The 57,671-nt window shown below is 66.5% G+C and carries 49 protein-coding genes, 1 tRNA gene and 1 riboswitch (2 of these 51 running past the window's edge); of the genes, 33 read left to right on the plus strand and 17 right to left on the minus strand.

The window, feature by feature from the left end; translation table 11 throughout:
* The 3 genes from TFU_RS11135 to thiD form a co-directional block, all read left to right on the plus strand.
* On the plus strand, nucleotides 1-602 hold the end of the coding sequence (locus TFU_RS11135; RefSeq protein ID WP_011292671.1) for an acyl-CoA synthetase. 1,051 nt of this gene lie to the left of the window's left edge; 602 of the gene's 1,653 nt are visible here — the last part of the coding sequence; the start codon falls outside the window, past its left edge; its stop codon occupies nucleotides 600-602.
* Between the two features lie 192 nt (nucleotides 603-794).
* On the plus strand, nucleotides 795-1,754 hold the full coding sequence (locus TFU_RS11140; RefSeq protein WP_011292672.1) for a DUF368 domain-containing protein: 960 nt from the start codon (nucleotides 795-797) through the stop codon (nucleotides 1,752-1,754).
* A gap of 86 nt (nucleotides 1,755-1,840) precedes the next feature.
* A riboswitch (TPP riboswitch) is annotated at nucleotides 1,841-1,936 on the plus strand.
* Nucleotides 1,927-2,733, plus strand: a complete 807-nt coding sequence (gene thiD, locus TFU_RS11145; RefSeq protein WP_011292673.1) for a bifunctional hydroxymethylpyrimidine kinase/phosphomethylpyrimidine kinase — start codon at nucleotides 1,927-1,929, stop codon at nucleotides 2,731-2,733. (Overlaps the previous riboswitch by 10 nt.)
* Before the next feature lie 337 nt (nucleotides 2,734-3,070).
* Here the strand turns inward: thiD and TFU_RS11150 are convergent, their stop codons facing one another.
* The 3 genes from TFU_RS11150 to TFU_RS11160 all read right to left on the minus strand — a co-directional run bounded on the left by TFU_RS11150 (nucleotide 3,071) and on the right by TFU_RS11160 (nucleotide 6,766).
* Nucleotides 3,071-4,543, minus strand: coding sequence for an alanine/glycine:cation symporter family protein (locus TFU_RS11150; RefSeq protein WP_011292674.1), 1,473 nt, complete (start codon nucleotides 4,541-4,543; stop codon nucleotides 3,071-3,073).
* 192 nt (nucleotides 4,544-4,735) lie between these two features.
* The gene (locus TFU_RS11155; RefSeq protein ID WP_011292675.1) at nucleotides 4,736-4,981 is read right to left on the minus strand and encodes a DUF6457 domain-containing protein; all 246 of its coding nucleotides are present in this window, start codon (nucleotides 4,979-4,981) and stop codon (nucleotides 4,736-4,738) included.
* A gap of 492 nt (nucleotides 4,982-5,473) precedes the next feature.
* Complete coding sequence (locus tag TFU_RS11160) at nucleotides 5,474-6,766, minus strand: pyridoxal phosphate-dependent aminotransferase (RefSeq protein WP_011292676.1); 1,293 nt, start codon at nucleotides 6,764-6,766, stop codon at nucleotides 5,474-5,476.
* A gap of 138 nt (nucleotides 6,767-6,904) precedes the next feature.
* Between TFU_RS11160 and TFU_RS11165 the strand changes: the two genes are divergently transcribed.
* The 4 genes from TFU_RS11165 (at nucleotide 6,905) to TFU_RS11180 (ending at nucleotide 11,828) form a co-directional block, all read left to right on the plus strand.
* Nucleotides 6,905-7,849: a LysR family transcriptional regulator gene (locus tag TFU_RS11165; RefSeq protein WP_011292677.1), complete on the plus strand. Its 945-nt coding sequence runs from the start codon at nucleotides 6,905-6,907 to the stop codon at nucleotides 7,847-7,849.
* A gap of 35 nt (nucleotides 7,850-7,884) precedes the next feature.
* Nucleotides 7,885-9,363, plus strand: coding sequence for a fused MFS/spermidine synthase (locus TFU_RS11170; protein WP_011292678.1), 1,479 nt, complete (start codon nucleotides 7,885-7,887; stop codon nucleotides 9,361-9,363).
* 276 nt (nucleotides 9,364-9,639) lie between these two features.
* Nucleotides 9,640-10,551 (plus strand): DMT family transporter, encoded by a 912-nt coding sequence (locus TFU_RS11175; RefSeq protein ID WP_011292679.1) that lies wholly within the window; start codon nucleotides 9,640-9,642, stop codon nucleotides 10,549-10,551.
* Nucleotides 10,548-11,828 carry a glycosyltransferase gene (locus tag TFU_RS11180; protein WP_011292680.1) on the plus strand — a complete coding sequence of 427 codons (1,281 nt, stop codon included), beginning with the start codon at nucleotides 10,548-10,550 and terminating at the stop codon, nucleotides 11,826-11,828. Before TFU_RS11175 ends, TFU_RS11180 begins: the two co-directional genes overlap by 4 nt.
* A 371-nt stretch (nucleotides 11,829-12,199) precedes the next feature.
* Here TFU_RS11180 and TFU_RS11190 read toward each other — a convergent pair whose 3' ends face one another.
* Entirely contained in the window at nucleotides 12,200-13,237 is a 1,038-nt protein-coding gene (locus TFU_RS11190; protein ID WP_104612615.1) for an NAD(P)-dependent oxidoreductase, read from the minus strand.
* A 462-nt stretch (nucleotides 13,238-13,699) separates the two neighbouring features.
* On the opposite strand from TFU_RS11190, the gene TFU_RS11195 reads away from it, so the two are divergent.
* A complete protein-coding gene (locus TFU_RS11195; RefSeq protein WP_011292683.1) occupies nucleotides 13,700-14,776 on the plus strand; it encodes a hypothetical protein in 1,077 nt (358 codons plus the stop codon).
* Between the two features lie 60 nt (nucleotides 14,777-14,836).
* On the opposite strand, the gene TFU_RS11200 is transcribed toward TFU_RS11195, so the two are convergent.
* From TFU_RS11200 to TFU_RS11220, 5 genes are all read right to left on the minus strand, one after another.
* A complete protein-coding gene (locus TFU_RS11200) occupies nucleotides 14,837-15,856 on the minus strand; it encodes a hypothetical protein (RefSeq protein WP_011292684.1) in 1,020 nt (339 codons plus the stop codon).
* Nucleotides 15,857-16,390: 534 nt separating this feature from the next.
* Nucleotides 16,391-17,557, minus strand: a complete 1,167-nt coding sequence (locus tag TFU_RS11205; RefSeq protein WP_011292685.1) for a C40 family peptidase — start codon at nucleotides 17,555-17,557, stop codon at nucleotides 16,391-16,393.
* Between the two features lie 162 nt (nucleotides 17,558-17,719).
* On the minus strand, nucleotides 17,720-18,631 hold the full coding sequence (locus TFU_RS11210; protein ID WP_011292686.1) for a 2-hydroxyacid dehydrogenase: 912 nt from the start codon (nucleotides 18,629-18,631) through the stop codon (nucleotides 17,720-17,722).
* Nucleotides 18,632-18,831: 200 nt separating this feature from the next.
* Nucleotides 18,832-19,638, minus strand: a complete 807-nt coding sequence (locus tag TFU_RS11215; protein WP_011292687.1) for a TrmH family RNA methyltransferase — start codon at nucleotides 19,636-19,638, stop codon at nucleotides 18,832-18,834.
* A 56-nt stretch (nucleotides 19,639-19,694) separates the two neighbouring features.
* The gene (locus tag TFU_RS11220; protein ID WP_011292688.1) at nucleotides 19,695-20,198 is read right to left on the minus strand and encodes a hypothetical protein; all 504 of its coding nucleotides are present in this window, start codon (nucleotides 20,196-20,198) and stop codon (nucleotides 19,695-19,697) included.
* 641 nt (nucleotides 20,199-20,839) lie between these two features.
* On the opposite strand from TFU_RS11220, the gene TFU_RS11225 reads away from it, so the two are divergent.
* The 20 genes from TFU_RS11225 (at nucleotide 20,840) to TFU_RS11315 (ending at nucleotide 40,246) form a co-directional block, all read left to right on the plus strand.
* Complete coding sequence (locus TFU_RS11225; RefSeq protein WP_011292689.1) at nucleotides 20,840-22,630, plus strand: VWA domain-containing protein; 1,791 nt, start codon at nucleotides 20,840-20,842, stop codon at nucleotides 22,628-22,630.
* Between the two features lie 256 nt (nucleotides 22,631-22,886).
* Nucleotides 22,887-23,405: a hypothetical protein gene (locus TFU_RS11230; protein ID WP_227480912.1), complete on the plus strand. Its 519-nt coding sequence runs from the start codon at nucleotides 22,887-22,889 to the stop codon at nucleotides 23,403-23,405.
* Nucleotides 23,406-23,511: 106 nt separating this feature from the next.
* Nucleotides 23,512-25,131: a DUF2510 domain-containing protein gene (locus tag TFU_RS11235; protein WP_049754968.1), complete on the plus strand. Its 1,620-nt coding sequence runs from the start codon at nucleotides 23,512-23,514 to the stop codon at nucleotides 25,129-25,131.
* Between the two features lie 97 nt (nucleotides 25,132-25,228).
* Nucleotides 25,229-25,870: an oligoribonuclease gene (orn, locus tag TFU_RS11240; RefSeq protein WP_011292692.1), complete on the plus strand. Its 642-nt coding sequence runs from the start codon at nucleotides 25,229-25,231 to the stop codon at nucleotides 25,868-25,870.
* Between the two features lie 73 nt (nucleotides 25,871-25,943).
* Nucleotides 25,944-26,016 (plus strand) — tRNA-His (locus TFU_RS11245).
* A gap of 661 nt (nucleotides 26,017-26,677) precedes the next feature.
* A complete protein-coding gene (locus tag TFU_RS11250) occupies nucleotides 26,678-27,763 on the plus strand; it encodes a hypothetical protein (protein ID WP_011292693.1) in 1,086 nt (361 codons plus the stop codon).
* A 64-nt stretch (nucleotides 27,764-27,827) separates the two neighbouring features.
* A complete protein-coding gene (gene cpaB, locus TFU_RS11255; protein WP_011292694.1) occupies nucleotides 27,828-28,604 on the plus strand; it encodes a Flp pilus assembly protein CpaB in 777 nt (258 codons plus the stop codon).
* A 44-nt stretch (nucleotides 28,605-28,648) separates the two neighbouring features.
* The gene (locus TFU_RS11260; protein WP_011292695.1) at nucleotides 28,649-30,262 is read left to right on the plus strand and encodes an AAA family ATPase; all 1,614 of its coding nucleotides are present in this window, start codon (nucleotides 28,649-28,651) and stop codon (nucleotides 30,260-30,262) included.
* A gap of 5 nt (nucleotides 30,263-30,267) precedes the next feature.
* Nucleotides 30,268-30,642 (plus strand): TadE family protein, encoded by a 375-nt coding sequence (locus TFU_RS11265; protein ID WP_011292696.1) that lies wholly within the window; start codon nucleotides 30,268-30,270, stop codon nucleotides 30,640-30,642.
* A 36-nt stretch (nucleotides 30,643-30,678) separates the two neighbouring features.
* Nucleotides 30,679-32,019: a CpaF family protein gene (locus TFU_RS11270; protein ID WP_011292697.1), complete on the plus strand. Its 1,341-nt coding sequence runs from the start codon at nucleotides 30,679-30,681 to the stop codon at nucleotides 32,017-32,019.
* Nucleotides 32,016-32,948 carry a type II secretion system F family protein gene (locus tag TFU_RS11275; RefSeq protein WP_011292698.1) on the plus strand — a complete coding sequence of 311 codons (933 nt, stop codon included), beginning with the start codon at nucleotides 32,016-32,018 and terminating at the stop codon, nucleotides 32,946-32,948. Before TFU_RS11270 ends, TFU_RS11275 begins: the two co-directional genes overlap by 4 nt.
* 62 nt (nucleotides 32,949-33,010) lie before the next feature.
* Nucleotides 33,011-33,892 carry a type II secretion system F family protein gene (locus tag TFU_RS11280; protein WP_041428246.1) on the plus strand — a complete coding sequence of 294 codons (882 nt, stop codon included), beginning with the start codon at nucleotides 33,011-33,013 and terminating at the stop codon, nucleotides 33,890-33,892.
* 4 nt (nucleotides 33,893-33,896) lie between these two features.
* Complete coding sequence (locus TFU_RS11285; RefSeq protein ID WP_011292700.1) at nucleotides 33,897-35,108, plus strand: sensor histidine kinase; 1,212 nt, start codon at nucleotides 33,897-33,899, stop codon at nucleotides 35,106-35,108.
* Nucleotides 35,109-35,132: 24 nt separating this feature from the next.
* Nucleotides 35,133-35,786, plus strand: coding sequence for a response regulator (locus TFU_RS11290; RefSeq protein ID WP_011292701.1), 654 nt, complete (start codon nucleotides 35,133-35,135; stop codon nucleotides 35,784-35,786).
* Nucleotides 35,787-35,915: 129 nt separating this feature from the next.
* Nucleotides 35,916-36,179 (plus strand): hypothetical protein, encoded by a 264-nt coding sequence (locus tag TFU_RS11295; RefSeq protein WP_011292702.1) that lies wholly within the window; start codon nucleotides 35,916-35,918, stop codon nucleotides 36,177-36,179.
* Nucleotides 36,180-36,193: 14 nt separating this feature from the next.
* Nucleotides 36,194-36,898, plus strand: a complete 705-nt coding sequence (locus TFU_RS15870; RefSeq protein WP_011292703.1) for a pilus assembly protein TadG-related protein — start codon at nucleotides 36,194-36,196, stop codon at nucleotides 36,896-36,898.
* A 130-nt stretch (nucleotides 36,899-37,028) separates the two neighbouring features.
* A complete protein-coding gene (locus TFU_RS16355) occupies nucleotides 37,029-38,099 on the plus strand; it encodes an OmpA family protein (RefSeq protein ID WP_011292704.1) in 1,071 nt (356 codons plus the stop codon).
* An 86-nt stretch (nucleotides 38,100-38,185) separates the two neighbouring features.
* Entirely contained in the window at nucleotides 38,186-38,668 is a 483-nt protein-coding gene (locus tag TFU_RS16100; protein ID WP_155983550.1) for a hypothetical protein, read from the plus strand.
* 35 nt (nucleotides 38,669-38,703) lie between these two features.
* Complete coding sequence (locus tag TFU_RS11310; protein WP_011292706.1) at nucleotides 38,704-39,372, plus strand: C40 family peptidase; 669 nt, start codon at nucleotides 38,704-38,706, stop codon at nucleotides 39,370-39,372.
* 97 nt (nucleotides 39,373-39,469) lie between these two features.
* On the plus strand, nucleotides 39,470-40,246 hold the full coding sequence (locus TFU_RS11315) for a hypothetical protein (RefSeq protein WP_011292707.1): 777 nt from the start codon (nucleotides 39,470-39,472) through the stop codon (nucleotides 40,244-40,246).
* A 65-nt stretch (nucleotides 40,247-40,311) separates the two neighbouring features.
* Here TFU_RS11315 and TFU_RS11320 read toward each other — a convergent pair whose 3' ends face one another.
* Genes TFU_RS11320 through TFU_RS11330 form a run of 3 tightly spaced genes read right to left on the minus strand, consistent with a single transcriptional unit; the run spans nucleotide 40,312 to nucleotide 42,871 of the window.
* Nucleotides 40,312-41,226: an FKBP-type peptidyl-prolyl cis-trans isomerase gene (locus TFU_RS11320; protein ID WP_155983551.1), complete on the minus strand. Its 915-nt coding sequence runs from the start codon at nucleotides 41,224-41,226 to the stop codon at nucleotides 40,312-40,314.
* An 11-nt stretch (nucleotides 41,227-41,237) separates the two neighbouring features.
* Entirely contained in the window at nucleotides 41,238-41,741 is a 504-nt protein-coding gene (locus tag TFU_RS11325) for a hypothetical protein (protein ID WP_011292709.1), read from the minus strand.
* Nucleotides 41,741-42,871 carry a hypothetical protein gene (locus TFU_RS11330; protein ID WP_146088122.1) on the minus strand — a complete coding sequence of 377 codons (1,131 nt, stop codon included), beginning with the start codon at nucleotides 42,869-42,871 and terminating at the stop codon, nucleotides 41,741-41,743. Before TFU_RS11330 ends, TFU_RS11325 begins: the two co-directional genes overlap by 1 nt.
* Nucleotides 42,872-43,340: 469 nt before the next feature.
* On the opposite strand from TFU_RS11330, the gene TFU_RS11335 reads away from it, so the two are divergent.
* The 3 genes from TFU_RS11335 to TFU_RS11345 all read left to right on the plus strand — a co-directional run bounded on the left by TFU_RS11335 (nucleotide 43,341) and on the right by TFU_RS11345 (nucleotide 46,027).
* Nucleotides 43,341-44,174, plus strand: coding sequence for a MinD/ParA family ATP-binding protein (locus tag TFU_RS11335; protein WP_255266164.1), 834 nt, complete (start codon nucleotides 43,341-43,343; stop codon nucleotides 44,172-44,174).
* Between the two features lie 152 nt (nucleotides 44,175-44,326).
* Nucleotides 44,327-45,610, plus strand: a complete 1,284-nt coding sequence (locus TFU_RS11340; RefSeq protein ID WP_041428142.1) for a hypothetical protein — start codon at nucleotides 44,327-44,329, stop codon at nucleotides 45,608-45,610.
* Nucleotides 45,611-45,625: 15 nt separating this feature from the next.
* Complete coding sequence (locus TFU_RS11345) at nucleotides 45,626-46,027, plus strand: hypothetical protein (RefSeq protein ID WP_011292713.1); 402 nt, start codon at nucleotides 45,626-45,628, stop codon at nucleotides 46,025-46,027.
* Here the strand turns inward: TFU_RS11345 and TFU_RS11350 are convergent.
* The 4 genes from TFU_RS11350 to TFU_RS11365 all read right to left on the minus strand — a co-directional run bounded on the left by TFU_RS11350 (nucleotide 46,024) and on the right by TFU_RS11365 (nucleotide 52,559).
* A complete protein-coding gene (locus tag TFU_RS11350; protein WP_081430428.1) occupies nucleotides 46,024-48,153 on the minus strand; it encodes a dipeptide ABC transporter ATP-binding protein in 2,130 nt (709 codons plus the stop codon). The two genes, TFU_RS11345 and TFU_RS11350, sit on opposite strands and share 4 nt — an antisense overlap.
* 36 nt (nucleotides 48,154-48,189) lie before the next feature.
* A complete protein-coding gene (locus TFU_RS11355) occupies nucleotides 48,190-49,080 on the minus strand; it encodes an ABC transporter permease (RefSeq protein WP_011292715.1) in 891 nt (296 codons plus the stop codon).
* A 52-nt stretch (nucleotides 49,081-49,132) separates the two neighbouring features.
* Nucleotides 49,133-50,215: an L-glyceraldehyde 3-phosphate reductase gene (gene mgrA / locus TFU_RS11360; protein WP_011292716.1), complete on the minus strand. Its 1,083-nt coding sequence runs from the start codon at nucleotides 50,213-50,215 to the stop codon at nucleotides 49,133-49,135.
* 274 nt (nucleotides 50,216-50,489) lie between these two features.
* Nucleotides 50,490-52,559, minus strand: a complete 2,070-nt coding sequence (locus tag TFU_RS11365; protein ID WP_011292717.1) for a PhoX family protein — start codon at nucleotides 52,557-52,559, stop codon at nucleotides 50,490-50,492.
* Between the two features lie 582 nt (nucleotides 52,560-53,141).
* Between TFU_RS11365 and TFU_RS11370 the strand changes: the two genes are divergently transcribed.
* A complete protein-coding gene (locus tag TFU_RS11370) occupies nucleotides 53,142-53,600 on the plus strand; it encodes an ATP-binding protein (RefSeq protein WP_038044049.1) in 459 nt (152 codons plus the stop codon).
* 217 nt (nucleotides 53,601-53,817) lie between these two features.
* Here TFU_RS11370 and TFU_RS11375 read toward each other — a convergent pair whose 3' ends face one another.
* Nucleotides 53,818-57,012 carry an efflux RND transporter permease subunit gene (locus TFU_RS11375; protein ID WP_011292719.1) on the minus strand — a complete coding sequence of 1,065 codons (3,195 nt, stop codon included), beginning with the start codon at nucleotides 57,010-57,012 and terminating at the stop codon, nucleotides 53,818-53,820.
* Between the two features lie 327 nt (nucleotides 57,013-57,339).
* Between TFU_RS11375 and TFU_RS11380 the strand changes: the two genes are divergently transcribed.
* A protein-coding gene (locus TFU_RS11380; RefSeq protein WP_278360462.1) for a MarR family winged helix-turn-helix transcriptional regulator crosses the window boundary here: on the plus strand, nucleotides 57,340-57,671 show its 5' portion. It continues 55 nt past the right edge of the window; 332 of the gene's 387 nt are visible here — the first part of the coding sequence; the start codon lies at nucleotides 57,340-57,342; the stop codon falls past the right edge of the window.

Here is a 57,671-nt window from a genome sequence, read left to right on the forward strand (position 1 = left end):
GCTCCGCCTCCGCCCGGCTCAGCGGAAAGACCCGGCGCTTCACCATGGGAGCGAGTGTCGCCGTCCTCGACGACCAGTTGCGCCCCCTGCCTCCCGGATCCGACCAGATCGGCCGGATCGCCCGCACCGGACGCATCCCCCTCGGCTACTACAACGACCCGGAGAAGACCGCGCAGACTTTCCCCGTCGACGCTTCCGGACGCCGCTGGGCACTCTCCGGTGACTACGGGACCATCGCCGCCGACGGCACGATCGAACTGCTGGGCCGCGGCGCCACCGTGATCAACACGGGCGGGGAGAAGGTCTACCCCGAAGAGGTGGAGGCCGTCCTCAAAACCCACCCGGATGTCGCCGACGCCATCGTGGTCGCCGCCCCCGACGAGCGGCTCGGCCAGCGGGTCAGCGCCGTCATCTCGCTGGCTGGAAACCGGCAGCCCAGCGACGCGGAGCTGCGCGACCACTGCCGCGAGCATCTCGCCGGGTTCAAGATCCCGCGCACCATCCGCATCGTCGACGAGGTCAAACGCACTGCCGCAGGCAAGCAGGACTACCGGTGGGCCTCCCGCATCGCGCGGGACGCGGGCCCTGTCCTCAGCCGCTGAGCTCTTCGGCTTTGCGTGTCGCTCCGCCGATCGTAATCCCCATAAACTTGGGTCGTTCCTGCCTGCCGGGCCACCGGTTCGTGCCCGAGCCACCGCACCAGGCAGTCTTTTGCGTTCACTTCCAGGCACCGGCCTTCATCTCGTACTTCACTGGGATACGGTCGGTCTCTCTTCCTCGACGAGAAGCAGGACATGGCAAAGTCACTCGGCACTCATCTCCTCAACGGCGTACGCGGCACCCTGATCGGAACCGCCGAAACCGTCCCCGGAATCAGCGGCGGTACTGTCGCCCTCATCACCGGTGTCTACGAGTCCCTCATCAACTCCGCGGGCCACGTCGTCACCGCGGTGCGACTGCTCGTCACCGACCTCCTCCGCGGAAAAGGCCTGGCGCGGGCCCGCGCCGAACTCACCCGCGCCGACTGGGGGACCGTCCTGGCCGTGCTCGTGGGCATGGTGCCCGCCGTGCTGGTCGCAGCCCGCGTCATCGCCCCGCTGGTTGAGCACAATCCGGCTGAATCGCACGCCTTGTTCTTCGGCTTGGTGCTGGCGTCCCTGTGGGTGCCCTACAGCAGTTCGGGTCGGCGCTGGCGGATCGGCGACTACCTGCTCGCCCTGCTCATGGCCGCGGCCGCGTTCCTGTTCACCGGCGTCCCGTCCACGACCGTGGACCCGCACCCCCTCATCGTCATGGCCGCGGCTGCCGTCGCGATCTGCGCGCTCGTCCTGCCCGGCATCTCCGGCTCGTTCATCCTGCTCACCGTCGGCCTGTACCTCCCGACGATGGAGGCGCTCAACAACCGCGACCTCGGCTACATCGCGACCTTTGTCCTAGGCGCGACCATCGGCCTGTCCCTGTTCGTCAAACTGCTGCAGTTCCTGCTGGACCGCTTCCACCACCTCACCCTGGTGGTGATGACCGGGCTGATGGCGGGATCCCTGCGGGCGCTGTGGCCGTGGCAGGACGACGACCGGACCCTGCTCGCCCCCAGCCAGGACAACCTCGTGCTCTGCATCGTGCTGGCGTTGGTCGGCGCGGCCGCCGTGATCACCGTCATCGTGATCGAACACCGGATCAAGGCCCGCGCAGCGCACGACGCCTCCGTTGCCCCAGAAGTGCGTCCGCAGACGAACGACACGGTCGTGCAGTAGCCTGCCCGCCTGTCCTCTCTACCCCCGCTGTCCCCTTCCGCCAGAGATCAGGGAGCAGCGGGGGTTTGCGTGTATTGCTAGCCTTCGCTGTGGACGCGGGGTGCCACCCCCAGGGTGGCTGAGAGGACACCCGTGAACCTGATCTAGGTAGTACTAGCGGAGGGACGTCCAATTGATTCCCACCATCTTGTCTATTGCCGGCACTGACCCCAGCGGCGGAGCCGGTATCCAAGCCGACCTCAAAGCGTTCTCCGCGCTGGGCGGTTACGGCACTACCGTGATCACCGCGCTCGTCGCACAGACCACCACCGGGGTCAGCGAAGTCCACGACGTCCCTCCGGAGTTCGTGCGCAGCCAACTGGACACGCTGCTCACCGACGTGCGGGTGGACGCGGTCAAGATCGGCATGCTGTCCAGCACCGAGATCATCGAGGTCGTGGCTGCCGCGATCGACACCTACCGCCTGCCCAACGTGGTCGTCGACCCGGTGATGGTCGCCAAGAGCGGAGACCGGCTCCTCGCCGCTGACGCGGTGGAAGCCCTGCGCACCGTGCTGCTGCCGCGGGCCGACCTCATCACCCCTAACCTTCCGGAAGCTGCCGACCTGCTGGGCGAAGAGGAGGCCACCGACTTGGACCGCATGCGCGACCAGGCGGAGCGGCTGCTCGCCCTGGGACCGCGCCGCGTGCTCCTCAAGGGCGGCCACCTGTCCGGTCCTACCAGCACGGACCTGCTGCTGTCGGCGGACGGCGACGTGGAGACCCTGACCGCGGACCGGGTGAACACCACCAACACGCACGGAACCGGGTGCACGCTCTCCTCGGCGATCGCCACGCTGCGCCCGCAGCGTCCCACCTGGTCGCAGGCGGTCCGCGACGCTAAGGATTACCTCACCGAAGCGCTGCGCCACGCCGACAAGCTGGACATCGGCAAAGGCAAGGGCCCCGTCCACCATTTCCACGCGTGGTGGGGGAATTGACGCGCTCCCCGGCATGAATACCGGGGTTCAGCCTGTGCCGGGTGCACGGCACTAGTCTGGCTTCCTGTTGCTCACCGTCCTGCCCGCTGCAGGCGTTGCTCCTCTCCGCCCACGCACAGGCGCGGCGGGACGAGGCGGGAGCTTTCCCCCTCGTGGACTAGGCGAGAAAAGAACTGTCCGGATGCGGGTGCAGGCTCCGCATCCGGACATCTCACTGACGCGGCAGTCCGCCCGGCGCACACCCGGGCGTGCCGCGCCACCACCGCAGACTGTCGCGGCCGTGGGATAACGGAGCTGTATCCCACGGCCGCGGTTTTCTGTGACGGGTAGCGATCCGTTACCGGGTGGGGGTGGGGGGATTGTCCCCTTGCGGGCTCCGTTCGGGCGGCTCCGCGGTGCCCGGGTCGGGCCCCTCCATCAGGTCAGGGTTGCGCCAGTGCGGGTTGGCGAAGTACTTCTTTGTCTCGGCCACCACGATCGGCGAGAGCAGGAGAAGCCCCAGCAGGTTAGGCAGGGCCATCAGGCCGTTGGCCATGTCGCTGAACGTCCATACCGTGCTCAGCTCGGTGGTGGCGCCGACGAACACCACCAGGGTGAACACGATGCGGAACGGCACCACCGCTTTCCGGCCAGCCAGGTACTCCATGCAGCGCTCACCGTAGTAGCACCAGCCGACCAGGGTGGTGAAGGCGAAGAACACCACCGCGAGCGCCACGGTGTAGTTGCCGAGCGGTGCCAACGCGGGGGAGATCTTCCCCAAGCCCTCGGCCATGCCCAGGGAGGTCATCAGGGAGCCGTCGTCCTTCTCCGCCTCGCTCCAGGCACCCGTGACGATGATGACCAGGCAGGTCATGCTCACCACGATGATGGTGTCGACGAAAGTCTGGGTCATCGACACGAGGGCCTGCCGCACCGGCTGCTTCGTCTTGGCGGCCGCCGCAGCGATACCACCGGTGCCCAGACCCGACTCATTGGAGAAGATGCCGCGGGCCACACCCTGCTGGATGGCGAACAGCAGCGCCGAGCCGAGCAGACCGCCCGTGGCCGCCTCGCCGGTGAACGCCTCCCGGAAGATGAGAGCGAACGCCGCCGGAAGCTCGGTGACGTGCACGATGAGGACGGTTACCGCGATGAGGACGTAGGCGACGATCATGATGGGCACCACACCGGCGGCGAACCGGCCGATGCTCTTGATGCCGCCCAGCACCACCGCGGCCACGACGAGGACCATGGCCGCACCGGTGAGCCAGGTGGGGATCGACCAGACGTTCTCCAACTGGGCGGCCACCGTGTTGGCCTGGGTCATGTTGCCGATACCGAACGCGGCAATCGCGCCGAACAGGGCGAAGAGGAAGCCGAGGACGAGACCGAAGCCGCCGCCGACCCCGTAGCGCAGGTAGAACATGGGGCCACCGCTTTGCTCGCCTTTGGCGTCCCTGCGGCGGTACTTCACACCCAGCAGCGCTTCGCTGTACTTGGTGGCCATGCCCAGCAGGCCGGTCACCCACATCCAGAACAGTGCGCCGGGGCCGCCGTAGCCGATGGCGAGCGCCGCGCCAGCGATGTTGCCCACACCCACGGTGGCGGCCAGCGCGGTGCTGAGAGCCTGGTAGTGGGAGATGTCGCCTTCGCCGCTCTGCTCCTTGCGGCGCACAAAAGCGAGCCACAGCGCGTGGCCGAGCAGCCGGAATTGCAGCCCGCCGAGCCGGATAGTCAGGAAGATTCCCGTGACGAACAGGAGCGGGACCAGAACGAACGGTCCCCAAATAACGTCGTTGACCGCAGAGAGAATTGATCGCACTTCTTCCACACTTACACCCGCTTTCCGGATGGCCACGGAAATCCCCGCATCCTCCCCGTCATGCAGGGTGACCGTACGCGGTGGCTGGCGGCCAGAGAACGCGGCATCTCCGTGCGGTTATTTGGTTTTGCGAAACTGTAACTTCGCCAGCATGATTCGTCCCCTTCGTACGGATTGTGTCATCGATCACTGATTAATTCTTTATTTATTTGTTTTCTTCGTTTGCGCCAGAGCGAGCTCGCTCAGCAGGCGGGCGGTGCGCTGCGGATCAGCGCCCCGGCCCACCGCGATACCCAGCAGATAAGCGGTGAGGGGAGCTGCGGGGCGGGCCACGGAATGTGCTGCGTCCCGGGCCAAGTCCAGGATGAGGTTCACGTCGTCGGTGTCGATCTCCTCCGAGAGTTCGAGTTCTGCGCAGACCAGTCGGGCCCACTCGACGAGTGTCACGGTTTCTCCTCTCCACCTCGGGCGCTGCAGTCCACCATCATCGCGGCACAAGACCGGCTGCTGCTCCGGTTTTCCGTCATTCCCCGGGCTTCCAGTTGTCGCGCCCTTTGTGTCGACACCGACCCATCCTTCTCGATACCGGGGCAGCAGAGGAATACCGGGACCACGGAATGGACATCCGGGATGCCTCACCGACAGCAGAAAAGCCGCGACGGCCCGCTGGTCCGGCGGAATCGGGGGTACTGCGGGCAAGCCAGCCCGCCTCCGGAGGACGTCAGTGGCGGGAAGTTCGCGGGGCAGCGGGCACCTACCGGTGCCGCTCCGCGCCGAACTCCCCTGCTCCGGAGAGTCTCAAACCCCCATTGCCCGACCAGCGGGCCGTCGCGGCGGCAAAGAGCGTTACGCTGAGCCCTATGGCGCGGGGCGGGACCGTCTCCCTTCCGCTTCCGGTCAACCCTCCCCGCGCCACAGGCCCGTGGTCTTTGTCCTGGTTCAGCTTGCCATCGCAGGCACCGCGACAGCGGGCTGCTCCTGGCGCACCTCGTCGAGCACCTCGCTGATCCGGTCAAGGTGGGCCCGGATCCACGGCAGCGCAGTGGGGTCCTCTGCCGCCAGGGCGCTGTACCGCTGCGCCTCGCTCTCCCCGTACAGCAGGCTGGTTGCCACCCGCACCCGCAGCGCGTGCGTGCTCTCCCCGAACTCCACGGCGGGCAGCACCCCCATCCCGTAGCGGTCCAGTAGCATGCGGGTCAGTTCCGGGCCGGTCGTCACCCCGTGCGCCTCGCCCAGCCATTCCCGCCAGACGCCGAAGTCCGGGTACAGGTAGAACGCGGCCTGGGGGGCGATGACCGGCACTCCGGCGGCACGGAACCGCTCGGCGACCGCGCGGGCCACCAGGCCGTGCAAGCGGCGGCTGCGGGCGACCAGGTCGACGATCTCGGCGGGCTCTTGGAAAGCGTAGGCGGCGGCTCGCTGGACCGGCCCGGAAGGGCTCGACCAGATCTCGCTGGCGATCCCCAGCAAAGCAGCGTGGATATGGCGGCCCGTGTCGCTGTCTGGCAGGCGGGCTACCCCGATCCGCCAGCCGCCCAGGGCCAGGTTCTTGCTCAGCCCGGTGGTGATGACGGTGCGCTCGGGCGCGAACTCGGCCGGGCTGTGCACCACCGTGGTCGGGTCGTGCACCAGGTCGCGGTAGATCTCGTCGGAGATGATGACGAGGTCCAGCTCTTGGGCCACCTCGGTGAGCCGGCGCACGGTGCCGCGGGACGCCACGGTGCCCGTGGGGTTGTCCGGGCAGGTGGTGATGACCGCGCGGATGTCCCGGCCCGCAGCCCGGGCCTCGGTGACCGCCTGGGCCAGCGCATCCGGCTCAGGGACCCCGCCCTGTGCCGGAGCGGTCGGCACGAAGAGCGGCTGCCCGCCTGACAGGTGGCTCTGCGCCGCGTAGCTCACCCAGCTCGGGGCGGCGATCGCGACATCCCCGCCGATAGCGAGCAGCAGCGCATACAGCAAGGGCTTGCTGCCCGGCCCGGCGACGACCAGGTCCGGGTCAGTGGGCAGGCCGCGGCGCTCCCAGTAGCCTGCGGCGGCCTCCCGCAGCTCACGGATCCCCGCGACCGGCCCGTAGCCGTTCTGGTCACCCCCCGTCGACAGGGCGTCGCGCATCACGGGGTGGACGGGGAGTCCCGCTTCTCCAAAACCCAGCGGTAAGACGGGAAGTCCTTGGCTCCGACGGCGGGCGAGTGCCTCGTTGACGGCGAGCGTGGCAGAAACGGCTACGGACATGGAGATCCAGCTCCAATACGTTGATGACCAGCGGAACAGCCCGGAAAAGGGCTCGACGGGGACCCCGATTCCCCACCCTGCCTCACCTCATCCATCAGCGCAAGCGAGTCTTTTCGATGGATAGCGTAAGCTCAACTTATGCTCGATCTGCGTCGACTCCACATCCTCCACGAATTCGCGGTGCACGGCACGATCGCGGCCACCGCCAACGCCCTCGGCTACACTCCGTCCGCGATCTCCCAGCAGTTGGCGGCCCTGGAACGCGAAGTCGGCACCCAGCTTCTGGACCGCACCGCGCGCAGCGCAGAACTCACGGACGCCGGACGGCTGCTGCTCGGCCACGCCGAGCAGATCCTGGCAATGGTGGAAGCAGCCGAATCCGTGCTGGCCGCGCAGACCGGGGCGCCCCAAGGACGGGTCACCCTCACCGCGTTCCCCACCGCGGCCGTGGCTTTCGCCCCGTCCCTAGCGCGGGAGCTGCGCACCTACGAAGGCCTGCAACTGGTGCTGCGGCAGACCACCCACGGCAGTGGCGCCCGTCAAGTGCAGACCGCTGAAGTCGACATCTCCCTTGTCGACCACTGGTCGGAACGCGCCCCGGACGATGCCGCGGGAACCTTGCGCTACTTCCTGCTGCTGCACGACCCGCTCGTCCTCGCGGTGCCGGAAGGGCACCGCCTGGCTGATCCGTCCATCCCGGTCGACTTCGCCGAGCTCCTCGACGAGTCCTGGGTGACGGCCCCGGTCGGCGAGCCGTCGCGCAGCGCGATCGACCGGCTGCTCGGCGACGTCGGCGGCTCACCCGGTGCGGTCTGGGAGTTCGAAGGCATCGGCACGATCATGAGCCTGGTCGCCCGCGGGCTCGGTATCGCCGCGGTGCCCGCGCTCGCTTTCAGCTCCTCCTACCCCGGGCTGGTGCACCGCCGGATTCCCAACGCCCCCGTGCGGCGGATCTACGCGCTCGCCCGCGCCACCAGCGTGCCGCGGCCCGCGATCGACGTCACCCTGCGTGCCCTGCGGAAAGCCGCGCAAGACATCATCAACGTCCTCAACACCGAGCGCGGGGAAGCCCTGGTGTACTGAACCACGCCAGTGCAGGCGCCACTACTCTGCCTGCCATGAACCGGTTCTTCGCCGCGGCGGTGGTGTTCTGCTCCTCGGCCGTGGTCTTAGTCCTGGAAGTCACGGTCATCCGCCTGGTGGCACCCTATGCCGGTGACACCCTCGAAACCTACACAGCGGCGATCGGGGTCACCCTCGCCGCGATCGCGCTCGGTGCGCGGCTCGGCGGGGCCGCAGCGGACCGGCGTCCGCACCGTCCCCTGCTCGCGGTCCTGCTCCTCCTCGGCGGCGGCACCACACTGCTCGCCCGGCCGGTTGTGCTGCTGCTCGGCCCGCTCTGCGCCGGGGCCGGGCCGTTCACCGCGCTCCTGCTGGTGGGCTGCGGGATCGCTGTCCCCGTCGCCCTGCTGTCCGCGGTCCCCCCGGTCGTAGTGAAAACCCAGTTGGCGGACGCGGCACGAAGCGGCAGTGTGGTAGGCCGGCTGAGCGCCTGGGGCACTGCGGGGGCGCTCGCGGGCACAGTCCTCACCGGTTACGTCCTCGTCGCGCTGTTTCCGGTGTCTACGATTCTGCTGCTCAGCGGCGGCGCGACAGTAGCGGGAGGACTGCTGTTCGCGGTCCGCGGCGCACTCTTCTCCCGGACGGGCAGGCCGCGGAACGTCCTCGTCCTGCTCGGTATCTGCCTGATCAGCGGGACTCTGCTCGTCAGCGTGCCCTCCCCCTGTACGGCGGAGACCGCCTACTACTGCGCCCGCGTGACAGCGGACCCGCACCGCCCGCACGGCCGAGTGCTGTACTTGGACGACCTGCGCCACAGCTACGTCGACCTGGCCGACCCCACCCACCTGGAGTTCGGCTACACGCAGTGGTTCGGCGCCGCGGTGGACACCCAGCTCCCCGCGGGCCCGGTGGACAGCCTGCATGTGGGCGGCGGTGCCTCCACCATGCCGCGCTGGCTGGCCGCGGTCCGTCCCGGGTCGACCAGCCTGGTCCTGGAGATCGATCCGGCCGTGGCAGAACTGGCCCGCACAGAACTAGGGCTGCGCACCGGCGCAGACCTGGCCGTCGTCACAGGCGATGCCCGCACCTCGATCGTGGCACTCCCCTCCCGCAGCTACGACCTGGTCCTCGGGGACGCGTTCAGCGGACTGAGCGTGCCCTGGCATCTCACCACCCTCGAGTTCGCCGAGCAGGTGCACCGGGTGCTCCGCCCCAGCGGGTGGTACGCCGTCAACGTCATCGACCGGGGAGACCGCGACTTCCTCGCCGCCCAAGCCGCCACCCTCAGCCAAGTCTTCTCCCACCTCGTATTGATCGTGGAACACGGCACGTGGGGCTCTCCCGCCGGCGGCAACCACGTGCTCCTCGCCAGCGACACGCCCTTCGACACCGACGCGCTGGCGGCGGCCTTGGCAGGCACCCCCGTGCCGGGAAGCCTGGTCGCCCCGGGGCACCTTGCCCGCCTCAGCTCCCGAGGCCCGGTCCTCACCGACGACTACGCCCCCGTGGACCAGTTGCTCACGCCTTACCTGTAGGCGGACGGCCACGGAATTTGGCCAATATTTCCGTTCCGGAACCCTCCCTCTTCTTCTCCGCCACCCGAACACCGGATATCTGTGAGCGCAAGGGGCGTAAACCCCCAGAGCGGGGTAGGGCTGCCACTACGCCGAAGTGAGGTGTTCTCCCTATCGCCGGGGGAACACCACCGCTCGTAGCGTGGAGGCCACGCAACCCTGTGATCGCAAAACCCGGGGGAGGACTGCCGTGACCGACATCGCGGACACCTGGGCCACTGCGGGGAAGGATCCCGGGTGATCTGGGCTGTTGTTCTCGCGCTGGTGGGGGCGTTCTGCCTGGCCCTGGGCTCTGCCCTGCAGGAGCGCGATGCGATCCGCGCTCCGGGCGGCAGCGTGGCCCGGATCAGTTTCCTATGGCACCTGGTGCGCCGTCCCCGCTGGCTTCTCGGGGCGCTGGCCGCAGCGGTCGGGGTCGGCCTGCATCTCGCGGCGTTGAGCGCGGCCCCGTTGACCATCATCCAGCCGATCGGCGTCTCCGGACTGCTGTTCGCCATCGTGCTGTCCGCACTGTTCAGCCGACAGCGGGTACGGGCAAGCCAGCTCCTGGCCGGAGTGGCTGTCATGGTCGGGCTGGTCGGGATCATCACGCTGTTCCCGCACGGCGCGGACTCCCCCATGCTGCCCCTCTCCGCCGCTGTGACGCTGGCGAGCGGAGTCGTCGCCGCGGGCGGCGTGGGATACCTCGTCGCGCCCTGGCTGCCCGCGGGGGCACGCGCCATCCTGCTGGCGGCTTTCGGGGGTGCCGCGCTCGGCACGACCTCGGCTCTGGCCCGCGTCATCGCCGTGCAGGCCGTCGCCGACCTCGCCGCGGTCTTCAGCTGGCTCACCGTGCTGGCCGGGGCCGTCGCGGTCTTCGGTGGACTCCTGCAGCAGAACGCCTACCGGACCGGGCACTTTGCCGCAGCCTACGCCACGCTCCTCGTCGTCGACCCGGTCGTCGGCGCGGGAATCGGCGTGCTGGTGCTTGGCGAGCACGTGCCCACCGGTCCGCTGGAACAGGCGCTCGCCGCAGGCGCGGCACTGCTAGCGATCGCCGGAACCACCGTGCTGGCCCGCGCCAAGCACCGCAATCCGGAAGCGGCACACCCCGGCACCGCTTCGTCTCCCAGCAACGTTGTTCGCACCACGCCAGGAGATTCGCCATGACATCCACGCACCAGGCTGCCCACCGCACCGGCAGTACTATGCGGCTGCGCATTCTCATCGCCACCGACACTTATCCCCCGGATGTCAACGGGGCGTCGTACTTCACCTACCGGCTGGCTACCGGACTGGCGGAGCGCGGCCACGACGTGCACGTGGTGTGCGCCTCGGCGTCCGGGCCGCCTCGGGTCGAGGTGCAGGACGGAGTGGTGCTGCACCGGATGCGCTCAGTTCCGGTGCTGGTCCATCCCACGATGCGCACCGCGCTGCCGCTCGGACTCACCGGTCACATCGCCCGGATCGTTGACCGGCTCGCCCCGCACGTCGTGCACGTGCAAAGCCACTTCACGATCAGCCGCACAGCGCTGCGCTGTGGCCGGATGGCTGGCGTGCCCGTGGTGCTGACCAACCACTTCATGCCAGACAACCTGTTCGCACACGCCCACATCCCGCCCCGCCTGCACGGGGTCGTGGGCTCCCTGGCCTGGCAGGACATGATCCGGGTGGCGCGGACCGCCGACTATGTCACCACGCCCACGCAGCGGGCCGCGGAACTCTTGGCAAGCAAAGGGTTCACCCGCACGGTGGAGGCGGTGTCCTGCGGTATCGACCTGGACCGGTTCCGGCCGCGGCCGCAGGACCGCGCCCAGGCCCGAGCCCATTTCGGACTCCCCGACCGGGAGACCATGGTGTTTGTGGGCCGACTGGACGAAGAGAAGCGGATCGACGAATCTATCCGGGCCCTGCCTGTCCTGCTGCGCCACCGTGATGTGCAGTTGGTCCTCGCGGGCACTGGTCAGCGCCGTGAAGAGCTTGAACGGCTGGCCCGTTCCCTCGGCGTGGCGGAGCGGGTCCACTTCCTCGGTTTCGTCCCGGACGACGACCTGCCACTCGTCTACGTGGCCGCGGACCTGTTCGTGATCGGCAGCGTGGCCGAACTGCAGAGCATCGCCACGCTGGAGGCCATGTCGACCGGGCTGCCGGTGGTCGCGGCCGACGCGTTGGCCCTCCCCCATCTTGTACGCCCCGGCCGCAACGGCTACCTGTATCCGCCGGGGGATGTCGCGCAGCTGGCCCAGCGGCTGCTGGACGTCCTCGAGTCGCCGGACCGCCGTACCGCCATGGGCAGGGCAAGCCGGGACATCGCCCAAACCCACGACCACCACCGTTCGCTGGATCGTTTCGAACAGATCTACACGGAGGTCCGTCCTCGCTCCTGGACACTGTCGCGGTCTGCTTCTCCGGCAGCGCGGCAGCGGGATACCACGGTTGCCGCGTAACCTTCAGCACTCCGGTGGGGCTTTTCCGCACTCTTTGCCACGCAGCCCGTTGCATGCCCCGTGGAGGCGGTTAGCCACCCACACGTGTGGTTCGTCAGGAAAAGTCGCATTCGGCGGGACGGCACGGTAGACGAGCTGCTTGCTGAGATCAGCCGCGCCGAACTCCAGGTCGAGACCTGCAACCGTGCGTTGGAGGTCCGGGCGCGCGAGCACGCTGATCTGCAGTCGCGGCTGATGCGGATGGAAGCCGAACTCGCCGAACTACGCCAAGCCCGTATCGAGGCGTATTCACGCTGGTGGGAGACACGGGAGAGCCGGGACCGCGCACTCCACGTCGCTCGTCGGCTCCGGCGGAGACTGAACCGGATGCGTCACCGGAGCGCAGACGCCTCCCCGGCCATAGACGTGGCGGACCTGCCGTCAGGGCCTGTCGTCCTGAACCGGGAGCGGGAACAGGGGGCGTGAAGCGGGGATGCGGCCAGGGGCAGCGGATTGGCCCCTGTCGTGAAGGGAAAACCGCGGTCGCGCCAGGCGATGACGTGTCGGGCCAGCGCGCACAACTGGTCTCCGGTCGGTCCGGGCTGCTCCGGGGAGAACACGACGGAAGGGTGGTGGCGCAGCGCGCAGCTTTCGTGGAAGTGGCCGGTTTCGGCCAGCGCGTAGCCGGCGGAGTAGCCGGCCAGCATGCCGGTGTCGAGTGCGGTCAGCAGCGCGTCCCGGTCTACCAGGTCCGGGCTGGCCAGGTTGATGAGGATGGCACCGGGCCGCATGCGGGGCAGGGTGTGCGCACCGATGAGGCTGCGGGTTGCAGGAGTCGCCGGCAGGTGGAGGGAGACGATGTCGGCCGTGGCGAGCAGCTCGTAGAGGTCGGTTTGGACAACGCCGTGAGGCCAGCGGCACCACTGCGCTCCGGTGCCGACCACGCGGCGGAACAGGGGCAGGGCGAGGTTGGCGAACTCGGTGGCCGCCGATTCCATGCCGATGAGCCCCAGGGTGAGGTCGCAGGCGCGCGGTGCGGGACGGAAACAGGTGAGGCGTTCCGCGGCGATCCTGCGGAGCTGCGCCAGCGCCATGCTGAGGGCCCGGGCAGCGGCCTGGGCGGCGCTCTCCCGGCGCGGGGGCAGGCAGACCCAGAGTCCACGGCGTTCCGCCTCAGCGACGTCGATCCCCGAGCCGTGCGGGTCGGTGGTGAGGATCAGGCGCAGGGTGGGGAGCGCGTCTAACAGCGCGGCGTCGACCCGAGTGTGGTGGACGATGAGGGCGACCGCCCCCACGGCTTCAGCGGCGACACGTTCGGGGTCCCGGGTTTCCAGGACCCGGGTCCGGAAGCCGGCTTCGGCGAGGAGTCGCACCGCGGGTCCCGGATCGTGGGCTCCGGTATCCGTGATGACGACGGAGGGAGTGGTCACGGCCACCTCCACTGGGCAACGGGACCAAAGAACGGTCAATATTCAAAAAATTACCTTTTGCTGCCCAGGGGTACTAGCGTGCCCTCCGGTTTTCCGCGGCACCCGTTGCGCGTGCCGTAGTGGCTCTGCCGGGCTGCGGCACGCTTAGCCGCAGACTTGATGTCCCCTTCACCCCAGAAACGCCGGACCCCCGCCTGCTCTCCGTGACGTTTCGACACCGTCTGCGGCCCTGCTGCCGTTCAAATCACGGCGGTACGGGCCCGGTGGTCACGGATCGGCGCCTCTTTTCCTGCCACACCTTTCAAATCGCTCCCCCTTCCCCCACCACAGCGAACACTTTTAGCAACTGTTCCATTGCCTTCCGTGAGAATTTAGGGGTCGGCGGTGTCTCCCATCTCCCAGACGCCCCCTTTCCTGTTGTCACCCAGTTTTCCGCTACAGCCAATCAGCGAAAGGTGCACAATGCGTCAACTCCACAGCCGGTGGAGCCTGTTTGCGGGTGCGGTTGCCGCCTCCGTAGCGGCGCTCAGCTTCCCCGCTTTAGCGGCGACCACCGACACCGAGGTTCTGGCTGCCCCGGCCATCCACCAGAGCCCCACAGCGGTCTACCTGATCGACGGCTACGAGGTGACCTACCTGCCGTCTGAACTCGCCAACTACTCTTCCCGCTGGGAGAGCTCCCGCAAAAACGAGGAGCGGTCCTCCAGCGTCACGTGGGTCAACAACGACACGGTCTACGGGTCGGTCCACGTACGCCGCCCCGCCAAGCCCCTCACCCTGGCCGAGGTCCGCGACACCTACTACAGCGAGCTCACGGCGCTGCGCTGGACCACGGTCAACGGGCAGCCGGCATACCTCTCCGCCGCTGACGGCACGGTGTTCTGGGTGGACGGCCAGGATGTGATCCTCTCCGTGTTCCTGCACCCCGCGCGGTGGTCCACCGACGAACTCTTGCGGGTCGCGCGAGGAATCCGACCGCGCGAGGACGCGGAGTCCAACCTGTCCGTTCGCCACGAAGCCCGAGAGTCGGTGGCTGACTTTGTTCCGGGCTCCGCAGCGGAACGTTCCTGGCTTATGGCCTCGGCCAGCACCGCAGAGCCTGATGCCGCGCAGGAGTCCGAGGAGGGACAGCCGCGCCTTCTCCCTGCACCTGCCGACGCCCCGCTCTACCCTTCCTCCTTCGCGAACTCCCCAGAGGTGGAATTCCTCACCTGCCTGAGCGAGGAGGCGGGAAAGTCCTCTGAAGAGTTCCCCACCGAGGGCAAGGTCAGCGGCCCCTGGGGGAGTGCAAGCTGGAACTCCGGGCTGTGGGCGCTGGTGCCCACACCCGCCAACCAGGCCGCCGTCGCGCAGTGCGCCGGGCTAGCCGAAGACTCCTCGGACTCTGGTCAGCAGCGGGAGTTCGATTCGGCCCCGGCATCTCCTTCCCCCGCTGCTTCGGAGAATTCTGTCGACCGCGCCAGCGTCGACGCAGGCCAGTCCGCTAAGGAGGGCCTGCCAATCGTGAGCTCCTTGCTGCCGCTGGTGCTCTCCTCCTGAACCTTGCGGGACCGTATCGCTGCGGGCAGGTCAGTGCGCCTGTCCGCAGCCGTGTTGTGTTCAGGCCGTCCAGCCTGCCCCTGCCGCGGGCGGGGTGACCAGGCCGAGCTGTTCGGCCTCCACCACCGGATCCCGGGTGCTGCGTGCTCCATATCCGCGGAACAGTTCCCGGATGCGGAGCGCAGTCTCCTCACCGATGGCGTAGATCCGCTCGAGTAGGCGTTGCAGATCGGTGATGACCAGGGCGCGGAGCACTTTGTTGGGGCCGCCGCCGTGTGCGGCCACCGCGGCACCAGCGAGCAGGTTGAGGTAGCCGAGGTGGACGAACCCGCTGAGCGGGTCGGTGTGTCGGACCGCGTGGTGCGGGCCGGCGCTCAACCGGAACGGAACATCGTGGTCGAAGCATCTGACGAGGAACTCGGCCACCTCTTCGGGACGCGGGAAGTCGTCCTCGGTTGCGCCACTGCAGCGGAGCCGCGCCCCCGCATGGGGCACTCCGGCTAGTCCAGCGATGCTGTCCAGCCCTTCCCTGCTCCGGTCGAACTCGATGAAGATCGGCCGGACGTGGGCTGCCTCTCCACCCGTGCGGGCCCTGCGGCCCCAGAGCCGTCGCCTGCCCGCCGTGGGGAAGGTCATCGCGCGCAGATAGCGGACGGTTTTGCCTACTTCGGACCAGGAGGCGCGGATCTCGTAGTGGGTGATGTGCACCCGCGGATCGACCGGGGCTGCGTGGGCGATCTCCTCCACCTGTTCTTCGACCAGTCCCACGGCGATCTGTTCGTCAGCGCCGAGGTGAGCATACAGCTCGGGGAGCGCTTTTCTGGGGCACAGCAGCCGCCCGGTGTGCATGGGGTGCCCGACGGTCCGATCCGCCCGGTACCTCTCCACGGCCTGGCGCATCGGCAGGGGCGCGGGCGGGAACAGGCCGCCGTCGTCGATGAGGCCGTGCAGGAGGATTGCGAGCGCCTTGCTGTTCCCGCGGGGCACGGCGGGAGCGCGGTGCGGGTGGTCCTCCCGGGCCCCGCTCTTCGTGTCTGCTGCCGCGGCAGGCGTCTGGGGTCCCCGCTCCGTTGGAGACATCCGGTCATCCTCCCTGCCTCGTCGATATCCCCGCACCGGAAAACCCCATTTTTCTATAAAAGTAGCAATGGTGATCTTGAGTCGCTTCTAATGCGCTTCTACGCGGTTACGGACGGAAACTGCCGGGATACCGCTTTCCCTTCTACCAGCTCGGGCGTCCGCAGCCCGGTGCTGCGCGGCCTGTCTCGGTTCACTCGGAGAAATTCCCGAGTATTGCCTGTGGGACACTACGGTTTCCGCTATTTTGGGATTGGTGACGGCGTTCTGTGACGCTCTTGCCAAAAGGTGATGCGCACCTTATGTTTGCGCTTGGCCTGAGCGTCACGAGCACTGTCCACACCGAAGACCACAACCAGCCAACCGCATACTTCGCAGGGACGACCTCATTGGACGCCCCCTCCCCGATGAGAGTTCCCTGCCTCCCCTCCTGCCGAGCCAGCCTTCCCCTCCCGGTTGCCTTCGGCAGGAGGACGAAGGGGACCATGCCGGCGCGGCGTGGTCCCCTTCCCCGTTTCTTGTTCGCGTCTCTTCCCGCTACTCAGCCACGTGGACGCGGACCACTCCGGCCATCTTGTCCAAACGGACGTCGGTGATCTTGACAACGTCGCCGGTCCGCGGCGCCTCCAGCATCTTCCCGTTCCCCAAGTAGATCGCTACGTGGGAGATGTAGTCGGGAGCTGTCGGGTCAGTGCGCCAAAAGAGCAGGTCACCGCGGCGGGCCTCGGAGTAGTCGAGGTGCTCACCCGTCCACCACTGGTCGTGGGTGACGCGGGGGATCTCCACCCCTGCCTGGCGGAAAGCCCACTGCACCAGGCCAGAGCAGTCAAAACCCTTCCCCGGAGTGGTGCCGCCCCACACGTAGGGCACACCCAACTGACTCTCGGCCGCAGCGATCATCCTCTCGATGACCTCTTCGCTGACCGGGACCCCTTCCGCGTCGTACCTCCGCGGTCCGGGATCCTCCTCAGCCAGCACCTGCAGGCTGATGTCCGAGCCGAGGACCTTCCTCAAATCCTCGCGGAGCTGCCACAAGTCTGCGCCGGGGGCCGATACGATCAGCCCGTTCCCCCGAGGGAATCCCAGTTCCGCGGCAGAGGCACGGGAGATGAGCGCGTCGATCCCAGCCACCCCCGAGGTGGCGTGGGTCCACACTTCCTTGTCCACCGTCCCCTGCGCACCGGCCATGGCCACCGTGCTGCCCAGTTTCAGGTCCCGCTGGGTGCCCGCGTCGTTGGAAAGCGCGATCCGCCCTTCAGCGATGCCCTGCCAGATCTCGTCGGACTTGGCGGAAGGGAGCGGAGCATAGTTGCGGAAAGTGGAGGGGTTCACGCCCAGTACGGACATGGTCACGCCGTCGACCTTGATCCGTGCGGCATCCACCACTTCGACAGACCGTACCCCGTCGATCTCTCGGACCTTGTCGATGAGTTCGCGGTCCAGAGACACAGCGGAGACCGCGAAGTACTCCCGAGAGCGCGGTTCGTCGAACGGCGCGACCCGGATCGTGCGCTCGAGCCGGTCCGCGTCGGCGACAGGAGGGGAAGGATAGGTGCCGGATCCCGAAGGAGTGGCTGCTCGGGGGGAGAACGGAGCGGTGACGGGGGGCCGGTCCGCCACATCAGGATGAGGCTCAGCCCATGCAGGGGAGCTCAAAGCACCGAGAGCTGCGACGAACACCGCGGTGGTGCTCGTACCAGCCATCAGCCGTCGCCGTGCCGACACACTTGTGCCTTTCGGATATACGGGTTGTGTCTGTTGTTCCGTACCAGGATGCGGGCAGAAGGAAATCGTTTCAAGCCATCACAACAAACGGTATGTAAACGACACATCTCGCAGAGTCAACGAAGGGGATTTCCGGGCCGCTCACCCGGAGCCCTGGGCGACCTCGTTGACGAGCGGCTCGCCTGCTGCCCAGCGCTGCAGTTGCTCATCGACGAACCTCCGGGCACGGGGGTAGAAGGCAGCGGATCCCCCCGCCACGTGCGGGGTGATGAGCACGCCCGGAGCGTCCCACAGCGGGTGGTCGGGCGGGAGCGGTTCCGGGTCGGTGACATCCAACGCGGCACGGATCCGCCCGCGCTCAGCCAGCAGCGCCTCAGTGTCGACCACCGGGCCGCGGCCCACGTTCACCACGAGAGCGTCGTCCGGCAGCGCCGCGAGTTCAGCGGCACCGATCAGTCCTTCGGTCTCCGGGGTGCGCGGGGTGACCACCACCACGATGTCCGTGGTGGGCAGGAGACGGTGGAGCTCGTCGACACCGTGCACCTGCTCGGCGGGACGGGCCCGCCGCGCCAACCGCACCACGGTCACTCCGAAAGGCCGCAGCCGCTCCTCGATGGCCGCGCCGATACTGCCGTATCCCACGATGAGCACTCGAGAGTCCGCGAGGGAGCGCGTGTAGTGCGGCTGCCACACGTGGCTCCGCTGGTCTTCCGCCCAGCGGAACAGGTCCCGCTGGGCCGCGAGGATGAGCGCCACCGCGTGTTCGGCGGTGCTCGCATCGTGGAGTCCGCGCCCGTTGTACAGCCGCACCCCGGCGGGCAGGTACGGCAGGGCGTGTTCGTAGCCCGCGGTCAGCAGTTGGACCGCGCGCAGTCGGGGCATCCGCGGGATGAGGTCCACACGCTGGTCGCGACCGTAGGGGACGACGTAGAAGACGACGTCGTCGAGGACGTCCGGCGGGGGATCGCCGTGGCCGTCGAAGACCTCCACGGTCAACGAGGCCGGGGCATTGTCCCGGTTCTGCTCCCAGGGCACCAGGATTCGCCCGTCCACCCCTGCTCCTCTATGTCGCGGTAGTCCCTGTTTGCGCCAGTCCACGGCTTATCGACACTAGCAGGGCTCCTGTCCCTGCTTGCGGTCGTTCTCGGGCGTCTACCCGCGAATCTTCCGCACCGTGGCGGCTTTCCTACTCTTTGTTACTACCCGCACGAGCAGTCCTGCTATCAGGGATACGGTGTCCCGAAAACCTGCCCTCACGCGGAACGCATCAACTCGTAGCAGGCGATCGCCGCGGCAGCGGTGACGTTGAGGGAGTCCACATCGCGGACAGCCATGGGGATACGGGCCCGGACGTCGGCTTGGTCGAGCCACCGGCTGGACAGCCCGTCCCCTTCCGAGCCGAAAAGCAAGGCGTACTTGCCGTCGCGGTGTACCGCTTCCGGCAGCGGCACCGCGTCCGCGGCCGGGGTGAGCGCCACCAGGGTGAACCCGGACCGCCGCAGGTCTTCCAGTCCGCTGGCCCAGTCGGTGAGCCGCGCATAGGGGAGGGTGAAGACCGCGCCCATCGATACTTTGACGGCCCGCCGGTACAGCGGATCCGCGCAGCGTGGGGCGAGCACCGCTGCGTCCACCCCCAATCCGGCAGCGCTGCGGAAGATAGCCCCCACATTGGTGTGGTCGACGATGTCTTCAAGGACCACGATGCGGCGCGCGGACGCAACGACCTCGGGCACCGTAGGGAGCGGCTTGCGGTGGAAAGAGGCGAGAATCCCGCGGTGGATGTGGAAACCGACCAGCTGCTCGGCGACCGCGTCGTCGACCACGTACACCGGTGCCTGGAAGGTGTCGAGCACATCGTCGAGCACCCGGCGGCGACGGCGGGTGAGCAGCAGCGACCGGGGCTGGTATCCGGCGCGCAGGGCTCGGCGCACTACTTTCTCGCCTTCGGCGAGGAACAGCCCGTGCTTCGCCTCCAGGCTGCGGCGCAGGTTCGTATCGCGCAGCCGCACATAGTCGGCTAGCCGCTCATCGGCCGGGTCGGCTACTTCGATGACGTTCACAGACCCATTGTGGTCGGCTTGCGAGGGCTTGGCGGAGACGAGAAGGTCCCGGCTTGCTATTCCTGCGGTTCCACAAGCGGTTTGAGGCGCTGCCAGCGGGCCTCTTCGCAGGAGTCGACGCGGGTCACCTCGGTGTCGATGGCCACCCCGTTCCAGACGCCGCTGATCACAGCGGTCTCCGGGCCGTAGACGGTGTCGGCGCAGATCGCTCCCGGGGCGACCTCTTCAAAAGGTCCTGCCTTGTCGTCCTCTTCACTGTTGGCGGCGAGCTGGGCGCAGGCCTCCGGGTCGGTGAGGGGGTCCCCGGAGCAGTGGAGCTGCTGCTCGTAGATCTCCTCGCCGTCGTCCACCCGGACTTCCAGGGTCGCCACGGGCGGTTCCGGAAGCTCGGAAAGCCCGCTCATCGTCTGGGCGGCCGCTTCGGTCCGGATCCCGGACTCCGCGGCGAAGGATGCTCCCACCACGGCGGTGTAGACGACCGCTCCACCCAGACAGAGCGAGCCGAGTACCGCGGTGCCGACTGTTGTGAGGGAGTTTCCACGAACGCCCAGCTTGGACATGGCCATCCTCTTAGAAGTCGAGCGATTCGATGACTGCGGTGAGCCCCAGGACCGCAGCCGTTTCGTCTCGCGACCCCCACCGCTGCTGGATCGGCGGGGCGGGTCGTGGCGCCCCCGTACCCTTCCCCGTCCGTGCGCATCCAGCGCGAACCCCAGAAATCACCTGGCGCGAGCGGTTCGTCATCCTAGCCCGCCTTGCGTACGGCGGCACCCCTGCCGTCTCCTCACCGTAGCCCGAAAACCAGAGTTCCGGCTACGGACGGTGGGCGGCCTGTGGAAGAGGCCGACGGCGGTGTTCCGCCGCGCGGCAACGGGATTCATATCCTGGCCAGAAGAGATCCTCTGCGCTCACTTCCCGTCTCGGCCGAGATCAAGGTCACAGCGAGCACGGATCGTGCTGTTTCTCCCGTCTCCCTCTCCCCAATAATCACACTTTGGCAACATTCTCGGCGCTTGCTTGCATGTCTCTGAAAAGCAACGAATTAGTTACGGATACCCGAAAACGGGTGCAAACTACCGGGATTCACGGACTTTTCCTCCCTTGTGCAACATCACTGCACCTCACTTCCCCTTTGCCCCCATCGTCACCTTGAGTACCGTTCCTCCTTAAACCTGTTGGTAACAAACCCCGTGAGGTCACCTTGGGACGCCATCGCGGAAGCAACGTAGACGACTACGCCCTCGATTCTCGCCGCCGCGCGAACCGGCGGCGGCGTCGCCGCGGCACCGGGCGTGCCCTCGCCGCGTTCGCCGCGGCACTCGCTCTCCTCATCGGCCTCGGGGTCACCGGCTACTTCGTGCTGGACGGCCGTTTCGGCTGCACCAGCTCCTCCCGTTCCCTCCACGTCGCCGCGGCTCCAGAGATCGCCCCGGTCCTCACCCGGCTAGCCGAAGACTTCAACGCCAGCGACACCGCTAAAGACCGGTGCGTCACCGTGGAAGTCCGCGGCGCCGACTCGGCCGACGTCGCCTACAGCATCACCGGCGCCGGACCGACCATGGGCGGCACCGACTCCCAGGTGTGGATTCCCGACTCCACCCTGTGGGTCAAAACCGTGCAACGCGACGCGGGAGACGACGACACCATCGTCAGCACCGGCACATCCGTGGCCCGCTCTCCCCTCGTCCTCGTGACCACCAAGGATGCCGTCAGCGACGCCGAATCCGAGGACGCACCGCTGTCCTGGAGCGACCTGGTCCCCACCGAGGCGATCTCCAGCCAGGAGACGGCTCCCTACCAGGTCCACGTGATCGACCCGGTCCACAGCTCCGCCGGGCTCGCCACGCTCGCGCTCGTCAGCAACATGGTCAACCGCGAGGAAGGCGCCCAGACCCGGTTCATCGCCGCCCTGCAGAACCTGCAGAAATCGATCGCCCCCGATGAGGAAGCCGCCTTCACCCTGCTCAGCGAAGCCGCCGACGGGGAAAGCGCAGCGCCCCTGCTGGTCCTCAGCGAACAGGCCGCCTGGCGCCACAGCACCCGCACCGGCTCCACGGTCTACGTCATCTACCCCGAGGACGGCACCTACACCCTGGACTACCCCTACGTGCTGCGCACCAACGACCCCGAAGTGCAACTGGCCGCAGAAGACTTCCGCGCCTTCCTCACCAGCAGGACCGCTCAGGAAGTCATCCGCGCTGACGGATTCCGCTCCGCGGACGACTCCATCGACCCCGCTGTCCTCACCGAGGAGCACGGTTTCCGCCCCGAACACCCCGGTGAACTCCCTGCCCCCGGCGAACAAGCCGCCAAATCCCTCATCCAAGCCTGGAACCAGCTCAAACTCGGCACCCGCCTGCTCACCGTGATCGACATCTCCGGTTCCATGGCCGAACTCGTGCCCGGCACCGGACTCACCCGGATGCAGGTCACCACCATGGCAGCCACGCAAGGCCTCACCTTGTTCCCCGGCAACGCCGAAGTGGGCCTGTGGGAGTTCTCCGTCGACCTTGACGAAGGCCGCGACTACCGGGAACTCGTCCCCATCCGCCCGCTGGACACCGACGTCAACGGCGCCACCCAGCACGAAACGCTGACCGCGGCCCTCGCCCAGTTGGCCCCCAAGCCCGACGGGGACACCGGACTGTACGACACGATCCTGGCCGCCTACCAGGAGCTGACGGAGACCTACGCACCGGACCGCGTCAACACCCTGCTGGTCCTCACCGACGGCAACAACGACGACTACGACAGCATCACCCTGGAAGAACTCCTGAAAGAACTGGGCGAGGCCTACCAGCCGGACCGTCCGGTGAGCATCATCGCCATCTCCTTCGGCCCCGACGTGGACCCCGAACCCCTTGAGCGGATCGCCGAAGTCACCCGCGGCGCCGCCTACACCACAGAGGACCCCACGGAGATCGGCGAGATCTTCCTCAGTGCCTTCGCGCTCCGCATCTCCGGCACCTCGGCCGACGAAGAGGAAGAGTAAACCTGCCGCATTCCCGTATCCGTCCGGTCACTTTCAGCAATTGAAGGTGACCGGACGGATAGACCCTGCTGTCCGGGGAGATACCTTTTCTGGACTTGTCGCACGTATTCGCATACGCAGTGATGTGGTGTGGAATACGTGGACTCACTGAGAGGCGGCCGCCATGGCCAACGCTTGGATGCCCGCAGCAGGACGAGTGACCAGCAGCTTCCGCGGAGGACGCCCCGGAGGCGGCGCACCGCGTGCCGTGTGGTGCGTGAACGAATCCGACCCCGGCCAGTGCTCCGCATCCACAGCCGCACACGACCTTGAGAAAGCCGGCCGTGCCGCGCACTTGGTGTGGAACCCGGTGAACGGCGACGTCGTGCAGCTCCTTCCCGCCACTATGGCCGCGACAGGCCAGCTCACTCCCGACAACCGGATCGACCGGGCCGCGGAAGGACGCGTCTGCATCGTCATCCAGGTCGTCGCCCGCTCCACAACACCGTTCACTGACGGACCGCTCAACGGTCTCGACGCCATCCTCACGTGGCTGGACTCTTGGGGGATTCCCCGGTTCTGGCCGGCGGGCCCTCCCCACCCCGGCACACCCCCCAACCCCGCAGTCCAGGAACACTGGTGGGCCCTCGGCGGACATTTCGGGCACTCCCAGGTTCCCGGCGCCACAGCCGAATGTCCGGGGGCGATCGACGTGAAGCGGCTGCGCGGCGACTGGCTGCCCAGCCCGCGCCACGAACACCCGCAACTGTCACCCGCCGGGCTTCCCCGCCCCTAAGCAGCAGCGTGCCCCGCCTTCGTGTGCTGATCGGACGTTTTCCCGTCTCGCGAGGAGCGGGGCCTTGTGGTCCCGTCAGGGGCGAAGAGCCCTTAGTCTGTCGCCCATGGGTGGATCGATCGAGCCAGGCTGGTACGCAGACCCTGAAGGGGCTCCGGGCCAGCTCCGTTGGTGGAACGGCAGTGAGTGGACACACCACGTCCGCCCGCTGTCCGAGTTCACCTCAGAACAGCACGCCGCCGAAGAATCGGCGGCTACTCAACACACGACCGGGGCGGACCAAGGGGCCTCGTCTGAAGAGACCATTGATCTGAGCGGCGGCCCATCACCCGTTGACGCCACCGTGCGCCTCGACCCCGCGGCCGCCCCCTCCCCGGACAACGACCCCACCGCCGACCTCACCCCGAACTCTCCTGCGGGTGACAGCGCGGACCAGACCACTGTCAACCTCGGGGACTCCCCCGCAGACCAGGCCACCATCAACCTCGGCAACACCCCAAGCCAGGCCGACGCCACGATGCGCCTCGACCCGGCAACGTCCCCCAGCCCTGAACCTGACGCCGACCAGGCCACCATCAACCTCGGGAGCTCCCCCGCAGACCAGGCCACCATCAACCTCGGGGACTCCCCCGCAGACCAGGCCACCATCAACCTCGGCAACACCCCAAGCCAGGCCGACGCCACGATGCGCCTCGACCCCGAGGAAGCGGATGATGCACCCAAGACCGCTGTCCTCGGCTCGGATAACATCCCCAAGACCGCTGTCCTCGGACCTGTAGATGCGCCCAAGACCGCGGTGCTCAACCCGGACGACCCGGCGCTGGCCCAGGAAGCGGTAGGGGACGGCGCTGAGGAGAAAGGCAGCAAGTTCAACAAGCTTCTCGGCAACCTGAAGGAAGGCATCCAGGAGTACCGCGCCGAGCTCGCCGAGGAGCGCAAGAAACGCCAAGAGGAACAGCGCCGCAAGGCAGAAGAGGAGGCCAAGCGGCGTGCCGAGCGAGCTGCCCAGGAAGCGGAAGAGCAGAAGAAGCGGGCAGCAGAAGCGCAACGGCACGCAGGGCAGGCCCAGTGGCCCCCGGTCCCTCCCGGGCCAGGGGCTCCTCCCACTCCCGCTGAGGGTTCCGGGGCCGGCTCAGGCCGTACCCCGTCGGGGGCACACCCCAGCCACTCTCCCTCTGGACCGAATCCCGGTTATGCCCCGTCTGGCCCGAACCCGGGCTACGCTCCTTCCGGGCCGAATCCCGGCTATCCGCCGGCCCAGCCCTCTCCCTACCCCGCTTCACCGCAGCAGTACCCCTACGCGCCGTCCACCGGCGCCCAGCACGGAGCAAGGGCTTACCCGCAGTCTCCCCCGGCCCCGCCCCCAGCACCCCCCGGCAAGGGCACCCCGCCGCGGAACGCTCCCAACCCTCCGGCGGTCTCCCCCAGCCAACCGCAGCGCCCTCCCTTGGCCCCCTACGCCCGCGGCACCTCGCCGACCGCGGGGGCACCGGGCACGCCTGGACGGCCTCCGCTTCCAGGGCAGCCCTCGTGGGGCCCCGGCCAGGGCAGCCCCTACCCGGCCCCTCCCCCTGCCCCGCAGAAAAAGAAGGGCGGCTGCTGCGGCTGCGGGTGCATCACCCTCATCCTCATCGTGCTGGTCAGCGGAATCTGCACCTACCTGTGGTTGCAAGAGAACCCGTTGATGGTCGCGATCTTCGGTCCGCCAAGCCTGGTAGGCCTGTGACCCGCGTCCCCGTCCGCGCTTTCCGGTCATACGGGAGCGCGGACGGGCAGTCACACCCGTCATCTGAACACTGGGGAAAAGTTCTAAGCTGTCTCTTATGAACGACAGCCTGGTGTGGATCGACTGTGAGATGACAGGTCTCGATCTGAAGAAAGACGCGTTGATCGAAGTGGCCTGCCTCATCACAGACGGCGAACTCAACCAGCTCGATGAAGGCATCAATGTAGTGATCAAACCGCCGCAGGAAGCCTTGGATCAGATGGGCGAGTTCGTCACCCAGATGCACACCACATCCGGGCTGTTGGCGGAACTCGAGAACGGGGTGACTCTGGCCGAGGCCGAGCAGCTCGTCTTGGACCACATCCGGCGCTACATCCCCGAGCCGAAAAAGGTCCCGCTGTGCGGGAACTCCATTGCGACCGACCGCGCTTTCCTCGCCCGGGACATGCCCCGCGTCGATGAGCACCTGCACTACCGCATGGTGGACGTCTCCAGCGTCAAAGAACTGCTGCGCCGCTGGTATCCCCGGGTGTACTTCGCCAGCCCGGAAAAGCACGGCGGCCACCGGGCGCTGGCCGACATCACCGAAAGCATCCGGGAACTGCGTTACTTCCGCGCGGCCGCGTTCGTGCCCCCGCCTGGACCGGACAGTGCCACGGCCAAGGCCATCGCCGCTGACATCATCGCTGGCGGCAACGGGTTCAACGTGAGTGTGGGAACCCCCACGGAACAGGAGTGAGCAGAGTACTCCAAAAACCAGGTAGTATTCTGCTGAACGCAGATGCCGACCACAGTTCGGCACCGCGCCCATGGTGGGTGTAGCTCAGCTGGCAGAGCACCTGGTTGTGGTCCAGGTTGTCGCGGGTTCAAATCCCGTCACTCACCCTGATCACGCACAAGGCCCGGACTTTCCGCGGAAAGTCCGGGCCTTGTGCGTATCCCCCTTTTTTTCCGCTGTCTCAGGCACTGCACTGCCCCGAGCTTTCAGGACTGGGTCCTCCAGCCCGTGCAGCACGCTGCACGGCCCCGTGTCCGCCACATGCGGGCAGCAGCGTCTTTCGGGGCATCGCCAGGACTAGGCGGCTCGGGCCCTGTGCGGCCAGGCGGTCCCTTCCAGTGGCGGAGTGTGCCGCACGTCGGCAAAGGCGTGCCCAGCCGGGAGGCATCCAGCGTCGGCTTCGCCGTGAGATCTGCTGGTGGCGCGCGCCGTGGTTCCCCCGCGCTCATCCCCGACCAGGCTGTTCGTAGCTCCTCTCGCCTGCTGTTTTCCGGGTACCGTCGCGACCTGGACCAAAGTGTCCGAAGAGGGCCGGTTATCCCCAAGCCTCATTCCAGGACTTGCTTTTTCTCGGTCGCATAACGCACGGTAGAGCTTGGTGTGAATAACGGTTCTTAATCGAATCAGCCTCGGGAGACTGATCCCGCTTCGTTACGATAGTCCCGCGGGGCGTTCGACCACCCCAATACCGACGGCACCCGTAACCACGCGCCTCATTCTCTTGGAGCTTGTACCTTGTCCAGCGGCCGTTCGAGGTCCACAAGCGTCGTGGCCCTGCTCGCCGACATACCGAGCACGGGTCATCTCGGTAATGCTCGAGCGCAACGTTTCTCCCTGGACGGCGACGATCTCGCCACCCAAACCGGCGAATTCCTCGATTTCGCCTTCCACCACGTCAACCAGGGCAGAAAAGTCGTTGCGCTCTACCCGCGCTGGCGCAGCGGCCGCGCCGAACGCGCGATCAGGTTCGCCCGAGGCGCGCTACGCACCGACCACATCGCCGCGGTCCCCTTGGACGTCTCCCCGCTCGCGCTGTCGCTCCTCGCTGACCAACTGGCCTACCTCGCCCCCTACCTGCCTTCCGGGCTCATTGCGGAACTAGGCGACACCCTCGCCGCCCACGTTCTCGCCGGAGGCTGGCTGCGCAGCGTAGCTAATCTCTCGACTATTCCCATCACTGTCAAACAGCACATGGGGTCCTTTGCTCCAGGAGTGGTCTTCCTAGCCTTCTGCGCCCCCGTCAAACGCGTAGGCCGCGTCAAGAAGGCCAACCCCGAGCAGAATATTCCGTTCCGGCCGCTCAACCCGACGCAAATCCTTGTTTCCGCAGGAAGGGACGCTGACCGAACCGCGTTTGAGCAGCAGTTCCTTCCCGTGATCGGTGCGACAGCAGTCCACGAAATGCCAGAACAGCCGCTCGGCCCCACCTATTGGGGTACCACGAAATACGTGGAATTCGTGGTTTTCAGCGCCCACCAGGACGCGTTGACGCACCCGGTGCGGACCCTGCGCTCTACCGCCTGCGGCTGGTGCCGGGAACGAGTCGTCAGCTCCTACTGCCGATTCTGCGGCGCGGTCAACCGGACCCCGGCGCGACGGCCCACCGCCGCACCCCATGCCCACATGCGTCCGCAGACACCGCCGCCGGCACCTGCCGGCCCACGGATTCCCGGCCCGCCCCCTCCGACCGGTCCGCACCTCCCCGGCCCCGGGACAGGCCACCACGCCCCGATCGGGCCCCCTACTGGACCGAGCCCACCGGTCCGCCCGGAAACCACCGGCCGCCATCCCCACTCCGCACCGCCGACTCCCCCGTCCCCCGGCTCACTTCCCGAGTACCGTCCGGCGCGGTGACGCGCCTGCGACCACTCCTGCCCTCCTGCCCACACCGACTGGCCAGAACTAGAAACGGAGCGTCATGAACCCCCGTCAACGACGCGGCGTTCTGCTCATGATCGTCGCCGCATTCGGCGCGATCGCCGTGTTCCTCACGATCGTCTCGTACGTCAACACGCTCAACCGGGAACTCGGCACCTACCGGACGGTTCTTCGGCTCACCCAGGACGTCGACCCCTACCAGCCGATCACCGAAGACATGGTCGAACCCTACGAGGTTCCCGCCAAATTCTTCGACGAAGACCTCTTCCTGTCCGACCTGGCCAGCGCAGACGAGGCCCTCAGCCAGCCCGGCAGTGAACCCGTCTCCGCCACCTTCCTGCATGCCGGCACACTACTGCAGAAAAGCATGGTGATCCCAGCGCCCGCCCTGGAGAACGGAGAGCGCGAAATCGCGATCATGATCAACGCGGAGACCGGTGTGGCCGGCAAGGTGTCCCGCCAGTCCCGCGTCGACGTCTACGCCTCCTTCCAAGCCAACGAACAGTCCCCCGCCTGCGCTATCCGAGTGCTGACCAACGTGGAAGTCCTCGACGTCGGTGACATCGGCTCCCAGATCGACGCGCAGACCGGCGGAACCAACACGGTCGTCCCTGTCACGTTCCGGTTGACCCCCCAGCAAGCCCTGCAGCTCACCTACGCGGAATCCTTCGCCTCCAAGGTCCGGCTGGCTCTGGTCAGCGCACGCGGAGCGGGCACTCCAGGAGACATGGAGTTCTGCTCTGACGACCAGCTCGCTGCCCTCGAACAGCAGCGCAACGACGACGAGCAGAACCCCACCGGCCCGGCTGGCAACTAATAGCGCGCACCACCCAGCCCCGACCGCTCCAGAGGTGAGAACGGATGAACGCCTACCAGGTCATGATCGGTGTTCCCAGCGACGACCTGGAGAACGCCCTTCTCGCACGGCTCGCGGAGATCAGCGACATTGAAGTGGTGAGCGTCTACCGCTCCTCCCACGACATCACGGACGCGCTCACCCACTTCCCCTCACTCGACGTCGTCCTGATCCACGAGGACCTCGGTCCCCTGCCGGTGCTCGACCTCATCCGTGACATCTCCCGCAACCGTCCCCAACTCGCGGTCATCCTCGTCTCCGACGAGATGTCCCCCGACCTCTTCACCAGCGCGGTCGAGGCGGGGGCGCGCGGCCTGCTGCACAGCGACGCCACAATCGAAGAACTCGAAACCCGTGTCTCCAGCGCAGCCGAATGGTCCCGGACCCTGCGCCGCCACCTGGAAGCAGCGTCCCTGGACCTTCCTATCGGGGGGCGGCGCGGCCGGATCATCAGCCTGACCGGCGCCAAAGGCGGGGTGGGCACCACCACGACAGCGATCCACCTCGCCCGGATCGCGGCCAGGAACGGCCAGGCGGTCTGCCTCGTCGACCTCGACCTCCAGTCCGGCGACATCCCCGGCTACTACGACCTCAAACACCGTCGCAGCATCGTCGACCTCGTTGACGCCGCCGACGACATCAGCGCCGCGATGCTCGCCGAAACCGTCTACGTGCACCCCGACGGCCCTCACATCCTGCTCGCCCCCGTCCACGGCGAAAACGGGGAAGACGTCACCGCGCACGCCGCCCGGCAGATCCTCGGCGCCCTGCGATCCCGCTACGACATGGTGATCGTGGACTGCGGCTCCGCTGTCGACGACGCCACCGCGGTGGCCGTGGAACTGTCCGACACCGCGCTCATCCTCATCACTCCCGACCTTCCGGCCCTCCGCGCCGCGCAGCGGCTCATCGCGATGTGGGAACGGCTCCAAGTCCGCGACCCCAAGAACGTGACTTCGCTGCTCGTCCGGCACAGCCGTAAAAACGAGATCCAACCCGAGTTCGCTCGCAAACTGCTGCGCGCTCCCATGCTGCGCACAGTCATCCCCGCCGCCTACCGGGCTTTGGAAGAAGCGTCCAACACCGGCGACCCTTCCCGACTCACTGACGAGAGCCTGCTCAAAGCGTTCGGGAAGATCGCCAGAGAACTGGGCCTCCTGGAATCCGCTGAAGAGTCCGCTGCGGAGCCTCCCACCGGGGTCACGAGCACCGCGGATGCCGCCGAAGCGATGCTGGCCCGCAGCCGTCAATTCCACGGCCGCAGCGACACCGGCGCCTCCATGGTGGAATTCGCCGCGCTCATCCCGCTTCTCGGTCTCGCGTTCCTGCTCACCTGGCAGCTCGTGCTGATCGGTCTGACGGGAATGTACGCCGCGCACGCGGCCAACGAAGGCGCCCGCCAAGCAGCGATCACCCCGGACGACCCGGAGCTGATCCTGGAGGAGGCCACGCGGCGGGTGCGTTCCCCCTGGGACGAGGAGGGAACTTTCCATCTCGAGCGGATCACCGTGGAAGGCCGGGAATATGTCGAAGTGACGATCGCTATGCCGATGGTCCTGCCCGGGCTGGACAGCCCGTGGGAGATCAGCAGCCGTTCCATGGTCTTTCCGGAAAGGTGACCCCGGTGCTCCTGCCCTCCCGTTTCCGCCGCCCCCGCCGTGACGACCGCGGCTCCCAGCTCGTGGAGTTCGCCGTCTACCTGCCGCTGTTCCTCTTGGTGGCGACCGTAGTGTTCGAAGTGTTCGCCCTGTTCGTTGCCGTGGAGCAGGCGGAGAACGCGGCGCGGATCGGCGCCCGGGCGGTAGAACGCACCGGGCTGATCAGCGGGGCAACGGAAGCCCGGCAGGCGCTCCCCGACTGGATGGACGACGCCAAGATCCGCACCGGCCGCACCGACGACCGCGGTGTCTACGCCGAAGTGGAGTTCAGCATCCCCGTGGTCTTCCCCATCGGGGGTCTCGAATACACCGTGGTCCGCCGCGTGGACATGGCTTTCTAACGTTCCCGCACCGCCCGTTCTGCACAGGTACGACTCATGGCTCTGAAAGACCGGCTCAACGAAGGCCGCCTCTCCGCCCAGCACTCGGACCGGGGCAGCGTCGCCCACTGGCGAAAACGTCTGCTCTCCGAGATCAACCTCGACGACCTGGCCATGCTCAGCATGGAGCAGCGCCGCATCCGCTTGGAGAAGGTCGTCGGGCACCTGCTCTCCCGGGAAGGCCCTGTGCTCTCCGACCGGGAGCGCGCCAACATGATCCGCCGGGTCGTGGACGAGGCCCTGGGGCTCGGAGTGCTCGAACCGTTGCTCGCCGACGAGAGCATCACCGAGATCATGGTCAACGGCCCGGACAACATCTTCATAGAACGCAACGGCCGGGTCCAGCGGATCGAGACCACATTCGCCAGCGAAGAACAGCTCTACCAGACCATCGACCGCATCGTTTCCACGGTCAACCGCCGTGTCGACGAATCCAGCCCTATGGTTGACGCACGCCTCCCCACCGGGGAACGCGTCAACGTGATCATTCCGCCGCTGTCGCTGTCGGGGCCGATCGTCACCATCCGTCGCTTCCCCAAGCCGTTCACCATTGAACAGCTCATCTCTATGGGCAGCCTTGACGAAGCGACCGGCATCCTGCTGGCCTCCATGATCCGCGCCCGGTTCAACGTGATCATCTCGGGGGGTACCGGCACCGGAAAAACCACGTTCCTCAACGCACTCTCCGCGTTCGTGCCCTCCCACGAACGCATCATCACCATCGAAGACTCCGCGGAACTCCAGCTCCAGCAGGAGCACGTGCTGCGCCTGGAAGCACGTCCCCCCAACATCGAAGGCCAAGGAGCCGTCACCATCCGCGACCTCGTCCGCAACTCGCTGCGTATGCGACCGGACCGCATCATCGTCGGCGAGGTCCGCGGCGCGGAAACCCTCGACATGCTGCAGGCGATGAACACCGGTCACGACGGGTCCCTAGCCACCGTGCACGCCAACTCCGCGGACGACGCCGTGCACCGCCTCCTGACCCTGGCGTCCATGAGCGAAGTCAAGATCCCCTTCGAGGCGTTGCGCGACCAGATCAACGCGGCCATCGACGTGATCGTGCACCTGTCCCGCTACCCGGACGGCTCACGGCGGGTCGCCGAAGTGTCGGTGGTGGCCTCCCGAAGGCACGAGGAATTCCGGTTGGAACCGCTCCTGAGATTCCACGCGGACCGCTACGAAGCCCAGCGCCGAGTCACCGGAGAATTCCACCACTTCCCGCTGCCCCGGCACATCGCCGAACGGCTCTACACCGCTGGGGAAAGCATCCCGGCCACCTTCGGGATCCGCCGCCCCGCCGACCACGGCTCCCCCTTCTCCGGAGGCGCACTGTGAACCACTATCCCCTGCTCATCCTGCTCATCACGATCATCACGCTGGTCATCGCGGTGTGGGGTGTCGTCGTCTTCCTGGACGGGGTGGCGCAGCGCCGCATGCTGGCAGCACGCAGCGTGCTCGCCGAAGTGGAGCGGCGCGCCAACAGCCCGATGGCCCGCCTCGACGTTCGGCTGCGCCGCACCGAGCTGGGCCGCCAGATCCGAACCCGCCTGGACCGGGCAGGCGTGCAGATGAAGGTCTCCTCCTTCGCCCTGCTGGTGGCGGCCTGCGCTGTCGCCGCGATCGTCATCGTCTGGCACGTCCTCGCTCCGCTTTTGGGCTTGTGTGCCGCCGCCCTCGTGGGCTACCTGTTCCTCGCCTATCTCAACCGGCAGGAAGAGAAACGCCGGGAAGCGTTCACCGCGCAGCTTCCCGAACTCGCCCGGGTGCTGTCCAACGCCACCCAAGCGGGTCTCGCGCTCCCCACCGCGATCGACATGGCTGCCGACGAACTCGCCGACCCGGCCGGAGCAGAGCTACGGCACGTCGCGGAGTCGATCAAAGTCGGCCAACCCTTTGAAGAAGCCCTCAACGATTTGAGGAAGCGCATGCCGTCCCGGGAGATCGGGGTGCTGATCTCCACTTTGCTGGTGTCGGCTCGGTCCGGTGGTGCTCTCGTCACTGCGCTCCGCAACATCTCCGAAACCCTGGAGAACCGCAAGGAGACCCGGCGCGAGGTCCGCACCATCCTCAGCGAGACCACCAGTACAGCGTGGACGCTGCTCCTCATGGGCGTGGGCTCGCTGTTCCTGCTCAACGCGCTCATGCCCGGCACTGTCGCCCGAATGACGGAAAGCTTCGCCGGCCTCGTTGTCCTGGGGGCCGCCCTGACCCTCTTCACCATCGGGTTCGTAGTGATCCGCCGCATGTCCCGTATCGACTTCTAAGCTCGCCCCCACCCACACACGGAGCCCGACCCCATGTCCATCGCGCTGACCCCTCGACAAGCCTGCTGCTAGGCCTCTCCGGTGCGCTCTGCGTGGTCTTGTTCACGTGGGGTTTCCATTTGATGACCCGGACAAGCGAGGTCACGAGCGACTTCATCACCGCAGCGCCGAAAAAGAAGAAGTCCGACGAAACCTTCATCCTGCACCGCATCACCGAACTGATCGGACGGCCGTTCGCCACCACACTCCTGGAATGGCTCGGTGAAGAACAGCAGGCGAAAATCCAGGCGCGGATCGATGCGGCTGGCCGCCCCGAAGGCCTCACTGTACGCCGCTATGCGCAACGCAAAGCCGGTGAAGTGCTGCTCTACGGCACCCTCGCTGTTTTCCTGTTCCTTCAAGGCTCGACCACTCTGGCCCTCGTCGTCCTGGCCTTCGGCACGCTCACCGACCTCTCGCTCTACTCCGAGAAGCGCAAACGCCAGGAAGAGATTCAAAAGCAGCTGCCCGATTTCCTGGACGTCCTTGCCGTCACGGTGAGTGCCGGGCTCTCGTTCCGTCAAGCTCTGGCCCGCGTGGCTGACGCCATGCCGGGGGTGCTGGCTTCGGAGTTCCAACTGGCGCTGCGCCAGATGGAACTCGGCACCAGTAGGCGGGACGCTTTCGCCGCACTGCGGGAACGCAACTCCAACGAGGCCCTGGGCCGTTTCATCACCGCGCTGCAGCAGGCTGAAGAGCTGGGAGCCCCACTCTCCCAGACCCTGCACGCGCTCAGCACCGACATGCGCCGCGAAGACGCCCAATTCCTGCGGCGCAAAGCGCAGCATCTCAACCCCAGAGTCACCGCGGTAACCGCCGCCACCATGCTGCCTGGTCTGCTGCTCATCATCGGCGGTGGCATGCTCCTCGGCTCTGAAGTAGACCTCTCCGCCATCTTCGGGTGATGCCATGGGCACCGCAGCAGATCAGAAAGAAACCCCACGGGAACGGTTAGCCGCGCTCGCTCGGCTCCTCATCCAACTGCGGTTCCTCCTCACCGGCGTCGCTCTGCTGCTCCTCCCCCCGCAGCAGATCTCCGCTGGTGTTGCCCTCGCCCTGATCAGCTACGCGGTATTGTCCTGGCTCCTGTCCCGCTACTGGGGGCGGTTTTCCGCCCACGTCGTGCGCTACCCGGTGCTGACCGTCGCCGACATTCTGGTCTCTTCAGCGATCCTGGCCATGTCCGGCCTGTCGGGAGCCTTCTTCCTCGCCACCGTGCTCACCAGCGCCACCGCAGGGGTGCTCTACGGGGTCCGGGGTGTGGCGGGAATCTCTGCACTGCAGATCCTCGGCTATCTCGCCGCCTTGTTCACCTACCTGGGCGGCTTGTCCACGCCAACGGTGACGCTGTGGGTCACCGTCCAGGCCATCGTCATCCAGCCGCTGCTCTATCCGACCGCTGGATACATCGGGCTGCGGCTCCGCGGCCTGTTCGAAGAGCTGGCCGCGGAGCAAGAGCGGCGTCGCGCAGCTGAACGCGCCGCCGCAGCAGCAGAAGAGCGCGCCCGGCTAGCTCGGGACATGCACGATTCGGTGGCGAAAACCCTGCACGGCGCCGCACTCGCTGCCCAAGCCCTCCCGGTGTGGTTGCGCAAGGATCCGGAACGCGCCGAGGCCACCGCGGCCCAGGTGGTGAAAGCCGCAGAGACCGCGGCGCGCGAAGCCCGGCAACTCATCTCCGACCTGCGTGAGGAAACTTCCGACACTCCGATCGCAGACCAGATAGCCGAAGTGTTGCGGGAGTGGTCTGCTCGGACCGGGGTGCGCACCCAGCTGCGATCTTGCGACTCTCCCCTGCCGTTGATGGTGACTGCACGTCATGAAGCCATTGCGATACTGCGGGAGGCGCTCACGAACGTCCACCGGCACGCCCACGCTGCCACCGTCACCGTGGAGCTGACCGCTGAGGCAAGCCACCTGGTCATGACGATCCACGACGACGGTCAGGGTTTCGACCCCGAGGTGCCCGCCCCTGGCCACTACGGGCTGGTTGGGATGCAGGAACGCGCGATCCGCGCGGGAGGTCACCTCGTCATCGACTCAACCCCAGGAGAAGGGACCACCCTCACCGTGAGACTCCCGCTGGCGCCGTCCTGCGAGAACAGCGACCTGTCCCAGTAACCCCTTTTGGAGGAGGTCCTCGTCATGTCCCCGATCACCGTTCTCACGGTGGACGACAACATTGTCGTGCGTGCAGGCCTGGTCGCTCTGCTGGAGGCCTCCGACGACATTCAGGTGGTCGGCGAGGCGAGCGACGGCGCCGAGGCTGTGACGAAAGCCCAAGAGCTCCGGCCCGACGTCGTCCTGCTCGACGTGCGCATGCCGGTACGCGACGGGGTCAGCGTGGTGGAAGAACTCGCCGAGTTCACCAAAGTCGTCATGCTCACCCACACCGAAGACCCGCAGGTGATCCAGACGTCGCTGCGCCGCGGCGCCTCCGGCTATCTCGTGCACGGCAACTTCACGCTAGACGAGTTGAACCGGGCACTGCGTGAAGTAGTGCACGGCACTGGGAGTCCGCTCTCCCCAGTGGCTGCGACGGCTTTGGTCTCCTCGCTGCGTGCCGCTCCCCCTACTCCGGTCCCAGTCGCCCCTGCGGCGTTAGGCCTCACCGAACGGGAAGCTGAAGTGCTTGAAGCAGCGGCGCGTGGTCTGTCCAATGCTGAGATCGCGAAAGAACTCTTCCTTTCCGAAAAAACCGTGAAAAACCACATCAACCGAATTTTTCGGAAGTTGGGGGTGCGTACCCGAGCAGCGGCGATCGCCCGGTGGAACGGCCATGCAGGTCCCAGACCTTGACGCGCGGACCTGGGCCTTCTTGGGACCTGATATTTAGGCCCGCGGGCTCTAGGCACCCAATGGCCCACTCTCTACATTAGTGACCGTCAACAACAGCCCCAAGGAACGTCCGACAAAGGAGTTCCCACAGTGACGCCGATCCTTTCTCTCTACGTCAAGGCCCGGATGGCCTTTGCCAACCACCTCAACCTCATGAAGCGGCGCGATGATCGAGGCGCCGGATTCGTGGAGTACGCGGGTGTCCTCGTCCTGGTGGCCGCGATCGCGACCCTTCTGATCACCAACAACCCCATCGGCAACGCGGTCCAGACGGCTGTCAACAAAGCGCTAGATCAAATCTTTGGTACGGGCAGCGGCACTGCAACCCCGGCTGAACCACCCCTCCCTCAGTAGTTCTCCGCAGTTCCATGAGGCTCACTCTCAAGTCTCCATCGGCCGATGAGCAAGGGCAGGCGAGCCTGCTCTTGCTCATCGGCATGATGTTGTCTCTGTTAGCGCTAATGCTGCTCTTTATCCGCCTCGGCGATGCTCATCAGTTACGTAGTCGAGCCCAGACTGCAGCGGATGCTGCAGCGCTAGCCGCAGTTACGGTCGCGCGAGACAACGCCGCTGCGATGCTAGCCAGGCGGCAGATCCCGTATTACCGACTCTACGATCCCGCACGTGGCCGAGCCCAAGCGGAGAAATATGCTCAAAAGAACGGAGCAATCCTGGAAGACATCCGGGCCAGTGACAACCATATGGGCCAGGTCGGCAACTTTGTCCGGGTCGAGATCCGCGGTGCGAACTGCCGCAAGGAGCTTTTAGAGGATCGAAGCAGGGGCTGGTCAGACTCCGTCTGTGACGGGACCGAACCAGAGGACGAGGAAGGGCTTGTCCATATCGGCAACGCTGCAGCCATCGCGGAAATGGTCATTCCCGACTGCAACTACGTCTTCGGAGCCAGCCACCAGATCATCGGCGTCTCCTGTGAAGGACAGATGATCCAGAGCGAGCAGCACGCCCGTCAGCTCATTGACATCCGCCTTGTATCCAAGGAAGGACAGTATCTCTACAAGCCTTTCGGTGTAGCCGACTCGGATGATGAGGAAGATGAAGATCCTCAGCCTTAAGGATCTTCATCTTGCCTCTTCATCCTCGATAGTTTTCCGTACCCATCATTCGCATAGTCCCGATCCCCGGCATCGTTGGATAATCTAATCATCTGATCAATCGTTCTGCCCTTGATTGGAAGGCCGTCCCGTGAACCGACTGATCGCTACGTCTGGTTTCCTCCGCGCATCCTGCCTTCTACTGGCAGCGGCGCTGAGCACGGTTCTGCTTTCTTCCTGTGTCTCCAGCCCGGACAGCTCGACCAATCCTGAGCAGAGCACAGGAGATGTTGAATCCGACGGAGGAAGCGACACTTCCGGCAACGGGGACGGCCGCTCTCCCATCGCTACTGCACTCGCCAACGCGGCAGTGGGAGGAAGAAATCTCCGCTTCGACATCTATTCTCTGGAACGGCATAGCCCAGAGATTTTAGTGTTGAATCTAGGCATCACCAACATCGGTCGGGAGAATACGTATATATTCTATACACTCGCCGAGTTTGGTGACCCCAATGCAGAACCCACCACTCCTAACGGGGTTTCTCTCATCGATATGCAAAACAATAAGCGGCACATGCCGCTTAAGCTGACTGATGGGAAAACCTGCCATTGCTCTGACTGGTCGGGACAAAAGGATCTTTCTCCTGGAGAGAGCATCGATATCTGGGCAGCCTACCCTGCTCCCCCCGAAGATGTTGAACTCATGACGGTAATGACCCCCGTTACCCCAGATTTTCTAGATATTCCTATTACCGAAGCGGCGTCTCCCGATCCTGATATTGTGAACACGCCCGTTGCCGAACCGCGGATTCTCGACTTCTGGGCATTCCAGGACGACATTGACGGAAGTAGCTCTCGAAGCGAGACGGGCGATACGACCAGCATCATGCTGTCCTCGGATGTGCTCTTTGATCTGAATGAGTCCACTCTGACTGATGCTGCTGATGAGACGCTACGGGCTGTTGCCGAAGAGATCGACGCCTCTTCCACCACCACCGTAAAAATCGATGGTCACACCGATAACACGGGAAACGATGCCATTAACAACCCTCTTTCTCTGGATCGCGCCAAGGCAGTGGAGAAGAGACTCAAAGAGCTCATCACCCGGGATGGCATCACCTTTGAAGTGGCTGGACATGGCTCTGCTGACCCAGTCGCCGACAATGGAACCGAAGAGGGACGGGCGAAAAACCGGCGCGTCACCATCACTTTCTCCAAATAGTGAGGAAACCGTGAAGAAACTGTCCAGAACACGCTCTCTGTCTCTGCCTGGCTACCGGTTTACTCACCACCGCTCTAGTGCTAGCTATGCCTTCCGCTCACGCCCAGGACTCTATAGAGACTGCTCCTTCTTCAGAAAGTCTTCCCTCTATTGGTTCAACAACAGCCACACACTCAGCGTGGGAAGGCGCCCGCATCGAAATCAATGAACTCAAACGATCTGCCACAGGTCAGTACACCTCGCTCGTATGGACGCTTTACAACAACAGCAAAACAGAAATCTGGCTCCACGAATTCAAAAATTCTGTCTACTCCTATCCTTCAGGAGCCTCTGGCAACGGACTGGTTCTCATTGATGAAGAACGGGGAATTAGATTCAATACATATATTGACTCAGAGAAGGGATGTCTCTGCGCTGGCGCAGACCACACTGTTGCTTCCTTTGTTCTGCGAACAGATCCGGGAGGAAGAAGCACCTACTGGGCCTCTTATCAAATCCCTGAAGAAACCAAAAAAGTCACTATCGAAATCCCCGGTTTCCATCCGGTCAAAGACGTTCCTATTAGCTGATTTCCGCTGAATCCTGCTGCTAAAGGAGCTCTCCGGTGGTGAGATCACCTGCCACTCCTCCCCGTTCCTCGGCCAGAGACGACCGCGGCTCCTCCTTCGTGGAGATGGGGGTGGTCACCCTGGTCGCGGTGGGGGTCATCACCGCTGTCCTCCAATCCCCGGTCGGGGAAGTGCTCCACGACAACGTTCGCGAAATGGTCTGTCTCGTTGACGGACCCGAGTGCGGGGGTGAGACGTGGACGGAGATCCAGCGGCCGGAAGAACCCGAAGAGTACGTCTTCACCTTCCCCATCGGCTACTACAACGGCCCCGTCATCGGTGAAGGAGACGCCCGGGTCGCTATCGAATGGGCCCTGTCCAAACAGGGTCTGCCGTATGTGTGGGGCGGCACCGGGCCGCACGGATACGACTGTTCCGGGCTGGTTCAAGGAGCCTGGCGAGCCGCAGGCGTACAAATCCCCCGGACCACCTGGGAACAGCGGGCTGCTCTACCGCCGGTGAGCAGAGACCAGCTTCAACCGGGTGACCTGATCTTCTTCCACACCATGAGCAACTACCCACCCCCGACCCACGTCGGCATGTACATTGGCGACGGCAAAATGGTGCACGCTGGAAACCCGGTCAACGTCACCCAGGTATTCGGCAACCCTTACTGGGAGTCCCGCTGGGTGAGCGCAGCACGGGTCCCCCAGCGGTCCGGGTGATCATGCCTCTTCTCAGGCTTCTCGGTACGCCGCGCCCACTATCCGGTTTGTGTGGCGCGTTTCCTGCAACAGCCCACCCGCACGGTCAGGGACGGTGATGTTCTCCCTTCAGCGCCGCACCGCTGTTGCCGCTGCCGCGGTGCTGCTCATCTCTGGGACCGGGTGTGTTTCTTCCAGCGCCCCGGCTGCAGCACCCTCCAGCGAGCCCCTTTCCGCCGAGGCGCAGCTCGTCCGTGAGCTGGGCTGCACTAGCTGTTCGCCCGACGTTCACACGGTTTCTGGGCTGACCTACCAGGACACGCCCGTGCGTGCGCTGATCGCCGCAGCAGAACTGGAGCCGCACCCGGTGACCGGGGCAACCCACACCACTCGGATCTTCCTGCTAGACGAGGACGACGAACTCGTCGCCAGCAACCTGAACGAACCCCCCACCGGGTTCGTCCCACTGCCTCCCGCTGACTTCGACGACAGTTGGACTATCGCAGAAGACGGCACGTTCCTGCTGCTGACCAAATACCGCGGGGTGGCCGGGCTCCAGCAGATCTCCTGGATGCGCCCCGACCTTCCGGAAAGCGTCACCCAGTTCAGCCTCACCGGCCCGCTCACCGCTGGACAGCGCGACGTGGAAACCGCGGACCTCGACGGTGACGGATCCGTAGAAATCGTGGGCTATCTCGGAGATGACAACCCTGATTGGGCTGAAAGATACGTGAAATTCTTCCACCGGTTCGACCCGGACAGCGGAGCCTACTATCCGTGGCGCTGTGCTGAAAGCACTGACGGAGGCGTCACCTATCCGGAGCCGGTGCCCATGCACGAGGCCCCCTGCTACGAATTCAGCAGTGGAGAGCTGCCTTGGGAAGCAGAGGGGTAGTTCACCGCCCCACCCCTCTGCAGCGTCAGCCGGGCGGGTTTCCCGCATCTTGCGGAGCAACCTGTTCAGTGGCGGCCCAGAATGTCGATGGTGTAGATGACGGTCTCTTCTTCAGGGATGCCGATCTCCGGGTTTCCTCTGCTGCCGAAGGCGAGCTGCGGTGGGACCACGACAAGGATCCGACTCCCGGTGGGAGTGCCGGGAAGAGCCTCATCTAATCCGGGGATGAGCTGGCCGATACCGACGGTGTAGGCGCTGGGACGGCCGTTCCACTCCCACGTGCTGTCGAACACTTCGCCGCTGTGCCAGGCCACTCCCGCGAACTGGATCACCACCCGGTCGCCTTCCTGGACCGGATCACCTTCACCTTCGATCAAGGTGATTTTCTCCAGTTGTTCCGGGGGAGGGGTAGTCGGCGATACGACCCGCGGATGCCGGTGGTTGGAGACGTCGATTCCCAGTGGCGGCTCGGTGGTTTCCTCCTGCTCTCCGGGAACTGTTTCGCCTGCCACATAGTGGTCGACGACGTCGATGACATAAGCGGTGGCCGCTGCAGTCTCCTGGCCTGCCGACGGATCCTCCGGCAGGGACAGCACGGTCCGGCTGCCTTGCTCCCATCCTGGTCCGGCATCGTCGAAAAGTTCGCCTGCACCGAGGTCGTCGACGGTGAGCAGCACGTCCGCCCCGTCCGAGAAGTTGGAGAAGACCGGTTCGCCGACCCCCTGGGAGCCGTTCCACACGTACTGCGCCATCCGCACCACGAGCAGCGCATCCTTGCCTGCTGGCAGTCCTTTGCCGGGCAGGATGGTCTGGTATTGCGGTTCTGCGGGGAGCGGCCCAGTGAACACGACGCGGGGCTCGCTCCCGAAATCCCCGGTTACTTCCGGGAGTTCACCGCCCTCCCCGGCACAGGCCGTGGCCAGCAGCAGCGCGGAGAGCGGCAACAGGAGGGCTGAGCGGAAGACACCACGAGCGGCCACGGGGCCTCCCCTCATGTGCGGAACGCCTCGGCGCGCAGGTAGACCCGGGCAGTGTCGTCGTCCATCGGCAAGACCACGGCTTCGATGTCGGCTCCGGTGGACTGGATGACGGCAGAGCATCCCCAGACGGGTTCGTTGGCGGCTGCAAGGTCGGATTCGGGGATACGCAACGTTTCTGCCTGTTCGTCGCTCACTCCTCGCGCTTGGATCAGGTAGTTGCCGACCTGTTCGCAGAGCTGGTCAGCTGCGGCTCGCGGGCCGCCGAAGGAGACCCAGTAGACCGGGCTTCCCCGGTCGTCGAGTTCCACCGTGATCTCCGGGTTTTCGGCTCCGTCAGGCAGATGCACTCCGGAGAACTCGTGGAACGCCTCCGCGGAGGCCTCCGGGGTACTGGTCGGGCTCTGCTCCACCTGCCCTCCCCTGTCCGTTGCTCCGCTGCCCTCGTCACTTCCGCAGGCGGTGGCGGCGAGCACGACGCAGGCGGCAAGCGTCGCCTGCAGGACCGTGCGTTTCATCAGAAGGTTCCTTCCCGAATCTCTTCCTGGGACTGCCCGTAGGCCAGGTACTCCCGGGCAATCCCGACCCGGTGCATCTCAGCCAAAGTCTCGTCGCTCACGGTAAAGGGTCCGATCTGGGTGCTTTTTCCGCCATCCCAGTTGTACTGGTCGCGGATATTGACCCGGGTCCTGCTCTCGTAACGCCATTCACCGCCGGGTTCACTCGGAGGATAGACGGTGATCTGTCCTGTGACGTTGTACTGGATTCCCCCCAGCGCAAAGAACCAGTCTCGCGAGTACGAGGGGGAGATGTAGAAACCTGTCCACGCGGTGTTGACAGGAAAAGTGACGGGACCGTCAACCCCTTCGGCTTGGGCCTGGGCGATAGCGGTAGCCGCGAGGTTCTCTAGCGTGGTGTCGACCTCATCACGGAATTGTGGGACGTCATTCAGCATCTGGTCCACGTCCTGTTCCAAGGGTTCGCCGCTGTTGCTAAGGAAATGCAGCAGGTTGCGGGAGGCGTTCGGCCACTTTCCGGCCATCGCATTGGCGGCGCTCTCCGCCAGTGCGCGCATCAAGCGCGCCTTTGCTTGGCTGGCGAGGGAGTCTTCCGACCCCCATTCCCCGGCTCCTTCATCGACTGGCTCCCAGGCGGGAGGCTCAGGGACCGGGGCCTGTTCGCCCGGTACTGGGTCGCCTAAACCGCTGGGCTGGTGGGGGGAAGGCCCGCAGGTGCCTGTGGTTTCCTCTGGACTGCCGTTGCGCCGCTCGCGGTCGTTGTCCGCCCTCCGGGCGTCCCGAGCCGTGTCCCGGCGGTCGTGGTCTACCCCCAGTCCGCCGGGGGCGCAGTCCTGTGGCGGGGAATCCTGGAGCGGGGTGATGCCCGCGCCGGGACCGTTGGCTTGAACCGTTGAGTAGAGCGGCGCCTCACTTCCGGACGTCGTGTGTCCCGCTGTCTCGGTCTCGCAGTCCGCTGAATCAAGGATCCGGCACACTGCCCCGGTTGCTCCGTCGCGGACCGTGGCCGCAATTCCTCCCCACGCAAAAAAGAGCACGGTGGCAATCACCGCGATCAGCGCCACGACCCCGCCGTACTCTACATATCCAGCGCCGGTGTCCTCTTGCGGAGGCGGCGGTCTCAAGCGCACGGTGCGATCACCTCGCGTTATCGGAACGGCCCAATCCTGCCTGCGGCACAGGTTCGTGGAACGGCGAGATCGTAGGCAGGAAAATGGTCGGGCAGCTAGAGCCCCAGGCATCAATTCCTTCCCGGCTGGTCCTAAGTAATTCCCGGGGATCCCGAGGGCGGCTAGGACCGAGGGCCCAACTCTTACGGCCACTGCAGATCTGTGCTTCAACGATCGGAATGCGTAAAATGCGAGCGCGTTCCCTTAACTAAGGTTCGCGGCCGTGAGCCGCGGTGGCAGAAAGCGCTGCACCGTGCCTCCTGCTTTTTCATCCCGACCGGAGCCAGCCGACGGCCACCGGTACGCCCACGCCCGCCAGCATCCCGCGGATGTGCCGCGCCCGGGAACGTCCGCGGATCTGACTTCTGAGTCGCTGCTGCGCCCTGTGCGGCGTCCGCCCCGCGAAGGGTGGCGGCGTGCCTTGTTCACCGTGAGCCGGGGCCTCATCAATCCGGGTGAGTCCCGGGCGGAGCGGCACCGCCGGGAGTTGTGCGCCCTTGTGCGCGGTCCTGCGGTGAGCGACCACCACCGGATCGTCGTACTCAGCATGAAGGGCGGGGTCGGCAAGACCACGACAGCGGTCGGACTCGGTGCTGTGCTCGCTGAAGAGCGTGGTGACCGGGTGATCGCGGTGGATGCTGCCCCCCATGGGGGCACGCTGCTGGACCGGCTGCCCACTCCCCTGCGCCCGCAGCGCCATGCCCGTGACCTGCTGGCTCGCCGGGAAACCGTGAAAAGGTACTCGGATGTGCGCGCTTTTACGGGGCAGGCGCCGTCCCGGTTGGAGTTTCTCGCTTCGGGGACTGATCCGGAGGGGTATCCGGCTCTGAGCGACGGCGACTACCGTCATCTCGCCCGGATTGTGGAGCGCTTCTACTCCATCTGCATCACCGACTGCGGCACTGGCATGCTGCATCCCGCGATGCGGGCGATTTTGGACCTGGCCGACCAGGTCATCGTGGTCTGCCCCACTTCGGTGGACGGGGCACGTTCCGCCTTGGCCACGGTGGACTGGTTGGAAACCAACGGGTATGCGGCGCTTGCCCGCTCCTGTGTCACCGTGCTGTCCCGGGTGGCGAAGTCCCCCAGTATCGACCTCGACCAGTTGGAGCGGCATTTTTCGGACCGCTGCCGGCGTGTGCTGCGCATCCCCGAGGACCCCCATTTGGAGGAGGGCGGGCCGGTTGACCTTGCCCGGCTGCGTCCCGCCACCCACCTGGCCTATCTGGAATTGGCTGCTGAGGTTGCCGCGGTCTTCCGCTGACCGCTCCCCGGGCGGTGGGCCTGCGGGCCCACGGGAAATTAGGGCCTGGGCTGCTATCCGCCCCGGTGCACTGTTTCCTACAGTGCGCTGCCATGTGCTGCTGGCCTCGAAGTGACCGCGGTGGCGCTTTTGTCGAATACGTCGCCGTTCTGGTGCTTGTCTGCGCCGCCGTGGCCGTCGTGGTGGCGTTCGTGCTCCCCCAGCCGGTCGCTGACGGAGCTGCCCGTGCTGTCTGCGTGATCCTGCAGCTCGATGACTGTGACGGACTGTCCGGGAGTGTCGAGGAGGCTGCTGACGCCGAGTACGAACCCGAGCGCTGCCTGCTCAGTCGGCAGACGGACATTGCGGGATACCAGGTTGAGGTGGTGATCACCTTCGGCACCCAGTTCTCGTTCATCCAAGAGTCGTTCTCCACCGGGGAAACCCATGTGACGCTGGTGGACACCGAGAAACTGGAGGCTTCGCTGGGGGCGGGCGCCAGTCTCAACGTGACGAAAGCGTTCCAGCTCGGCGCGGAGATCAACGTGGGGGCCGGTTTGAGCCTGCCTAACGGCAGCACCTGGGTGTTCAGCAGCCCGGAAGAGGCCGCACAGTTCATGGACGACCTGCGGACCCGGCAGCGGATCGACTTCACCAGAAGCGTCAGCCCGCTCGCCGGGTGGGTGGCTGAGTTGGTGTGGGGTCCTGACATTCCCGAGCCGGACATTGTGCGGGAGGGGTGGGAAGGCGAGCTCGGTGTGGACAGCTCCGCCGGGGCTGGTTTCGGCAACGAACGCCAGAAGGGCGGAGACGGAGGCCACGGTGGCGTTGAGGAGTGGGGGATCAACCCGAAGCTCCAAGTGGAGGGCGCGATCGGGGTGACGGCGGCGCTCAGCCAGTCCACGGACCGACGGGATGGCAGTGTCTCCACCACGTATTCGCTCGGCGGTACGGCGAGCATCGGCGCGGACTGGGTGGTCGGTGGCTGGACACCGAGCGGGGAGCGCTCAGGCACCTTGACGGTCACGAGAGACCGCGCGGGGCAGATCACGCAGCTCACGCTGACCCAGGTCGCGGCGAGCGGGGACCGGGTCACGGTGACCACTACCGAGCTGGCAGTGGAGACCGCGGCGGAGCGCGCCATGGCCGAGGAGTGGATGGGCTGGCTCGCCTACGGCCGGGTGCTTCCGCTGACGTGGGATGCTCTGGCCCCCACCGAGCTGGCGGACGATGCGGGTCCGTTCGAACGGTGGCTTTTCACCGAGGGGCGCACGTCGCGGGTGCATTACGGCAGCTCCGACAACATCCACGAGGTGAGCGGCAGCGTCAAGCTCGGGGTGAGCCTGGGGTTGGGCGGCACGTGGGGTGACGAATCGTTGCACGTCACCGGCGCCGAATATCTGGGCGCTCCCACGGACGGCGTCCGCTCCTATATCCCCTACGAAGCCTGTTCCTGAAGGAGATGTGTGGTCATGGTGGTCTGTTGGCTGGTCGGTGTGGTGGCGTGGCTGGTCTGCACCACGGTGGCGGCGGGCGTGATCGTGCACACTGCCTCGGTTGAACAGTTGTCCTCGTTCGACGGGGTGGTGCTGTGGTACGGCTCTTCCGGTTTCTTGTGCGCGCTGCTCGCTGCCGCGGTGGCGGCGCTGGCGCACCGTGGTCCGCACCGGGACCGTTGGGGCCGGGATGCTGTGGCGTCCCTGGGCGGGCCGGTGGCTGCTCTTGTCGCTAATGCTGTGCTTGCGGGGCTCCAGCCTGCTACCGACTGGGGTGGCTTCCTGGTCACCACGGTGTTGTCGCTGGCCGGTGCGGTAGCCGGGTGGCAGTTGGGGCGGGCGCTGCGGCCTTCCCCTGGATCGCGTCTTGGCGGTTAACCGTGGTGGCAGGCGACCTGGTGGTCGGTGTCGCCGAGTGGCCGCAGCGGGGGCGGCTGGCTGGTGCAGATACGCCGCTCCGCGTCGGTGAGGGTGCGGAATTTGGGGCAGCGGGTCTGGAACCGGCAGCCCACCGGCGGGTCGGCAGGGCTGGGCAGGTCTCCGGAGAGCACGGTGCGGTTGCGGTGTGCCGCGTCCGGGTCGGGGACGGGAAGGGCAGACAGGAGCGCCTGGGTGTAGGGGTGGCGGGGCGCGGTGAGGACCGGTTCGGTGGCGCCGATTTCGACGATCACCCCCAGGTGCATGACGGCGACCCGGTCGGCGACGTGGCGGACGACCGCCAGGTCGTGGGTGACGAGCAGGCAGGACAGTCCCAGGCGGGCTTGGAGTTCTGTGAGCAGGGCGAGGATGCCTGCCTGCACGGAGACGTCGAGCGCTGATACGGGTTCGTCCAGCAGCAGCAGTTTCGGGTTGAGGGCGAGGGCTCGGGCGATGCCGACTCGTTGGCGTTCGCCACCGGAAAGCTGGGCGGGGCGGCGCTGGGTGAAGGAGCTGTCGAGGCCGACGAGGGAGAGGACTTCGCGCACGCGGTGGGGGATGTCGCGGCGCGGGTAGCGGTGGATCTGCAAGGGTTCCGCCACGATTTGGGCGACGGTCATCCGCGGGTCGAGGGCGGACGAGGAGTCTTGGAAGACCACTTGGAGGTCGCGGCGGAGCGCGAACCGCTGTTGCGGGGTGAGGGTGGCCGTGTCGTGGCCGAGGACGGTGATCCGGCCGTGGGCGGGGCGGGCGAGTTCGAGGATTTCCGTGAGAAGGGTGGATTTTCCTGCTCCTGACTCGCCGACGAGGGCCAGGGTTTCGTGTTCGCGGAGGTCGAAGCTGACCCCGTCGAGGGCGTGGATCGCCCCGGCCCGGCGGCGGAAAAGGCTGCCCCGGTACAGCGGGTGGTGTTTGACGAGGCTGTCGACAGCGAGCACGGTGGACCGCTGGTCTCGGGGCGGCCGGGTCGGGGACGCGGGTGCGGGCTGGGGGTAGAGGTCGGCCGCGGTCCACTGGTGGGCGGTGATGTCGGCAAGGCGGTGGCAGGCTGCACGGTGGCCGGCGGGTGCGGTGGGGTCCACCGGTTGCAGGGCGGGGGGTTCAGCCGTGCATGCGGGGAGTGCGATGGGGCAGCGCGGTGCGAAGGGGCACCCGCGGGGCGGGGCGGTGGGTGGGGGCGCGGTGCCGCTGATGGGCGCGGGAGGCGCGGGGTCGGTGGTGTCGACGCGGGGCAGGGCGGCGAGGAGGCCCATGGTGTAGGGCGTGCGGGGATGCCGGTACACCTCTGCCACGGTTCCCGTTTCTACGGGCTGTCCGGCGTACATGACGAGAACGCGGTCGGCGATTTCCGCGACAACGCCGAGATCGTGGGTGACGAGGACGATGGCAGCGCCGGTATCGCGGCGGATGGTGGCGAGGAGGTCGAGGATCTGGATTTGGACGGTGGGGTCGAGTGCTGTGGTGGGTTCGTCGCAGAGGATGACGTCGGGGTTGTTGGCGATCGCCATGGCGATCATGACGCGTTGACGCATTCCGCCGGAGAGTTCGTGGGGGTAGGCGTCGGGGAGGCGTTCCGCGTCGGGGATGCCGACCCGGCGGAGGAGGGCGACTATGCGGTCTTTGACTTGGGCGCGGGAGAGTCGGGGCTGGTGGAGGCGGAGGGCTTCTGCCAGGTGGAAGCCGACGGTGTGGACGGGGGTGAGGGCGGCTAGCGGGTCTTGGGACACGGTGGCGACAGTGGCTCCGCGGATCGCGGCGAGTTCCCGTTCGGTGAGGCCGAGGAGTTCTCGCCCGTGGAGTCGGATGGATCCGGTGATGCGCGTGCGGTCGGGGAGGAGGCCGAGCACGGCGAGGAGGGCCGCTGTTTTTCCGGACCCGGACTCGCCGACGATACCGAGGATTTCTCCGCGGTGGAGCTGGTAGCTGAGGCCGCGTACCGCGGGGACGGGCTGGCTGTGCGGTGTGGCGGGGAAGGTGACGTGGAGGTTGTCGACGCACAGCACGGGTTCGACTGCGGGGTGCGGTCTGGTGGTGTGGGGGGAGGACGCCGGCCCGGGGTGAGTCTCGGTTCCAGTCACGGTGTGCATCCTAGGTGGTGGACGGCTGGCGGGGACGGGGCGTGGTCAGGCGCGGTGGACGGGGATGCCGCGGGTGAGGGCGTCGCGGAGTCCTTCGCCGAGGAGGTGCACGGCGGTGACGAGGAGGACGAGCAGCCCCGTGCAGAAGCCGAACATCCACGGGTGGGTGGTGGCGTACCGGGTGCCGTGGGCGATCAGGGTGCCGAGGGACACGTCGGGGGGTTGGACGCCGAGTCCGACGTAGGACAGTCCGGTCTCGGCGAGGATCGCGGCGCTGACGTTGACGGTGACGTCTGCGACGAGCAGGCCGGACAGGTTGGGCAGCAGGTGGCGGATGATGATCGTGGTGGGGGAGGCACCCAGGTAGCGGGCGGCGCGGATGTATTCGTGGTGCCGCAGGGAGCGGGTGGCGGCGCGGACCATGCGGGCGGTGACCATCCAGCCGAACGCGGCGAGCAGCAGGATCAGGGCTACCCAGCCGCCTTTGTCGACGATGGGGAAGAGGACAGCGAGGACGAGGAGGGGTGGTACGACGAGGGCGAGGTCGGTGAGCCAGGTGAGGAGGCGGTCGGGGAGGCCGGGGAAGTATCCGGTGATGGCGCCGACTACGGCGGCGAGCGCGGTGGTGAGGACGGCGACGAGCAGTCCGATGAGGAGGGATTTGCGGAGGCCGACCAGGGTGATGACGTACAGGTCTCGGCCGCTGCCGTCGGTTCCGAACCAGTGGCGTGCGGAGGGTGGTTGCAGGAAGCTTGTGTAGTCGCGTTCGGTGAAGCCCCATGGTGCGGCGAGCGGGCCGAGCCAGGCGAGCAGGGTGAGCAGGATCAGTAGCCCGGCTCCCACCAGGATGCGGGGGTGGCGGAGCCCGGCTGGCCAGCGGGCGGAGGGCGGTGCGGGGGGCCGCGGCGCGCTGGTGGCGGGGCCCGATGGGGGCATGGTGTCTCCTTGGTCGCTGGGTTCCGGCGGGCCTGGCCGGCCGGGTGTCCGGTCACGTGCGGGGCCGGCTTGACCTCTGCCACAGGTTGACGCCGAGGTCGGTGGCGTGCCGGTCGATTTCGGCGAGTTCCGCGTCGGTGAATTCCGGGGCGTGCACTGCGGCAATGTTCTCCTCGAGTTGCTGCACGCTGCTCACCCCGATGAGTGCCGAGGTGACTCGGGGGTCGCGCAGCACCCAGGAGATCGCCATTTGGGCCAGGCTTTGGCCGCGTCGGGCCGCAATGTCGTTGAGGGCGCGGATGCGGGCGAGGTTGGCTTCGGTGAGCCAGTCCGGGGAGAGCGAGGTGCCTGCGGCGGCCCGCGAGTTGGCGGGGATGCCGTTGAGGTATTTGTCGGTGAGCATGCCTTGCGCTAGCGGGGAGAAGGCGATGCAGCCGACTCCTTCGGCTTCCAGCGTGTCGAGGAGGCCGTCGTCTTCGATCCACCGGTTGACCATGGAGTAGGAGGGTTGGTGGATGAGCAGCGGGGTGCCCATCTGCCGCAGGATGGTCGCGGCTTCGACGGTGTGCTGGGGAGAGTAGGAGGAGATGCCTACGTAGAGGGCTTTGCCGGAGCGCACTGCGGCGTCGAGGGCCGCCATGGTCTCCTCTAGGGGGGTGGAGGGGTCGTAGCGGTGGCTGTAGAAGATGTCGACGTGGTCGAGTCCTAGGCGGGCCAGGGACTGGTCGAGGCTGGCCAGGAGGTATTTGCGGGAGCTGCCGCTGCCGTAGGGGCCGGGCCACATGTCCCATCCGGCTTTGGTGGAGATCACGAGTTCGTCGCGGTAGGGACGGAAGTCTTCCCGCAGGATGCGGCCGAAGTTGAGTTCGGCGGCGCCGGGCGGCGGTCCGTAGTTGTTGGCCAGGTCGAAGTGGGTCACGCCCAGGTCGAAGGCGCGGCGCAGGATGGCGCGCTGGGTTTCCAGCGGGCGGTTGTCGCCGAAGTTGTGCCAGAGGCCGAGGGAGATGGCGGGCAGGTCAAGTCCGCTGCGCCCGGTCCTGCGGTAGGGCATGCGGCCGTTGTAGCGTTCCGGGTCCGCGCGGTAGACGCCGGCGGGGGGAACGTCGTTTCGGGGAATGTCGCCTCTATGCACCATGGGGACGATCCTGCCATGTCGGGGTTGTGCTGGATACCCCGTTCCCGCAGGGTTGGGGCCTTTCGAGGAGTGTTTGGGGTGGGCTTGACCGAGGCGGGGCCTGCGGGGTAGTGCGTCCGGGAGCCAGGGGTGGTGTCCCTGGGGCGGCGGGCGAGGCGGCAGGGGTTGGCGGGCCGGTGGTGTTTCCCGCAGGGGGGCGGGGCGGCTTCGGGTGGGCCCCGCCCCCTGCGGGGGCCGCGGCACCGGATGCGGGGCGCGGCCCGGGGGAACGTGGTTAGGCTGAGCCCACTTTCTTGCCTCGGGTGTGCCAGATCGCGACGACGGAGGGGCGGGGGAAGTCCCCGTCAGGCCAGGTGCTGGTGGGGTTTTCCACGGTGCCGTCTTCCCCGGGGTGCTGGGGTGCGATGAAGACGGTCTTGTCGTCGGGGGTGATGAACGGGCCGCAGCATTCCGCGCCGACGGGGACGGTAGCGAAGGTTTTGAGTTCCCCGCGGTGGCGGCCTTTTACGGGCATCACGTGGAGGGCGTCGTTGACGCCGAGGGTGCCGGGCTGTCCGTCGGTGGCGATCCACAGGTTCCCGCTCTTGTCGAAGGCGATGTTGTCGGGTGAGGAGATCGCGGCGACTTTGGACTTGTCGTATCCGGCGTAGTAGGTGTCCGGGTCTTCGGGGTTGCCGCAGACGAGTACCACGGTCCAGGTGAAGGTGGTGGCCCCGGAGTCGTTGCGGTGTTCGGTGATTTCCAGGATGTGGCCGTATTTGTTGGCGGCGCGCGGGTTGGCTTCGTCGACTTGGTCGGGGCGGCGGGCAGAGTTGTTGGTGAGGGCGCAGTACACCTTGCCGGTGGCAGGGCTGGCTTCGATGTCTTCTGGCCGGTCCATCTTGGTGGCGCCGACCGCGTCAGCGGCGAGCCGAGTGTGGATGAGGACTTCTGCGACGGTGAACCCGTCGACGTAGCTGCGTTGTGCATCGCACAGCGGGATCCACTCGCCGGTGCCGTCGAATGCGCCGTCGTCGGGCAGGCGTCCCGAGCCGTCGATCTGGTCGGCAGGGCTGTTTCCGGTGAACCGGGCCACGTACAGGGTTCCTGAGTCGAGCAGGGTGTCATTGTGGCGGCGGGATCCTGGACGGTACTTCTTGTCGCTGACGAACTTGTAGATGTAGTCGAATCGTTCGTCGTCGCCCATGTAGACGGCGACCCGCCGGTCTTTGGTGAGCCGGATGGTGGCGGCTTCGTGTTTGAACCGGCCGAGCATGGTGCGTTTCCGCGGCTGCTCGTGGGGGTGGAACGGGTCGATTTCGACGATGTAGCCGAACCGGTTGGCTTCGTTGGGGTGTTTGGACAGGTCGAAGCGTTCGTCGACCCGGTCGAACCTCCGGTTGCCGCGGCGGGTGTCGCCGGAGGTGGCGATGCCGTAGCGGCGCAGAGCGGGTTTGGTTTCTTCGGGTGCGCCTTCTCCGCCGACGAAGTACTGGTTGAAGTTTTCTTCGGCGGTCAGCACCGTGCCCCAGGGGGTGATGCCGCCACCGCAGTTGTTGAGCATGCCCAGGACTCTGGTTCCTGACGGGTCGGCTGCGGTGCGCAGCAGCGGGTGCCCGGCCGCGGGCCCCGTGAGTTTCATGGGGGTGGTGGCGGTGATGCGGCGATTGTAGGGGCGCCGTCCTTTGGTGACGAGACGCCATTCCCCAGTGGTGCCGACCCGTTCGATTTCGACGACGGATCCGCCGTGTGCGGCCATGGAGATCTTGATCTGCTCCAGGTCGGCGGTAGAGCCGTCGGTGTATCCGGCGAACATGAGGTTTTCGTTGGTGTATTCGTGGTTCACCCAGAGCAGGGCTCGCCGCGAGTCAATGGGGAAGAAGCTGACGTAGTCGCAGTTGTAGCCGAATTGTTTTTCTTGGGCTTCTGCGCTCTGGTTGGCGAAGTCGAATTCGGGTGCGCCGGGGACTACCGGGTCGCCCCACCGCACGACTACCCGGTGGGCGTAGTTGCGGGGCACGGTGACGGTGTCGTCGGTGTTGGGCCGCACCGGGGTGAAGTCGAGGCGGGAGTGGGGGTGGGGGTGCGGTCCGCCGTGGTGGCCGTGGGCGTGCCCGGGTCCCGCGAGTGCCGGGTCGGCTTCGCTCACTGCCAGGGCGGAGATTCCGATGCTGACCGCGCCAGCCTGCAGCATGCCACGGCGGGACAGCACCGCGGTGTAGATGTCTCCGAAGTAGGGGTTGCTGCTGGTGTTCGGCGCTTCGTGGTAGCAGGCGTCACCGCAGCGGAACCGGCAGGTCACCCGGGAGCGTCCGCCACGGACGCCGAGGAGCGGCAGCAGTCGGCGGGGGACGTTTTCGGTCACATGTCCTCCTGGTCGTGGGCGAAAAGCGGCCCTCCCCCAATGGCGCGGAGAGGCGCGCGGTGGGTGTGGCGGGGAAGGGATCACCGGTCTGAGACCACCGTCCCGGAAACGCTGGTCGAATTCGTGAATCTGCCGTGAACCGCACCCCAATTTTGCTGGCATCGCCTGCGGTGAGGAGGGTTCTGCGTGCTTCGCAATTCTCTTCTTGCGCCAGCGGTCACATGGAGTTTTCTGCCAATTCCTTTTTGTGCACCCCCACAGTGTTTCGTGGCGATTGCTCCACGTATCCTTTTTGCGAAGAGAAGTCCAGACCTACTTGACGCTCACCCTGACACCGCGGGGCCGCTTGGGATGGCCACGCTCGCGCCGTGACCCTGCCGGGCATGGACGACCCCCACCGTGGCACCGCCCCACTAGCGCAGTCTCGCGGCCCTCACGATGGCACGGGGCACCCCGTGCCCGGGGAGTGATCACATGTACGACGTCCCGACAGTGCGGTCCACGATCCGGTCGTCTTCCCTGGTGCCCCGCCAACGTACCGGTCCTGTTGTCCCCCTGCCCTCCGAAGCACCGGCGAAGCCTATGCACGAGCGCTCTCTTCCCCACTCCAACGCGCGCGGTTTTCCTATCCGACGCCGCTTTCCTGGCCTGGCGAGCCAGATCAGACACGCCCGCCGGTTCGTGGCACGCCAGCTCGGCGACTGTCCCGAGCTCTCCACGGTCACGCTGCTGACGAGCGAGATCGCCACGAACGCGGTACGCCACAGTTCCTCGGGATCCCCTGGCGGAAAATTCGAGGTGGTAGTCCACGCCGCTGAAGGCTGGGCTCGAGTGGAAGTCCGAGACTTGGGCGGTACGCAGCTCCCCCGTCCGCAGCACCGAGACCCCTATGACGTGAGCGAGTACGGCCGCGGCTTGGATCTCGTGGAAGCCCTCGCTGCCAAGTGGGGGGTCGAGTCCCGCGCCGACGGGCTAGGGCGCACCGTCTGGTTCGAAGTGGTCTGGGATAGCACCGCGAAGACCTCCCCCACGGACCGCTGACCAGCGCACCCGGCCGCGGGGTGCGGACGCGGTAGCGCAGGACGGCAGCAGCGGGCAAAAGGGCTGCGCGCGGCGCGTGGCTGGTGACAAGGCTTCCCGCGGCATGCCCGTACTTCTCGGCACGCCTTGCAGAGTGGTGGCCGGGAATAGGCGTGGGGCCGCCGCGGTCATGCGACGGCCCCAGAGTGTCACGGCGGTGGGACAACGCCCCGACAGGTCAGTTCGTGGCGTCCTCCTTCGCTTCGGCCGGAGCGGGCTCCGACTGTCCCGCTGCGGCCCGGGCCGCGGCGAGCTCCGCCTCCCGGCGGGCCTTCCGACGTGCGAGCCTGCGCTCCTTGGCCGCTTCGGTCATGGTGTAGAGCACGGGGACCAGGATCAGGGTGAGCAGCGTGGAGCTGATCAGTCCGCCGATGACCACGATCGCCAGCGGCTGGGAGATGAACGCCCCGCCACCGGTGATCCCCAAAGCCATGGGGGTGAGCGCGCCGATCGTGGCGAGCGCGGTCATGAGCACTGGCCGCAGCCGGTGCCGCGAGCCTTCGACAACGGCCTCCCGCAGCTCCATCCCCTTGGCACGGTACTGGTTGACCAGGTCGATGAGCACGATCGCGTTGGTGACCACGATGCCGATGAGCATGAGCATGCCGATGAGCGCGGGCAGGCTCAGCGGGGTTCCGGTCACCAAGAGGAGGCCCAGCGCCCCGGTGGCCGCGAACGGGATGGAGACGAGCAGCACCAGCGGCTGGCGCAGGCTCTTGAAGGTCGCCACCATGATCAGGTAGACGATCACGACCGCGACCAGCATGGCGACACCCATCTGGGCGAACGCCTCGTTCTGGTCTTCGCTGACCCCGCCGATTTCCGCGGTCGCTCCGTCAGGCAGGTCGAGGTCGGCCAGCGCCACATACAGTTCGCTGGTGACCCGGCCGAGGTCGTCGGCGGTGGGCGTAGCCGTGACCGTGGCGGAGCGGAAGCCGTCGCTGCGGCTCAGCTCGGGCGCCTGGAGCACTTCTTCCACTTCGGCGACCGAGGAGAGTTTGACCTCGCTGCCGGTGGGAGTGGTGATCCGCAGGTTTTCGAGTTCCTTGACGGTGGCAGGGGCCTCGTCCACGCGCAGCACCATGTCGTGCTGGACGTCCTCCACGGTCACCGTGCCGACCTTGGTGCCTTGGAAGGCAGCGGTCACCGCCTGGCCGATCTGGCCTTCGGTGAGTCCCTTCTTCGCGGCTTTCTCGCCGTCGACGTGGATTTCGAAGGCGGGCTGGACGGCAGCGATGCTGCTGCGCACGTCAGCCGCCCCGGGGATGTCGCGGACAGTCTCCTCGACGAGTTCGGTCGCTTCGGCGAGTGTCTCGGCGTCGTCGGCTTTGACGACCACTTCCAGCACGGAGCCGAAGCCGCCGGTGGCGTCGATCCGGGCTTCCGCCTCGGTGTCGATCTCCTCGAGGATCTCGCGCAGCTGCTCGCGGTAGGCGAGCTGGTCCCCGTCGGGGTTGGTGGTGATGGTGTAGGTGATGCTGTCCGCGCCGCCGAACAGGCCGCCGAACATCCCCCCGCCGCCGAAGGTCGCCTGGTAGGACTCGATCCAGGCGACTTTCTCCAATGCTTCTTCGACTTTGGCTGCTTCGGCGTCGGCAGCCTCCAGGGAGGTGCCCACCGGAAGCTCCTGGACGACGCTGACCGTGTTCTGTCCCTGGTCTTCCAGGAAGTTCGTCTTGATGAACGGGGTCATCCCCAGCGTGCCGAGGAAGATCACGCCGGCGGCCAGCAGCGTGGTCCAGCGGTACTTGGTGGCCCAGCGGATCACCGGCAGGTAGCTGCGCTGCAGCGGGGAGCGCAGTTCCCGCTGGTACTCCTCTGCCTTGATGCGTTCCAGCTCCTCGGGCGGAACGACTTTGGGCTTCATGAACCAGTAGGCGAGGACCGGAATGATCGTGAGGGAGACCAGCAGGGACGCAGCGAGCGCGATGCTGACGGTCACCGCGAACGGCCGGAACAGTTCGCCTACTTCTCCGCTGACGAATCCGATGGGCAGGAACACCGCGATGGTGGTCAGCGTGGCCGAGGTGATGGCCACCGCCACCTCGCGCACCCCGGTGAGCACGGCGGTGTGCTTGTCTTCGCCGTAGCTCAGGTGGCGTTTGATGTTCTCCAGGACGACGATGGAGTCGTCCACCACACGCCCCACGGCCACGGTCAACCCGCCCAGGGTGAGCAGGTTGAGCGTGTAGTCGAAGCTCCACATGCCCAGGATCGCGATGAGGAGCGACACCGGGATGGAGACCGCGGTGACGATGGTGGAGCGGACCGACAGCAGGAAGACCAGGATGATGAGGACCGCGAATCCGAGGCCCAGGAGGCCTTCCTCCGCCATGGCGGCGATGGAGTCGTTGATGAACGGCGCCTGGTCGAACACCACGGTGATGCTGATGTCGTCACCGAGCTGGTCGGCGATGTCGGTGGCGCGCTCCTGAACCTTTTCGGAGACTTCGACGGTGTTGCCGTCGGGGGTCTTGGTGACCAGGATGCCGAGGCTCGGTTCGCCGTTGGTCCGGGTGATGCTGGTGGCTTCGTCGAGCACCAGTTCAACGTCGGCGACCTCGGAGAGCTGCACGGGTTCCGGGGCCCGGGCTCCCGGCATGCCGGGGATCGCTGCTGCGGCTGCGCCGCTGGGCGTCAGCCAGATGTTCTCCACGTCCTCGAGCGACTCCAACCGGCCGCCGGTGGTGACGGTGAGCGTGCGGTCGTCTTCAGTGATCTGCCCACCGGGTAGAAGGCGTCCACTGGCTTGCAGCGCGGTAGTGAGGTCGGCGACGGTGTAGCCGGCCTTCTCCAGCTTGTCCTCGTCGGGGGTGACGACCACGGTGGACTCGCGGATCCCGGTGACTTGGACGGCGCGCACCCCGCTGATGGACTCCAGTTCGGGGACGAGCAGGTCTTCGATGGGTTCGGCGAGTTTCTGGGCGTCGTCGTCGCTGGTTCCGACGGCGAGCATGACCACCGGGATGTCGTCCATGCCGAAAGCCATGACGTAGGGGTCGACGTCCTCCGGCAGGAACGGTTCGACCTGGTCGACGGCTTTTTGCAGGGAGCGGACGACGTCGTCGGTGGAGTCGCCGTAGTCGAACTCCGCAATGATCTGGGCGGTTCCGGTACTCGAGGTGGAGGTGTAGCTCGTCACCCCGGGGACGCCTTTGACCGCCTGTTCCAGGACTTGGGTGACGTCGTTCTCGACGACTTGCGGCGAGGCTCCTTGGTACTGGGCGCCGACGACGGCCATGGGCACGTCGAATGACGGCATGAGTTCGCGCTTCATGGACCCTGCTGAGATCGCACCGAAGATCAGTGCGCTGAGGGTGATCAGCAGGATCAGCGCCCGGTTGCCAAGGCTGAGCTTGGCCAAGTGAGACATGAGTAGGGGCTCCTCAACCAGGATGGTTTCACGTCGGATGGGAACACCGCTGGGATGAGCGGTCGTTGATGATCCGTCCCGCGCCGCTGTACGGAGGCACGCGGGGGCTGTAGCCGGGCACGCGGTTCCACGATACTTCGCGTGGCATTGAAAATCATGCCAGAGTGATACAAATCGGGGATATGTCAGGGATTGATCGGGAGCCGATCAGGGCTGGAAGCGGGAACCTGAATGGACAGCGGCGCGTCAGACACTAAACGCGAGTTGATTGACCGGCTGCGGGACTTAGAAATACGTCAGCTCAAGTTGTTTCTGCGGGACCGTTCGTTGCCGCTGCTGAGCACCACGTTGACGATCCAGCAGCTCAAAGTTCTGGTGGCTTTGGCCATCGACGGCAACACGCCGACCCACGAATTGGCCGAACGGGTCGGTGTGAGTGTTGCCACACTCACGGGAATCGTGGACCGGCTGGCGGCGCGCTCTTTGGTGTTCCGCCGCGAGGATCCCGCGGACCGGCGGGTGCGCCGGGTGGATCTCACCGAGGAGGGCCGAGCCCTCGTGAATGACATGTGGGGTGCGAGCCATAAGCGCATGTCCGAGGCGTTGCAGACGTTGGACGTGGAGACGCTGCGCAGTCTCGTCCGCGGGGCAGAGGCGCT

The sequence above is a fragment of the Thermobifida fusca YX genome, from assembly GCF_000012405.1.
Taxonomy (GTDB): domain Bacteria; phylum Actinomycetota; class Actinomycetes; order Streptosporangiales; family Streptosporangiaceae; genus Thermobifida; species Thermobifida fusca.

Coding starts and splice junctions, on each gene's coding strand:
- TFU_RS11140 (WP_011292672.1), top strand. CDS start 795: ATGGCAAAGTCACTCGGCACTCATCTCCTCAACGGCGTACGCGGCACC.
- TFU_RS11160 (WP_011292676.1), bottom strand. CDS start 6,766: ATGTCCGTAGCCGTTTCTGCCACGCTCGCCGTCAACGAGGCACTCGCC.
- TFU_RS11165 (WP_011292677.1), top strand. CDS start 6,905: ATGCTCGATCTGCGTCGACTCCACATCCTCCACGAATTCGCGGTGCAC.
- TFU_RS11170 (WP_011292678.1), top strand. CDS start 7,885: ATGAACCGGTTCTTCGCCGCGGCGGTGGTGTTCTGCTCCTCGGCCGTG.
- TFU_RS11180 (WP_011292680.1), top strand. CDS start 10,548: ATGACATCCACGCACCAGGCTGCCCACCGCACCGGCAGTACTATGCGG.
- TFU_RS11195 (WP_011292683.1), top strand. CDS start 13,700: ATGCGTCAACTCCACAGCCGGTGGAGCCTGTTTGCGGGTGCGGTTGCC.
- TFU_RS11200 (WP_011292684.1), bottom strand. CDS start 15,856: ATGTCTCCAACGGAGCGGGGACCCCAGACGCCTGCCGCGGCAGCAGAC.
- TFU_RS11205 (WP_011292685.1), bottom strand. CDS start 17,557: ATGGCTGGTACGAGCACCACCGCGGTGTTCGTCGCAGCTCTCGGTGCT.
- TFU_RS11220 (WP_011292688.1), bottom strand. CDS start 20,198: ATGTCCAAGCTGGGCGTTCGTGGAAACTCCCTCACAACAGTCGGCACC.
- TFU_RS11235 (WP_049754968.1), top strand. CDS start 23,512: ATGGGTGGATCGATCGAGCCAGGCTGGTACGCAGACCCTGAAGGGGCT.
- orn (WP_011292692.1), top strand. CDS start 25,229: ATGAACGACAGCCTGGTGTGGATCGACTGTGAGATGACAGGTCTCGAT.
- cpaB (WP_011292694.1), top strand. CDS start 27,828: ATGAACCCCCGTCAACGACGCGGCGTTCTGCTCATGATCGTCGCCGCA.
- TFU_RS11260 (WP_011292695.1), top strand. CDS start 28,649: ATGAACGCCTACCAGGTCATGATCGGTGTTCCCAGCGACGACCTGGAG.
- TFU_RS11270 (WP_011292697.1), top strand. CDS start 30,679: ATGGCTCTGAAAGACCGGCTCAACGAAGGCCGCCTCTCCGCCCAGCAC.
- TFU_RS11285 (WP_011292700.1), top strand. CDS start 33,897: ATGGGCACCGCAGCAGATCAGAAAGAAACCCCACGGGAACGGTTAGCC.
- TFU_RS11290 (WP_011292701.1), top strand. CDS start 35,133: ATGTCCCCGATCACCGTTCTCACGGTGGACGACAACATTGTCGTGCGT.
- TFU_RS15870 (WP_011292703.1), top strand. CDS start 36,194: ATGAGGCTCACTCTCAAGTCTCCATCGGCCGATGAGCAAGGGCAGGCG.
- TFU_RS16100 (WP_155983550.1), top strand. CDS start 38,186: ATGCCTTCCGCTCACGCCCAGGACTCTATAGAGACTGCTCCTTCTTCA.
- TFU_RS11315 (WP_011292707.1), top strand. CDS start 39,470: ATGTTCTCCCTTCAGCGCCGCACCGCTGTTGCCGCTGCCGCGGTGCTG.
- TFU_RS11325 (WP_011292709.1), bottom strand. CDS start 41,741: ATGAAACGCACGGTCCTGCAGGCGACGCTTGCCGCCTGCGTCGTGCTC.
- TFU_RS11345 (WP_011292713.1), top strand. CDS start 45,626: ATGGTGGTCTGTTGGCTGGTCGGTGTGGTGGCGTGGCTGGTCTGCACC.
- TFU_RS11350 (WP_081430428.1), bottom strand. CDS start 48,153: ATGCACACCGTGACTGGAACCGAGACTCACCCCGGGCCGGCGTCCTCC.
- TFU_RS11355 (WP_011292715.1), bottom strand. CDS start 49,080: ATGCCCCCATCGGGCCCCGCCACCAGCGCGCCGCGGCCCCCCGCACCG.
- mgrA (WP_011292716.1), bottom strand. CDS start 50,215: ATGGTGCATAGAGGCGACATTCCCCGAAACGACGTTCCCCCCGCCGGC.
- TFU_RS11370 (WP_038044049.1), top strand. CDS start 53,142: ATGCACGAGCGCTCTCTTCCCCACTCCAACGCGCGCGGTTTTCCTATC.
- TFU_RS11375 (WP_011292719.1), bottom strand. CDS start 57,012: ATGTCTCACTTGGCCAAGCTCAGCCTTGGCAACCGGGCGCTGATCCTG.